Raw genomic sequence first — 57268 nt, 5'->3', positions numbered from 1 at the left:
GCGCCTGCTGTTCTTCGAGGCCGAGGACCACATCCTGCTGCGGCGCTACGCCGATACCCGCCGCCGCCACCCGCTGAGCCGGCTGGGCCTGTCCCTGCCGGAGGCCATCGCCCGCGAGCGCGAGATCATCGCCCCGCTGCGGCGCGAGGCCGACGCGGTGATCGACACCAGCAACCTCAACGTCCACCAGCTGCGCCGCCAGGTCATCACCGGCTTCGCCCTGGAGCACAGCCCGGGCCTGTCCCTGCTGTTCGAGTCCTTCGCCTACAAGCGGGGCGTGCCGGAGGAGGCCGACTTCGTGTTCGACGCCCGGGTCCTGCCCAATCCGCACTGGGAGCCGGACCTGCGCCCGCTCACCGGCCGCGACCAGCGGGTGCGCGACTACCTGGACGCCCAGCCCGACGTGGACGCCTATGCCCGCCAGGTGGCCGACTTCCTCGACACCTGGCTGCCAAGGCTGCGCAGCGACACCCGCGCCTATGTCACCGTGGCCTTCGGCTGCACCGGGGGCAAGCACCGTTCGGTCTACCTGGCCGAGCGCATGGCCGCCCATGCCCGTGCCCAGGGCTGGAGCGAGGTGGCCACCTACCACCGCGAGCAGGACTGAGCCGCCGGCCGCCGCGCCATGGCGCCGTCCGTCGCGATTCCGCGTTCCGGAGCGCGACGGCGGTCGGGGCGCTCTGTTAACTTCCCGCCATGGCATGTGGCATTCTCCTGATCACCCATCCCGGCGTCGGTAGCGCCATCCTGGCGGTGGCGACCACCCTGCTGCGCAACCTGCCGCTGAAGGCGGAGGCCTTCGAGGTCCCGTTCGACGCCGATCCCGAACAGCTCCTGCCGGCCGCCTCGGCGGCGCTGCGGCGGGTGGACGGAGGCGACGGTGTGCTGGTGCTGACCGACCTGTACGGCGCGTCCCCGAGCAACCTGGCCGCACGCCTGGCCCGGCTCGGCACGCCGGTCCGGCGGGTATCCGCGCTCAGCCTGCCCATGCTGCTGCGGGTGATGAACTATCCGGAACAGGGACTGGACCAACTGCCCGCCACCGCCGCGGCGGGCACCCGCAACGGAGCGATCCTCGACGATGCTTGAACGTGAACTCACCGTGTCCAACCGCCTGGGCCTGCACGCCCGGGCCACCGCCAAGCTGGTGCAGGCGCTGGCGCCCTTCCGCTGCGCCGTCACCCTGCAGGCGAAAGGGCGCGAGGTGAACGCCAAGAGCATCATGGGCGTGATGCTGCTGGCCGCCGGCCAGGGCACCCCGGTTACCGTGCGCACCGACGGCGTGGACGAAGCGGAGGCGATGGAGGCCGTGGTCAACCTGTTCGAGAGCCGGTTCGACGAGGACGCCTGAGCCATGCGCCGGCCGGGCCGCCACCGCGTGCAGCGTCGGACCCTGCATCCGGGGCTGCGCGGATGAGGCTGGCGTTCTCCGGCCATGGCGCCTCCCGTGGCCTGGCCCTGGGCCGGGCGCGGGTCCGCCGGCCGCATGCGCTGGAGATCGCCGAGCAGCGGGTCCCCGCCGCCCGCGTGAAGGAAGAGGCCGCGCGCCTGCACGAGGCGCTGGAGGCCACCCGCGCCGAGATGCGGGCCCTGCGCGAGAAACTGCAGGGCGCGCTGTCGAAGGAAGCGATCGAGTTCATCGACCTGCACGCCCTGCTGCTGGACGACCCGGAGCTGGTGCAGGCGCTCGACGCCCTGATCCACCAGGAACGCTATTCGGCCGGCTACGCCCTGCGCGTGCAGCGCGACCGCCTTGCCGCCGTGTTCCAGTCCATGGACGACGCCTACCTGCGGGCGCGCCTGGACGACCTGGACCACATCATCGGCCGGGTCAACGCCCACCTGCACCGGCATGACCCGCTGCCGCGCGGCACCGCCGGCGAAGTGCTGGTCTGCGACAACGTCGCCCCGTCCGAGCTGGCGCAGCTGCAGGCCCAGGGCGTGGTGGCGATCGTCTCCGCCGCCGGCAGCCCGCTGTCGCATACGGCGATCCTCGCCCGCAGCCTGCACATGCCGCTGGTGGTGGGCGCGGCCGAGGTGCTGACGCGGATCAACGACGGCGACGTGGTCATGGTCGACGGCGAAAGCGGCCAGCTGGTGCTGGACCCGGACGCCACCGACCTGCGCCGCTACCGCGAGCTGGAACAACGCGACCAGCGCGAGCGCCGCGACCTGGAACGGCTGCGCAGCAAGCCCACCCGTACCCGCGACGGGGTGGACATCGCGCTGTACGCCAACGCCGAATCGCGCGAGGACGTGGCCCGCGCCCACGCCGTGGGCGCGGCCGGCGTGGGCCTGTACCGCACCGAGTTCCTGTTCCTGCAGGACCGCGACACCCCCGACGAGGAGGAGCAGTTCCTCGCCTACCGCGACGCGGTGCTGGCGATGGGCGGCCGCCCGGTCACGTTCCGCACCCTGGACCTGGGCGCGGACAAGGCCGACCGCGCCGGCCTGGCCCTGGCCAACGAGGACAACCCGGCGCTGGGCGTGCGCGGCGTGCGCCTGTCGCTGCTGTACGACGTGGTGTTCGACACCCAGCTGCGGGCGATCGTCCGCGCCTCGGCCTACGGTCCGGTGCGGGTGCTGGTGCCGATGGTCTCCTGCCGCGAGGAAGTGCTGATCGTGCGCCGCCGCCTGCGCCGCGCGGTGGCCGCGGTGCGCCGCCGCGGCGTCGCCGTGCAGGTGCCGCCACTGGGGGCGATGATCGAGGTGCCGGCGGCGGCGATCGGCGTGCACGGCCTGGCCGACGCGGTGGACTTCCTCTCCGTGGGCACCAACGACCTGGTGCAGTACCTGCTGGCGGTGGACCGCAACAACGACGCCCTCGGCGACCTGTATTCGCCGCTGCATCCGGGCGTGCTGCGCCTGATCGCCCACGTGCTGCGCGCCGGCAACGAGCATGGCGTGCCGGTGGCCGTCTGCGGCGAGATGGCCGGCGACCCGCGCCTGGCACCGCTGCGGCTGGCGCTGGGCCTGCGCGAGTTCAGCCTGCATCCGGCAGGCCTGCTGGAACTGCGCCGCGCGATCCGGGACTGCGACCTGGCCCGGCTCCAGGCGCGCGCCCCGCACCTGCTGCAGGCGCGCGACCGGCGCGGCATCGAGCGCTGGCTCGAGGCGTCCTGACGCCCTATCCAAACGCGGCGGCCGCGGGGGATAATGCCGGCCATGAACGCCTGACCTGCCGCGCACCTCCCGTTGCGGCACCGCCCCCAACCCGGAGACGCGCATGGCAGAAGCCGTCCGCCACGACAAGACCGCGCGCCAGCTTCGCCTGCTGTCCGATGCGCTGGACAGCGGCCGGCTCGGCCCGGTGCGACGGCTGGTCAACACCCTCTCCCCCGCCGAGATCGGCAACCTGCTCGAGTCGCTGCCCCCGGGCAAGCGCGAGGTGGTGTGGGGCCTGGTCGACCCGGAGGACGACGGCGAGGTGCTGCTGCACGTCGGCGACGAGGTGCGCGAGAGCCTGATCGCCGACATGGACCCGGACGAGCTGGTCGCGGCGGTCGAGGACCTGGACATCGACGACCTGGCCGACCTGGTCGAGGACCTGCCGGACACGGTCATCGACGAGGTCCTCAAGTCGATGGACCGCGAGAACCGGGAGCGCCTGGAGCAGGTGCTGTCCTACCCGGAAGACACCGCCGGCCGCCTGATGAACCCGGACGTGGTCACCGTGCGCGCCGACGTCAACGTCGACGTGGTGTTGCGCTACCTGCGCCTGCGCGGCGAACTGCCCGACCACACCGACCACCTGTACGTGGTCAGCCGCCGCCACCAGTACCTGGGCCGGGTATCGCTGGCGGCACTGGTGACCCACGAGGACTCCACCCCGATCAACCGCCTGATCGACGACGAGCAGCCGGCGATCGACGTGGGCGAGAGCGCGCAGGAAGTGGCGCGCCGCTTTTCCGACCACGACTGGGTGTCGGCGCCGGTGGTCGACGAAAACAACATCCTGCTCGGCCGCATCACCATCGACGACGTGGTCGACATCATCCGCGAGCAGGCCGAGCACCAGGCGCTGGGCGCCGCCGGCCTGGACGAGGACGAGGACCTGTTCTCGCCGGTCAAGCGCGCCGTGCGCGGCCGCGTGGTGTGGCTGGGCATCAACCTGTTCACCGCGTTCATGGCCGCCGGCGTGATCGGCCAGTTCGAGGCCACGCTGGAGAAGATCGTGGCGCTGGCGGTGCTGATGCCGATCGTGGCCGGCATCGGCGGCAACGCCGCGGTGCAGGTGCTGACCCTGATGGTGCGCGGCCTGGCGCTCGGCCAGGTGGGCTCGAGCAACGCCGGCATCCTGATGTGGAAGGAAATCCGCGTCGCCCTGATCAACGGCGTGCTGATCGGCGGCATCGTCGGCCTCATCGCCCTGCTCTGGTTCCACGATCCGGTGCTGTCGCTGGTGATCGCGCTGGCGCTGGTGATCAACTTCTGCGCGGCGGCCGCCGCAGGCGTGCTGCTGCCGCTGCTGCTGCGGCGGATGAACATCGATCCGGCCGTGGCCGGCACGGTGGTGGTCACCGCCGTCACCGACGTGATGGGCTTCTTCTGCTTCCTGGGCCTGGCCACGGCCATCCTGCTGCACTGACGGCACCGCAGCGATTTCCTACAGGCCGGGCCGGCATCGGCCGATTCCGCGTGCCGGCGCGTCGCGGGAAGCTGCGGCTCCCGCCGCCGCCGTCCTGCCGATGCGTCGCCTGCTGTCCTGCCTCGTCGCCCTGCTCTGCCTGCTGGCTCCAACAGCGCTGCCGTCCCCGGCGTCCGCGCCGGCACCGATGCTGGCCTCCACCTGGCGCGGAGGCCTGCCGGTCGAAGCCTTCCTGGTCAGCGAGAAGCTGGACGGGGTACGCGCGCGTTGGGACGGTCGCCGGCTGTTGACCCGCGGCGGCGCCCCGATCGTGCCGCCGGAAGGCTTCACCCGTGGCTGGCCGGCCGAACCGATGGACGGGGAGCTGTGGTCCGGACGCGGCCGCTTCGACGAGGTAAGCGCCCTGGTACGCCGCACCGGTGGCGATCCACGCGACTGGGGCCACGTGCGCTTCATGCTGTTCGACCTGCCCGCCCATCCAGGGCCGTTCGCGCAGCGCGTGCAGCGCATGCGCGAGCTGGTGGCCGGCACCCGCAGTCCGAGCCTGGTCCTGGTGGACCAGCGCCGCTTCACGTCGACCGCGGCGCTGGACGCCGAGCTGTCACGGGTGGTCGCGGCCGGCGGCGAAGGCCTGATGCTGCACCGGGCCGACGCGTTCTACCGGCCCGGCCGCAGCGACGTGCTGTTCAAGTACAAGCCGCACGAGGACGCCGAAGCGCAGGTGGTCGCGCACCTGCCCGGCAAGGGCCGGCACCAGGGGCGCATGGGCGCCCTGCTGGTCCGGACCCCGGATGGGCGCAGCTTCCGCCTCGGCGGTGGCTTCACGGATGCCCAGCGGGAGGATCCGCCGCCGATCGGCAGCTGGGTGACCTACCGCTACAGCGGGCTGACCGGCAACGGCCTGCCCCGTTTTCCGCGCTTCCTGCGCATCCGCCACGAGCTACCGCCTCCGGACCCGCAGCGCTGAGCGGCCCCCTGCGGACACCAGAGCGTTGACCGCGAGGCCCTTGCTCCGTGGTACGCCGCCGGCGTGGGTAGCGGGCTCGCTCCCGGGACACGTACCGGCGCATGGAAGCGCCTCGCCGGGCCCTGGCCGCTCCTCCTCGCGCCCGGCGCACGCAGCCGCCGCGCACGGCCCCGCCATCGCGGCGCGATGACCCCACGCTCCATCCGCTGAGCCGACATGTGGTCCCGGCGCCGTCGTGTGCCGGCGAGCCCACTTCACACGACCGTCAGGTATCTGAATGCGGATTTGAGCAATCCGTCCTCCAGTTACTTCCCCTCCCGCCGATCCCAGCAACCGACAGCCCACGCGCCGCGCGCAGCAGGGCTGGACGCCCCCGCACCACCCCGGTCCGCGATACCCGCGCGCCGGGACAGGGCACCGGATCGGAAAGCGAGAGGAAGTGATGAAGACGTTGCGCCGCGCCCCGCTCACCATGGCCCTGGCCATGGCCCTGACCGCCTGCGGCGGAGGAGGCGGCACGAAGTCCAACTCCCCGGTCGCCCCGGCCCAGCCTCCGCAGCCGCCCCCGTCCCAGCCGGATCCGCCACCGACCGGCGGCACCTGCGAAGACCCGCGCGCGACCAATACCGGCGGCCCCAAGCCCTGCGCCTATCGGTACACCGGCGTCGGGGACAACCTGCTGGTCACGACCAATGCCGCCAGCGCGCACGAGGCCGGCTTCACCGGCAAGGGCGTCAAGGTCGGCGTGCTCGACGGCCAGCACCAGGGCGCGTACGCACCGCTCGACGGACGCGTGGCCTGGTACCGCGACTACACCGGCAAGAGCGACTACGACAACTACGGCCACGGCGCGGTCGTCGCGACCGCGCTGGCCGGCCGCGCGGTCGGCAGCTTCGGCGGTGGTGTCGCGCCCGGGGCCGACATCTACTGGGGCGTCAACTGCTACAACAACTGGTGCACCGCGCGCGCCGCGGAGGACGCCATCGCCGACATGACCGCCGCCGGCGTGCGGCTGTTCAACTGGTCCATCGGCGGCGACTTCGACAATGAGGACTACCTGCGCCAGCAGGCCGAGGGCTACGCCCGCTCGCTGCACGGGGTGGTGGACGTCGACGGCCTGCTGGTGGCCGCCGCCGGCAACGACTCCAAGCCCGACCCATCCACCATCACGCTGATGCCGCGCTTCAAGGCGGACTGGAACGGGCACCTGCTCGCGGTCGCGGCCGTGACCGTCGACGGCAAGGGCGCGGTCACCGGCCTGGAGAGCTACAGCAACGCCTGCGGACGCGCCGCCCAGTGGTGCCTCGCGGCGCCCGGCCTGGTGGCCATCCCCGCGGTGAAGGGCACGCAGTTCCAGGGCCTGGCGTCTGGCACCTCGCTGGCCGCCCCCGCCGTCACCGGCGCCGCGGCACTGGTGTGGCAGGCCTTCCCCTGGATGAGCGCGGCCAACGTGCAGCAGACCATCCTGACCACGGCCTCCGACCTCGGCGCCCCGGGCGTCGACGCCGTCTACGGCTGGGGCCTGCTGGACGTGGAGAAGGCCGTGCACGGGCCCGGCGCGTTCGTGGGCAGTTTCACCGCCGACGTGCCGCACGGCAGCTACGTGTTCGGCAACGACATCCATGGCACGGGCGGCCTGGTCAAGACCGGCGCGGGCACCCTGACCCTGGCCGGAAGGAACACCTACACCGGCCTGACCCACGTACAGCGCGGCTACCTGTTCCTGGCCAACGGCACCGGCGGCAGCGTCCGCGTCGCCAGCGGCGCGACCTTCCAGGGGGCCGGCAGGATCGGCGGCGACTTCAGGGCCGATGCGGGCGCGACCACCGCGATCGCCGTGGGCAAGCCACTGCAGGTACAGGGCCATGCCACGTTCGGCGGCGCCCTCGCCCTGCTCGCCCCCGCGTCCGCCTACCAGGTCGGCGAGGTCGAGCGCCTGGTCGACTACGGCTCGCGCACCGGCACGTTCTCCAGCGTGGGCTATGGCAGCGGCTTCTTCTACACGGCCGAGCTGGATTACGGCGCCAATGCCCTGGACGCGAAGCTGACCCGCACCAGCGCGGCCGCCACCGCCACCGCGCGCGGCGCGGCCGCCACGGTGGTCGAGGGCGCCGCCATCGCCGACAGCCTGCTCGACTACGCGGCGCAGGCATCACGCGGCACGGGCAACGACAGCCTGGTCGAACTGGCCGGGCAGCTGGCCAGCGTGCCGACCGTGGCCCGGGCGGAAGCCTCGCTGGCCAGCCTGGCCGCCGAGGTGCACGGCACCGCACGCGCCGTCGCCGTGCAGCAGGCCGTCGCCGCCGACCAGCTGCTGGCCGACCGGGTGGCCACGCTGCACCCCGCCAACGCCGGCGCCTGGGTCAGCGCGACCGCCCAGGACGGCGCCTTCGAGCGCCGCGGCTACGCCGACGCCGACTGGCGCAGCACCGGCCTGACCGTGGGCGTGGACCATGACTTCGGCACGCTGGTCGCCGGCGCCGCGCTGGGCACCGGCCGCAGCCGCGCCGACCTGGATGCCGTCGGCGGCGACTTCGACGCCGACACCCTGGGCCTGAACCTCTATGCCCGCCTTCCCGCCGGCCCTGGTTATGTCTCGGCCACGTTCGGCTATGGCCGGGCCACCGTGGACACCCGGCGCACGCTGCTGGTCGGCGACCAGGCCCTGGGCGTGTCGGCGCGCCACAGGGACACCACCTGGAGCACCCGCGTGGAAGCCGGGCGCAACCTGGCCGAAGGCGTGACGCCTTTCGCCGCCGCCGGCTGGATCGCCCAGAGGCAGGGCGCGTTCGCGGAAAGCGGCGCCCAGGGCCTGGGCCTGGCCGCGGGCGCGGACACCGCCAGCATCCGCTACGGCGAACTGGGCCTGCGCCTGTCCCTGCTCCGCGACAACCTGGCGTTCCGCGGACTGGTGGCCGGGCGCTGGCTGTCCGGCGACACCCGCGCCGGATTCGGCGGCTGGTTCTCCGGCGCGCCGGAGGCGAAGGTGTCGGTGTCCGGCCAGCGCGTGCCCGGGCACGCCGCACGGGCGGCGGTGGGCCTGGATTACGCGCGGTCGCCGCGCGCGCACTGGAGTGTGGACGTGGGCGCCGAACAGGGTGCGGGCGATTCCAGCAACGCCTACATCACCGCCGGTTACCGCTACGCGTTCTGAGCCCGGCAGCAAGGGCCGGGTGGCCACGGCTGCCCGGCCCTTCGCATGTCCGGCGGACGCGGGCGGGCCGCGTCGATCGCACCTGGCAGCCAATGGGCCTAAGCTGGATTGCCGTCGCGGAGGACCTTCCGATGCGCCTGTTCCTTCTGCTACCCGCCCTGCTGCTGAGCCTGCTCGTGAGCGCCTGCCAGACACGCCCTTCGCCGCCGGCTACCGGCACCATCGTTCCGCGCACCCTCGAGTTCGAGGGCCGCAGCCATCGCTACGCGGTCTTCGTGCCAGCCGCAACGCACCAGCAAGGCCCGTTGCCGGTGGTGCTGTCCCTGCACGGCTCGGGCGAGCGCGGCAGCGACGGCCATGCCCAGACCACTGCCGGCCTGGGCCCGTACCTGCGCCGCAATGCCGATGCATTCCCGGCGCTCGTCGTGATGCCGCAGGTGGCCCAGGGCGAGGAATGGACCGGTGCCAACTCGCGCATGGCCCTTGCGGCGTTGGATGCCGCCAGCGCCGAATTCAGCGGCGACCCGGCGCGCACCTATGCCACCGGCATGTCGATGGGCGGCTACGGCACCTGGGAGGTCGCGCTGCTTGCGCCGCACCGCTTCGCCGCGCTGGTGCCGGTATGCGCCGGCGTGCTCGCGCCGCGCGCGGTACGCCCTACCCTCTACGTCACCCCCGTGGCCGACGCGCCCAATCCGCATGCCGCGCTGGTGCAACGCCTGCGCCCCCTGCCGGTGTGGATGTTCCATGGCGCCCGCGACGACCTGGTGCTGCCGCACGACACCCGCCGCGTGTACGAACTCGCGCGCCAGGCAGGCGCGGATTTCCGCTATACCGAATACCCCGAAGGCAACCACAATGCCTGGGACGCGACCTATGCCGATCCCGCGATGTGGGAATGGCTGTTCGCCCAGCGCCTGCCCTGAACCGGACCTTCCCGTGCCCCTGCTGATCGACGACTACTTCGAGCCCGGATGGCGCCTGCGCGCCGTCACCTGCGCCGCCTGCGAATGGGAAGGCGACAGCCGCGCCATGACCCTGGAGCCGCACGAGGACCTCAGCGAGTACCTGTGCCCACGATGCGAGGACATCGTGCTGGTGGTACGCCATCCCGACCTGGCCCAGGTGCAGGCGGCCGCCGCGGCGGGCCACCCGGAGGCGATCGAGCAGCTGGCGCTGATGCAGGAATACCTGTCGCGCAGTTAAAACCGGGAGCAGTGCCGGGGTCAGAGTGCTATTTCCACTCGATTCCGTTTTCGTGCCTGATTCCGACGATGGAAATCGCACCCTGACCCCGGTTTGAAACCGGCTCAGCCGCGCAGGCGCGCGATCAGCGAAGCGGTAACCGGATCCTGCGCCTGGCCCTCGCCACGCAGCGCCGGCAGCAGGGTATTGGCCACCTGCTTGCCCAGCTCCACGCCGAACTGGTCGAAGGCGTTGATGCCCCACGCCACCGACTGCACGTACACGCTGTGCTCGTACATGGCCAGCAGCGCGCCCAGCGAAGCCGGGGTCAGCGAGTCCAGCACGATGGTGGTGCTCGGTCGCCCGCCCGGATAGGCGCGGTGCGGATCCTCGCTGGACTGGCCATTGGCCAGCGCCTCGGTCTGCGCCAGCAGGTTGGACAGCAGCGCCTCGTGGTTCTGCGCGTACGGATCGTCGTTGCGCACCGTGCCGATGAAATCGGCCGGCACGATACCGGTGCCCTGGTGCAGGGCCTGGAAGAAACTGTGCTGCACGTCGGTGCCGGCACCGCCCCACCACACCGGAACGGTGTCGCCATCGACCGGGCTGCCATCGACCTTGACCCGCTTGCCCAGCGATTCCATCACCAGCTGCTGCAGGTAGGCCGGCAGCAGGGCCAGGCGCTGGTCGTAGGTCATCACCGCATGCGAGGCCAGGCCCAGCGCATTGCGGTTCCACACCGCGGTCAGGCCGTGGCGCACGGCGAGGTTGGCTTCCAGCGGCGCCTCCAGCACATGGCGGTCGAACTCCGCCGCGCCGCCCAGCAGCTCATCGAACGCCTTCGTGCCGATCGCCAGCGCGATCGGGAAGCCCACCGCCGACCACAGCGAATAGCGGCCGCCGACCCAGTCCCACATCGGCAGCACCCGCTCCGGCGCGATGTCGAATGCCGAGGCGGCGCGCTCCGGATTGGCGCTGACCGCGTAGATGCGCCCGCTGCCGCCCAGCCAGTCGCGCACGATGGCGCCGTTGAGCAGGGTTTCCTGGGTGCCGAAGGTCTTGGAGATGAACACCGCCGCGGTGCGCTTCGGGTCCAGCGGCGCCAGCACGCGCTGGGCGGCGGCGCCGTCGACGTTGGAGATGAAGTGCACGCGGAAGCGGCCCGGCAGCGGGCCGCGCAGCGCGTCGGCCACCAGCCGCGGGCCCAGGTCCGAGCCGCCGATGCCGACGCTGACGATGTCGGTGACGTCGCTGGCTTCCAGGTCGCGCACCAGCGCGTACATGCGCTGGCGCACGGCCGCCGCGGTCTCGTAGGCCTGGCGCGCCACCGGCGACTGCGACAGGTCGCCGCGCAGCGCGGTATGCAGCACCGAGCGGCCCTCGGTCAGGTTGATCTTCTCGCCGTCGAACAGGCGCCGGAACGCGACCGGCAGCTCGAGCTGGCGGGCCAGCTGCAGCAGCGCGTCCCAGGCCGCGGCGTCGTAGCGCTGGCGGGCGAAGGGCGCGTACAGCGGCCCCACCTGCAGCGCGTGGGCGTCCACCCGCCCCGGTTCGTCTTTCAGCAGCCCTGCGATGCTGGCGCCGGCAAGGCGCGAGGCGTGGGACTGGAGGGATTCGATACCGGGAGCGGATGTCGTCATCAGGCAGCCTGCTTGGGGATTGAATGGTTGGTATGGGTGATGCGGTTCTGGCCGTCCACGTACACCAGGTTCGGCTGGAACGCATCGGCTTCGGCGGCGTCCATCGAAGCGAACGCGGCGATGATCACCAGGTCGCCGACCTGCACGTGGCGCGCGGCACCGCCGTTGAGCGAGATGATGCCGCTGCCCTCGTCGGCGCGGATCGCGTAGGTGGTGAAGCGCGCGCCGTTGGTCACGTCCCACACATGCACCTGCTCGAACTCGCGGATGCCGGTGGCATCCAGCAGCAGGCCATCGATCGCCACCGAGCCTTCGTAGTTGAGCTCGGAGTGGGTGACGGTGGCGCGGTGGATCTTGGCTTTGAGCAGGCTCAGGTGCATGGGGAGGGCTCCGGGGTCTTGGATGGTAGCAATGCCGGCGTCGCGGTTGCGACCGCGGGCACGGCGCATGCCCGGCACAGGCCGTTGCATGCGAAAGCGTCGATGGCGGGCCCGGGGGCCCGCCGGCTCAGAACTCGAGGTTGTCGATCAGGCGGGTATTGCCCAGGCGCGCGGCGACCAGCGCCACCCGCGGGCCGCCTTCGCCCTCGGCGGGCTCGGACAGGTCCGGCCGGCGCAGTACGGCGTAGTCGACGTCGAACCCGGCGGCGGTGAGCGCGGCGCGGCCCTCGGCCTCCACCTGGGCGCGCGGCGCGCCGCCGAGGTGGGCGTCGCGCATCGCGCACAGCACCCGATGGATGGTGGCCGCGCGCGGTCGCTCATCGGCGCCCAGGTACTGGTTGCGCGAGCTCATCGCCAGGCCATCGGCCTCGCGCACGATCGGACCACCGATGATCTCGATCGGGAACTGCAGGTCGGCCACCAGCTGCCGGATCACCGCCAGCTGCTGGTAGTCCTTGAGCCCGAAAGCGGCCACGTCCGGCTGCACCTGGTTGAACAGGCGGCTGACCACGGTGCACACGCCGTCGAAGTGCCCGGGGCGGCACTCGCCCTCCAGCACCTGGCTCACGCCCGGCACGTGCACCTTCGAGGCAAGCTCCACGCCGAACGGATACATCGACTCGACCGTCGGCAGCCACAGCACGTCGCAGCCGGCATCGCCCAGGCCGGCGGTATCGGCATCCGGGGTCCGCGGGTAACGGGTGAAGTCCTCGTTCGGCCCGAACTGGGTCGGATTGACGAACACGCTGGAGACCACGCGGTCCACGTGCTGGCGGACCAGCCGCACCAGCGAGAAGTGGCCGGCATGCAGGTTGCCCATGGTGGGCACGAAGCCCACGCGCAGGCCTTCGCGCTTCCAGCCGCGCACGCGTTCGCGCAGCGCGTCCAGCTCGGTAATGGTTTCGATCATCGTACTGCCAGGAAAAGGGGGAAAGGCTCAGGCGTAAGCGTGCGCGGCGTCGGGGAAGCTGCCGTCGCGCACGGCCTCGGCGTAGGCGCGCACGGCGCCGGCGACCGAACCGCCTTCGGCGAGGAAGTCCTTGACGAAGCGCGGACGGCGGTGGCCGCTGTCCAGCCCGAGGAAGTCGTGCAGCACCAGCACCTGGCCGTCGCAATGCGGGCCGGCGCCGATGCCGATGGTCGGGATCTGCAGCGAGGCGGTGATCTGCTGCGCCAGCGGGGTCGGCACGCACTCGAGCACCAGCAGCGAGGCGCCGGCCTCCTGCACCGCCAGGGCGTCCGCGCGCAGCCGCGCCGCGGCCTGCTCGTCGCGGCCCTGCAGCTTGAAGCCGCCGAGCTTGAGCACCGACTGCGGGGTCAGGCCCAGGTGCGCGCACACCGGGATGTCGCGCTCGGCCAGGAAGCGGATCACTTCCAGCTTGTGGCCCGCGCCTTCCAGCTTGACCATCTGCGCGCCGGCCTGCAGCAGCGCCACCGAGGCATCCAGCGCCCGCTCGGGGGTGGCGTCGGCCTGGAACGGCAGGTCGCTGACCAGCAGCGCCTGCTTCAGTACCCGGGCCACCGCGGCGGTGTGGTAGGCGATGTCGGCCACGGTCACCGGCAGGGTCGAACCATGGCCCTGCACCACCATGCCCAGCGAGTCGCCGACCAGGACCAGATCGATCCCGTTCTGGTCCATGACCCGGGCAAAGCCGGCGTCGTACGCGGTCAGCATCGCCATGCGCCGGCCCTGGCGCTTGGCTTCGGCCAGCGCGGGAACGGTCCACGGCTTCTGATCGGCATGTACGCTCATTTCGGTATCCGGTTCGGCAAGCCGCGCATTATCGCGCAAAACCCCGCCCTGGCCCGGTTCCGCCAGGCCACGCAGCGTCCCGCGGCTGCGGATTCAGGCCGGCTGCAGGACCTCCACGCCGGCCGGGTCGACCGCGGCCAGTGCGTCGGCGACGGTTCCCAGGCCGGGGATGGCGGCTCCGGGGGCGATCTCGGCCAGCGGCACCAGGACGAAGGCGCGCTGGTGGAGGTAGGGATGCGGCACCTGCAGGCCTGGCAGGTCCAGCATCTGGTCGCCGTACAGCAGCAGGTCCAGGTCCAGTACCCGGGGCCCCCAGCGGGTGCCCTCCCCGCCGCGGACGCGGCCTGCGTCGCGCTCGATCCGCAGCAGCGCGTCCAGCAGCTCCAGCGGCGGCAGCGAGGTTTCCAGCACGGCCGCGGCGTTGACGAAGTCGGGCTGGTCGGTACGCCCCCAGGCGGGCGTCCGGTACAGGCGCGAGGATGCCAGCAGGCGGCTGCCCGGCAGCCCGGCCAGTGCCGGGAAGGCCGCGGCCACGGTGGCGGCGGCCTCGCCCAGGTTCGCGCCCAGGCCGATGCAGGCGCGGACCGGCGTGTTCATTCGGAGGCGGCGGCGGACCCGCGCCGGCGGCGGCGGCGGCGGCGGCGCGGCGCGCCATCCGAGTCGTCTTCCTCGGCGGTCGCGGCGGAGGCGTCGAGGCTGGCGGCCAGGGCATCGCCCGAACTGCGCTGCGCCTCCCGCCAGAACTCGACGTCGGCGGCATGGCTTTCCGAAGCGGCCAGGCGCAGTACCAGGAAGTCGTAGGCGGCGCGGAATCGCGGATGCGCCAGCAGCCGGAACACACGCTTGCGCTGGCGGCTGGAGAAGCGCGACTGCAGCAGCCAGATCTCCTGCATCGGCAGGGAGAAACGCTTGGGCAGGGCGATGGTCTGCACCTGGTGCAGGGTCACCCGGTCGGCGGCGCGACGCTGGGCCTCTTCCAGCTGCATGCCCTGCGCCTGCAGTCCGGCCAGGGCTCGGCAATAGGCGGGCCACAGCAGCAGCGCGAACAGGAACGCCGGGGACACCGGCTCGTCCGCGGCAACCCGGGCGTCGGTGCCGGCCAGTCCCTGCAGGACCATGCGACGCAGCGCGCCGCTGCGGTTGGAACGCAGCGCGGCGGCGGTCTCGGGCATCAGCGCCGCCAGCAGGCCGTGGCGCTCCAGGCCCTCGAAGCTGGCCACCGCGTGGCCGGACAGGAACAGCTTGAGCATCTCCTCGAACAGGCGCGCCGGGGACGCTTCGGCCAGCAGCGGGGCCAGGCGCGGGATCGGCTCGGCGGTGGGCGGATCGATGGTGAAGCCCAGCTTGGCCGCCAGGCGCACCGCGCGCAGCATGCGCACCGGGTCCTCGCGGTAACGGGTCTCCGGATCGCCGATCAGGCGCATGCGCCGCGCCAGCACGTCCTCGAAACCGCCGGTGTAGTCGCGCACCGAGAAGTCCTCGATCGCGTAGTACAGGGCGTTGCAGGTGAAGTCGCGGCGGACCGCGTCCTCCTCGATCGTGCCGTAGACGTTGTCGCGGACCAGCCGGCCGTCCTCGATCTCGCGGTCGCCGCTGCCGTCGTCGCTGTTGGCGCGGAAGGTCGCCACCTCGATGATCTCGCGCCCGTAGACCACGTGGGCCAGGCGGAAGCGGCGGCCGATCAGGCGGCAGTTGCGGAACAGCTGCTTGACCTGTTCGGGCGTGGCGTCGGTGGCCACGTCGAAGTCCTTGGGGTGCATGCCCAGCAGCAGGTCGCGGACCGCGCCGCCGACCAGGTAGGCACCAAAGCCGGCCTCGCGGAGCCGGTAAAGCACGCGCAGGGCGTTGGGACTGATGTCCTTGCGCGAGATCGGGTGCTGGTCACGCGGAACGCTGCGCAGGACAGGATGCGGGAGGGCTTGCGGATCGATGGGAGTGCTTCCGTGGACTTTGGAAAAATTTTCCACCGGGGGCATTGCCGTCCGGCTGGCGGGTGAATATACTAGCGCGCCTTCGCTGGGAACACCCGCACAACGCTCCCTTCGTCTAGTGGTTAGGACGTGGCCCTCTCAAGGCTAAAACAGGGGTTCGAGTCCCCTAGGGAGCGCCATCCCGGTGCAGCGAAGCAGACGAGAAACCCCGCCCCGGCGGGGTTTTTTGTTGCCCGCGCGTAGGCATGCGCGAAAAGCCCCGCGATGCGGGGCTCTCCGTTCCGGGTGACGGACCGGCCCGGATGCGGCAAACGCATCCGGGCACGAGGCGGTCAGCCTTCCATCTGCTCCAGCTCGCGGCCGCGGGTCTCGCGCACGAACCGCAGCACGAAGAACACCGACAGCACCGCCGCCGCCGCGTACAGCCCGTAGGCCGCCGCCAGGCCGATGCCCGCCAGCAGCATCGGGAAGGTCCAGGTGATGACGAAGTTCGCCACCCACTGCGCCAGGCCCGCCACCGCCAGGCCCGAGCCGCGGATCTGGTTGGGGAACATCTCGCCCAGCATCACCCACATCACCGGGCCCCACGAGGCGTTGAAGAACACCACGTAGGCGTTGGCCGCCACCAGCGCCACCAGGCCCATCTGCCCCGGCAGCTGCAGCTTGCCGGCCGCATCCAGGGTCCCGGTCGAGAACGCCCAGGCCACGATGCCCAGGGTCACCGCCATGCCCGCCGAACCCACCCACAGCAGCGGCTTGCGGCCGACCCTGTCGACCAGGACGATCGTCACCAGGCAGGCGCCGATGCTCAGCGCGCCGGACAGCACGTTGATCAGCAGCGCGTCGTTCTCCGAGAAGCCCACCGCCTGCCACAGCACCGCGCCGTAGTAGAACACCACGTTGATGCCCACCAGCTGCTGGAACGTGGCCAGGCCAATGCCCACCCATACGATCGGCCGCACCTTGCCGGTGGCCTTGCTGATCAGGTCCGACAGGCGCGGACGGTGGTGGTCGGCCGCCAGCGAGGCGTCGATCTCGGCCAGCTTGCGCGCCCCGCCCTGCTCGCCGTACAGCCGCGCCAGCACCTTGGCCGCCTTGTCCTTCAGGCCACGGGCCACCAGGTAGCGCGGGCTCTCGGGAATGAAGAACAGCGCGCCCAGGAACAGGAAGGCCGGGGCCAGCTCGGCCCAGAACATCCAGCGCCAGGCCTCGTAGTCCCACCACAGCACCGCGGTCGAGGCGCCGGCATGGCCGGCCAGCCACCAGTTGCTCAGGAAGGAGAAGAACAGGCCGGAGATGATCGCGATCTGCTGCACCGTGGCCAGGCGGCCGCGGTAGCGCGCCGGGGCCACCTCGGCGATGTAGGCCGGCGACATCCCGCTGGCCGCGCCCACCGCCAGGCCCCCGAGCACGCGGTAGACCACGAACTCCGCCGAGGAGGTGGCGATGCCCGAGCCCCAGGCCGATACGATGAAGAACACCGCCGCCCACAGCTGCATCGTGCGCCGGCCGTAGCGGTCGGCCAGGGTCCCGGCGAACCAGGCGCCGACCGCGCAGCCCAGCAGCATCGAGGCCACGTTGAAGCCGGTCACCGCCGCGTCGGACTTGAACGCCGCCACCAGGCCGTCGACCGTGCCGTTGATCACGCCGCTGTCGTAGCCGAACAGGAAGCCACCGATCGTGGCCACCAGGCTGATCAGGATGATGAAACGCGTGTTCTCGCCGCCGGCCGCTTCGATGTTCGTCGCGCCAGCGCTGGTGTTGCCAATGCCCGCCATCAGGGGGTCCCTCCAGTGAGTACCTGCTGCCGGAAATCCCGGCGTATCTGTTGTCGTGTACCTGCCGCCTGTCGCCTCAGGCCAGGCGGACCAGCCGCCTGCCCCTGCGTCCCACCATCGCCGCCTCGCCCGGTTGCAGTTCCAGCTCCAGGAGCTGCTCCCGGTATTCGATCCGGAAGCGGCCGCCGTGCCGCGCATGCAACCTGGCCTGCCGCAACAGGCCAGCGTCCCACTCCAGCGCCACCTCGGCCGCGCCGCGGACGCGCAGGCCGGACACTCTACCCTGTGGCCAGGCCCGTGGCAGCGCCGGCAGCAGGAAGACCGTGTCGCCCCAGCTCTGCAACAGCATCTCGGTGATGCCGGCAGTGCCGCCGAAGTTGCCATCGATCTGGAACGGTGGGTGCGCGTCGAACAGGTTGGGATAGGTGCGTTCCGGGCCCAGCAGCATGCCCAGCACCTTGTACGCGCGCCCGGCGTCGCGCAGCCGCGCCCACAGGTTCAGGCGCCAGCCGATCCCCCAACCGGTGGCTTCGTCGCCCCGGATCTCCAGCGAACGTCGCGCCGCCGCGGCCAGTTCCGGCGTATCGCGCACATTGATTTGGCTCGATGGATGCAGCGCATAGAGGTGCGAGACGTGCCGGTGGTCCATCTCCGGCGCCTCCATGTCCCAGTCCTGCTGCCACTCCTGCAACTGGCCGGCCCTGCCGATCCGGTGCGGCGGCAGGCATTCGCGCAGCGTCGCCAGGCGCGCGGAAAGGTCGGCGTCCACGCCCAGCAGGCCGGCGATGGCGATGCAGCGGTCGAACAGGTCGCGCAGGATCTGCGCGTCCATCGATGGCCCGGCGCACAGCGAGGCGCCGTGCGGATGCGGATTCTCCGGCGAGATCGACGGCGCGGTGACCATGGCGCCGCTGGCCGGGTCCTCCACCAGGGTTGCGGCGAAGAACTCGGCCGCGCCGCGGAACAGCGGCCACACCTTCTCCAGGTAGCCGGGCTCGCGGCCATAGTCCCAGCGGTCCCACAGGTGCTGCAGCAGCCAGGCGCCCCCCATCGGCCACAGGCCCCACTGCGCGCCGTCGATGGGTGCGGCCTGGCGCCACAGGTCGGTGTTGTGGTGCACCACCCAGCCTGGTGCCCCATACATGCGCCGGGCCACGTCGGCGCCGGTCCGTGCCAGCTCGGCGACCATGCGCTCCAGCGGCTCCACGCACTCCGGCAGCGCATTGGCCTCCGCCGGCCAGTAGTTCATCTGGGTGTTGATGTTGATCGTGTACTTGCTCTCCCACGGCGGAGCGAGCAGGTCGTTCCAGATGCCCTGCAGGTTCGCCGGCTGCGTGCCCGGGCGCGAACTACAGATCAGCAGGTACCGCCCGAACTGGTGGTACAGCGCCGCCAGCTCCGGATCCCTGCCCTCGGCGAACCGGGCGACGCGCGCGTCGGTTGGCAGCGCGGCGACCTCCCCTGCGCTGCGCCCCAGGTCGATGGACACACGCCGGAACAGGCGCTGGTGCTCGGCCTCGTGCGCCACCAGCAGCGCGTCCCACGGTTTGCGCGAGGCCGCATCCAGCTGCGTGCGCGTGGTCGCCTCCGGGTCGCCGCCGATATCGTCGTAACGGCGGAAGCTGGTGGCGGCCGCCAGCAGCAGGACCACCTCGTCCGCGCCCTCGACCTCGATGCGCCCCGCGCGGTGGCGCAGCGTGCCGCCGCTGGCCAGCACTTTCAGCCGCGCGGCAAAGTGCAGGCCGCCCTCGATGCCGAACGCGTCGCCATTGCGCCCGCGCAGCAGCAGGCCGTCGCCGCCGTCATGCACCCCCTCAGCCTCGGCGTGGTCGCTGTCCAAGCCGATCCGCACCCGCACCCGGCCCGGCTGGCTGGTGGCCAGGCGCACGGCCAGGCACTGGTCCGCCGCGGAAACGAAGGCCTGGCGGGTGTGCTGCAGCTTCCAGCCGGAGCCGAAGGTGGTGGTGGCCAGGGCGCGGTCCAGGTCCAGCTCGCGCCGGTAGTCGTCCAGGCCGGAGATCTCGAGGAAATCCAGGCGCAGGTCACCCAGCGGCTGGTACGGCATCTGCTTGCGCGGCCGGCCCATCATGGTCGCGTCGGCCAGGGCCTCGGCCTCGGCGTAGCGGCCGGCAAACAGCAGGCGCCGCACTTCCGGCAATGCCTGCAGCGCCCCCTCCGGCACCGGGTCGTAGGGCCGCCCGGCGTAAAGCGTGTCCTCGTTGAGCTGCAGCCGTTCCGAGCGCCCTCCGCCCCACACCATCGCCCCGAGCCGGCCGTTGCCCAGCGGCAGGGCCTCGACCCAGCGCGTGGCCGGGCGCGGATACCAGAGGCGCAGGGGACGCTGCGGCGCCGGGTTGCTGCCGGCATGGGCGCTCCCCGCGTCGCCCGATGCGGCGTCCATGGCAGCGGCGCCGGACGTAGCCAGCGCCGACGGCGCGGCGCCGGCCGCAAGCGCGGCCGCGGTGGCCTTGATCAGTTCGCGGCGGGTCAGATGCATCGACGCAGTACTCCCGTGCGGGTCCGGTGGTGATGCCGTGCCGGACCTGCCGGCGCAGCGCCAGGGCACCCGGGCCTCAACCGCGCGGACGACGCACCGTAACGGCGTTTCCGGTGTAGCGCACGATGGCGTCGGCCTCCGGCTCCAGGGTGCCCGCATCGCCACGCGGCCCATCGATCCAGCGCACGCGGATCTCGCGCTGCCCGACCATGCCCGGATAGCTGCCCTCGCGACTTCCGATCACGAGCTCCCCCTTGGCCTCGTTCCAGGCCAGGGGGATGCGCGCGAACTCGCCGCGCTCGTAACCGTAGTTGCGGCCGTCGTCCTCGTACAGCGAAAAGCTGCCGTCGGCACCGGTGTAGACCTCGATGGTCAGTGGGGCGTCGGGCTTCTCGTCCACGTATTGCTGGACCACGGTGCGCGGCACGATGGAGCCGGCACGCACGAACAGAGGACTGCGCTCCAGCGGCGCATCGGCGGTGATCGCCTGCCCGCCGGCATGTCGCTGGCCGGTGTGGAAGTCGATCCAGCTCGTGCCAGCCGGCAGGTAGACCTGGCGCTCGCGCGCCTGGTAGCGGGTGATCGGCGCGACCAGGAAGGCCGGGCCGAACAGGTACTGGTCGGCGATGTCGCGCACCTCCGGGTCCTGCGGGAAATCCATGGCCAGCGCCCGGAGGATGGTGCCGTCGCGGTGCCAGGTATCGGCCGCCAGGGTGTAGATGTAGGGCAGCAGGGAGTAACGCAGCTTCAGGTAATGCACGAAGCTGTCGTAGTGTGGCGTGCCTTCCGGCGCGATCTCCCAGATCTCGCGGTACGGGAACTGGCCATGCAGGCGGAACACCGGCACGAAGGCGCCGTACTGGAACCAGCGCAGGTTCTGCTCGCGCCACTCGTCGAGGTGCGCAGGGTCCTTCTGCTCATAGCGACGCTCGGGCGAAAAGCCACCGATGTCCATCGACACGTTCGGCGCGCCGGCCATGGAGGCGTTGACCAGTCCGGAGATCTGTTCGCGCAGGTCGTCCCAGCGCGGGACGATGTCGCCGCTCCAGAAGGCAGCGGCGGCGCGCTGCTGCCCGGCGAAGAACGCGCGGGAGAGGATGAACACGCGCTTGTCCGGATCGACCTCGCGCGAGCCGCGGTACACGCCCTCCGAATGCGGCAGCGGATAGGCGTTGAAGTACTCGACCGAGGAGCCCAGCGCGTTCGGCATCGTCCGCGCCTTGCGCTCGCCCACGTCGATGTTGCTGTGCAGGTCCGGCTCGGAGGCGTCCAGCCACCAGGCGTCGATGCCCTTGCTGTTGAGCTTTTCGTTCACCTGGCGCCAGAAGATGTCCTGGGCCTGCCTCGAGAACGGATCGTAGAAGGAGTTCAGGTAGCCCTTGCCGATCCAGTCGAGCTCGCCGACCTCGATGTTGCGTTTGTACATGAAACCCGCCGCATCCAGCTCCTTGTAGTGTTCGGTGGCCGGATAGAACTTCGGCCACACCGAGATCATGATCTGCGCGTGCTGGTCATGGACGTGCCGGATCATTTCCTCCGGGTCCGGGAAGTTGGCCGGATCGAAGTCGTGCGATCCCCAGGCGTCCTCGGGCCAGTACGACCAGTCCAGCACGATGGCGTCGATCGGCAGCTTGCGGCGTCGGTATTCGTCCAGCACCCCGGTCAGTTCGGCCTGGGTCTTGTAGCGCTCGCGGCTCTGCCAGAAGCCGTAGGACCACTTCGGTAGGATCACCGCCTTTCCGGTCAGCTGGCGGTAGCCGGCGATCAGTTCGTCGGCGTTCCCGCCGGCGACCACGTAGTAGTCGATCATCTGCCCGGCTTCGGACCAGATCGAAAGATCGGAGGCCTCGTCCGCCGGCAGCGGATCACGATGCAGCAGGGCGATATAGGCCGGGTCGATGGTGTCCCACTCGACCCTGATGGGGTAGCGGCGTCCCGGCTCCAGGTCCAGGGCGAACTCGTGGTGCCAGGGATTCCAGTTCTGGCGCCAGCGGTCGATCACCAGCTGGCCGTCCACGTACACCTTCGCGTACTCGCTGTTGTACATCGAGAAGGTGTGCCGGCCACCTGTCCTCGCCTCGATCGCGCCCTCCCAGGTCACCAGGGTGCGGCCGTCTTCGGCCTTGTTCTTCGCCCGTTCCGGAAACGCGGACAGGTCCTTGATGTACTGGTAGTTGATCCCGGCCTCGCGGCGCTGCACGCGCACCTTGCCGTCGATCGAATAGGTCGCGGTGAGGCCGCCCGGCCTGCCGCTGGCGTCGTACACCTGCAGCGACTCCTGCAGCGGACGCAGGCCGCGCGGATCGCCATAGCGGGTGATCGAATTGTTGTCCCAGAGGATGCCGTAGTTGCGGGTCGAGACAAGGTACGGGATGGCGTTGTCGATGTTGTGCTGGAGCAGCTCGACGTCGCGACCCTTGAGGTTCATCCAGCCCTGCTGGTGCAGGCCGGTGCCGTACAGCGCCTCATCCTCGCTGGAGACGAACCGCTGGCGCAGGCTGTAGTAGTCGCGGCCGTCGAACTTCGCAGGCTGGAACTCGCGTCCGCCAGGGCGCTCGGCCAGCAGCGGCCGGCCTGCGGCGTCGAGGAAGCTGACGCTGCCATCGGCCAGGGCGACCTCGGCGGTAATGCCCGGCGCCTTGAGCCGCACCCGGCTGGCGTCCTCCTCCAGCTCGAACGCCGGTGGCGGCGACGGCGGGGCGGCGCGCATCAGGCTGGGACTGCGCTGGAAGCCGCCCTTTGGATCTGCACTGACGCGCACGATGCGGTCCGAGACCAGCTGCAGGCGCACGTCCGCCGCCCTCGTGTCGGCCGGGCGCACGACCACTCCGTCGGCCCGGCGCTCGACGGCCTGTGCCAGCGCCTGTGCCGGGGCCAGCGTGGCTGCCAGCGCCAGGGCCACCAGCGCACGCCCCGGGTGCATCGTCCTGCGGTTCTGCGTCATCCCTCTTCCCTCCCGCGCGGCGGAACGCGCCGCGATCGAATCAGTAGGTCGCCAACTTCACCCGCAGCAACTGGGTGGCGTCGGAGAAATTGAGCCCGTAGTCGGTCTGGTCGCCGTTCCAGCGGCGGCGGAACTTCCATTGGCCGTCCACGTACGTGCCCTCGTCCACGTATTCGTAGACCTGGCGCTCGGCCAGCGCCGGATCGGTGGCCACCAGGTTCACCCGCGCGTGCACGCCGGTGACCAGGAATTCGTCCGGGCCCAGCTGTACGACCAGGACGGCGCCAACCGGCTCCGGATTGCCCGGAGGCTGTCCCTGGAACCAGAACTGCGGCACGCCATAGGTCACCACCGCCTTCCACCTGTCGTCGATATGCAGGGTCTGCACCGGATTGCCGGGCTGTTCGGCGGTGCCGTGCACCCTGCCCTCGAAGCTGGCCTGGGCGACCACTGACGCCGCCGGCCGCACCAGCCGGTAATTGAGCGCGAACGGCTCCAGCGTCTCCGCATCCACGACCTTCGCGCCCAGCGGATAGTTGGAGTACTTCGAGAAGTCGATGCCGAACGGCGACCAGCCGATCGCCTGCCGCCCCAGTGCGGCGAAGAAGTAGCGCGCATACTCGGGACGGTTGCCGGTCTCGGCCACGAACAGAGGGTTGTCCGGGCGCGCGTAGCGCTCAAGCACGGTGGTGTAGTGGCTGTACTCCGGCATGTAGATGTCCGGCGCCAGCAGGTCGATGTGCGGCGCCGCGGCCTTGTACACGTCCAGCACGTTGTCGGTTGGCCCGCCGCTGGCGTACTGGCCCGGTTGGCCGGGGTTGAACGGGCCGCGCAACGCGGCGTTGATGTACATCGGCAACGGATACTCGGCCTTGCCGGCCTCGGCCACCTGGTCGATGAAGCGGGCGATGTGCCACGCATGGAAGAACTCGTCGGCATCGGCACCGAACACCTCGCGCCACGTGCCCGGCGGCCTGCCCAGCCTCTCCAGCAGCGCCGACGGCACTGGCGCCTCGAACGCCTGCTGCGCCAGCGGCGAGAAATCTCGCACGCCGCCATAGGTGCCTGGCTCGTTCTGCGGCTGGACCATGATCACGGTGCGCTGTGGATCGTTTTCCCTCAGGTGCCGCATCAGCTGCACGAAGGCCCTGCGGTCGGCCTCCAGCGTTTCCAGGCCGTGCGGCGACAGCGAATCAAGGATGCGGCCATCGGCGGTCACCACGCGCGGGAAACGTTTGTTGTCGAGCTTCACCCACGCCGGCGCGTAATGCGGCGCATTGTTCTTCCAGGTGGCGAACCACAGCAGGACCAGTCGCACCTCATGCTCGCGCGCCTGTGCCAGCAGGGTATCGACCCAGGAGAAGTCGAACCTGCCCTCCTCCGGCTCGACCTGTTCCCAGGCCACCGGCACCATCACCGTGTTCGGCTTGACCAGTCCGATCGCCGGCCACACGTCCTCCAGGGCCTGCGGCCAGTTGCTGGAGTTGTTCACCTGCGCGCCGAGGATGAGGAACGGCTTGCCATCCACCAGCAAGGCGTGGCGACCATCGCGGGTGACGATCTGCGGGATCGGCGCCTGGGCCGCGGAAGCCGCAGGCGCCGGCGCGTCAGCGGCAGGGCCGGAGTTCGCCGCCGTGGCACCCTCGCCTGCCTGGCGACTGCCACAGGCGGCCAGCAGCAGCGTGAACACCGTTCCCAGCAGCATTGCCGCCAAGCGTGGGCCATGCGCGCGGGTCGCGCGCTTCTGCATCGAGGCTTCCGGCATCAGGTCACCATTCGGCGGTGCGGAAAGGAGACGCCGGCAGCCCGTCGCGGCCGACCAGGTTCGCGTCCTTCGGGTCGTCGCTCCAGCCGTAGCGTGCGCTCACCGGCGAACGCACCACCTTGGCCTGCAGCACCACGGTGTCCCCCTCGATCCGCGCCTGCGCCGGATGGAACCGTCCGTCCGCGCCGGCCAGCTCGAACCCGGCCAGTGCACCATCGCCGCGCACGGCCAGGGCGCCATCGGCATGGTCGAAATGCAGCACCAGCTCGTGCCCGCGCACCTCGGCGCTGCGATACATCGGGCCGGTCCAGGCCATGTGCTGCTGGCCATAGACCTTGTTCAGCGCAATCCGTGCCAGCCGCTGCCCCACGACGTGCTTGTCGCGCGGATGGATGTCATGGGTGTCGCCGGCATCGGTGATCACCGCCTGGCCGGTGGCCGGCAGCGCCAGGGTCGCGCTCTGCGATTCGCGCAGCGTGGCCCAGGGACTGTCGATCACCCGGCCCTGCACGTCCAGCCGGTCGTCGCCAGAATGGAACGGCGCCAGCTGCACCCACAGGAACGGCAATTCCGGGTTCCGGAAGCCTTCACGCCAGCCTTCGATCAGGCCGCGGAACTGGTCGCGATACCGGTACGCGCCGTCGGGGCTGGCGTTGGTCTCGCCCTGGTACCAGATCACTCCGGCCAGCGCATACGGCTGCAAGGGATGCAGCATCGCGTTGTACAGCAGGGTGTCGCCCTGGTTCTTGTCGTCCAGCATCGACACGCTGACCTGTGCGGTGCGGAACAGCCAGGGCCCCTCCAGCGCGCGCGCGACGCCGCCCTGCGGCCGTACGAAGATCTCGTCGCGGGAACCCATGATGCCGCCGCCGCCACCATCGTCCTGGACCCGCACCGCGATGGTGTTGGTACCGGGGCGCAGCACGCCGGCCGGAACCTGGTAGACGCGTGGCTTGTTGTAGGCGTTCACCGTGCTGCCGACCTGGTGCCCGTTGACCCAGGTGGTGTCCGTGTCGTCGATCTGGCCCAGGCCCAGGGTGATGCCGGCCGCCGCCTCGGCTGCGCCGAGGTCGAACGTGGTGCGGTACCAGGCCACGCCATTCATCCCGTCGTAGCCCTGTGATTCCCACGCGGCGGGGACATTGATCGGCTGCCAGCCGGTGGTGTCGAGGTGGTCGGACGCGAACGCCTCTGAGGCGGGGTCGACCGGCTCCCATGCGGCCACGCGCTGGCGGACTGCCTGCTCGATCCTTTCCTCCGCGGCACGTCGCTCGCGCATCTTCGCTTCCAGCGCCGCCGCATCCAGGCCCAGCATGCCGGCGCCCATCCACGCCTCGATCGAGCTGCCGCCCCAGGTGCTGTCGATGATGCCCACCGGCACCTGCAGGGTACGGCGCAGGTCGCGCGCAAAGGCATAGCCGACGGCCGAGAATGTCCCCACCGTCTCCGGGCTGGCCGCCTGCCATTGCCCGCCTTCCAGCTGCGCGCGCGGCGCCTCCGCCCAGGAGCGCGGCACCTTGAAGTGGCGCAGCTGCGGATCGCCGGCGGACGCAATGTCCTCGCTCGCATGCAGGGTCTGCGCCACCGGCCATTCCATGTTCGACTGGCCCGAGGCCAGCCACACCTCGCCAAACATCACGTCGGCGATCCTCCGGCGTTCGCCGCAGGCATCCACCTCCAGGACATACGGGCCGCCCGCCGCATGCGCCGGCAGGCCCAGCGCCCAGCGCCCGTCGGCCGCGGCCGTGGCGCTCGCACGCCGGCCGTCCAGCTCCACCTCCACCCTGCAGCCCGGACGCGCCTGGCCCCATACCGGAAGCGGCCGGTCGCGCTGCAGCACGGCGCCGTCGGAAAAGACCAGGGGCAACTCGAGGCCGGAACCGGTGGCCGCCGATGCGGGAACTGCAAGCACCAGCCAGGCAAGGGGGGCGAGGACGCTCCGTGATGTCATCGTGCGGTTTCTCCGTGGATCACGCCGTGCCGGCCGGGCGGGCACGGCGATGGACAGTCATGGCGCATGGCGTGCGGGGGGACCAGGGAGCTGCGGCGGATCGCCCCCCGGCGAAGTCCTTGCGCGGACGGCACTCCACTCCCCGGCCGCCATCTTGCGGGTTCCCGCGGCCACGGCACGCTGCGACGCGACAAACGGAGCCGCCACCGACCGGCCGTTCCGGCTGCAGGCAGGGATCTGCGCCGGAAATGGCGGGCGGATCCCTGGCGCCTCCCTCCAGCCATGCTCAGAAGTTGACCCGCAGCGTGGCCGCATAGCGGCGGTCGTTGACGTACCACGAGGTTACCCGGTCGCCCGCGCCGCCCTGCTTCATGATGGTCCGCTGCTCGGCATTGTTGAGGTTGTTCATCTCCAGGCCGAGTTGGATATGGTCGGTGACCCTGTAGAAGATCGAACCGTCGAGCTGGCCGAAGTCGTCGCTGAACACCGGGAGCTTCCACGGGATGCCGCCGTCCTCGCCGTTGTAGCCGTTGGGCCCGATCGACAGCAGGTACTCGCTGCGCCAGTTGTAGGCGAAGCGCACCTGCCACGGCCCCTGCTCGTAGAACACGGCGAGGTTGTAGGAGTTCTTCGACAGGCCGTCGGCGGGCAGGTCGCCGAAGGTCGAGCCGTCGGTGTCCACCGGCTGGGTGTCCGAATCCGCAGGCACCCTGGTCGAGCTCCTGATGTACGTGTAGTTGGCCGACATGCCCAGGCCACTGAACGCACCAGGCAGGAAGTCGAAGAACTGGTTCCAGCCCAGCTCGACGCCCTGGATCCGCGCGGTGCCGACGTTGACGGGGCGCGTGACCAGGTAGTCGTATGCGTTGCCGTCGGCGCCCGGATAGGACACGAGCTGGGTCTGGCGGCGGAAGTAGTCCTTGACGTCCTTGTGGAACAGGTTGATCCAGGCCATGCCGCCATGGTCGGGATCGAAGTACCATTCGGCCGACAGGTCGAACTGGTTGGCCCGCATCGGATCCAGGTACGGGTTGTCGTAGGAGCTGCCGGTCAGCTCGAGGTCACCGATCGGCAGCGTGCCCTGCTGCGGCTCGGTCACGCCGTCGCGGGTGCCGACGGTGAGCACCTGGTAGGCCTGCATGTCACCGAAGTCCGGGCGGGCGATGGCCTTGGACGCGGCGAAGCGCAGGATGAGGTTGTCGGCCGGCTCCCAGCGCAGGTTGAGGCTCGGCAGCACGTCGGTGTATGCGTTCCGGGCGGAGATCGGCTCCACCTCGCCCGCCCCCAGGTACGGCGCATACGGCACGTCGGGATAGACCAGGAAACCGTCGGCGGTGTTCTCGGTGCGGACCACGCGCACGCCGATGTTGCCGTCCAGCAGCGCGCTGTCCAGGCCGAATTCCAGCATGAAGTACGCCGCGTAGGTGTCTTCCCTCTGCCTGTTGGTGTACTCGCCGCCGACCTCGCGCTCCTCGAAGCCGCCGTAGCAGCACAGGTAGTACGGGGTGGCCGCGGCGTGGATATCCATGTAGCTGGCCGGATAGCCAAGCGCGGTGGCCAGCACCGGCGCGTAGAACGCACCGGGCGTGCTGGCTCCGCCGCGGTAGAAGCTGGCGAAGGTCTGCAGGTTGACCAGGCTGGAGTTGACGGTCGCATCCAGGTCCAGGCCCGGCAGTTCCGCCGGCGCCGCCCAGCCTGCCATCCATGCCTGGAACACGGGCTGCCAGTTGTAGCCGGTGTCGATGTTGGTGGCGGTGCGCTGGGTAGTGCGCACGCCGGTCCGGAAGCCCTTGAGGAAGCCCGCGCTTTCGAACGAGTGGTCGATGTCGGCGCGCCAGGCGAGCTCGTCGGCCACGTTGTCCACCAGGTTCTCCATGGTGAAGCCCCAGTAGTAGTTCGCGGGATCCGCGGTGAAGGACCCGTCGATCCCGATCCGGGGAACGCCGCCGAGACCCACGTCGATCCAGGGAACATCGACCCCGAGGGACACGGTGGAATCCAGCGCGCGCGTATCGGCCTTGATGTACTGGAAGTCGGTCGAGAAACGGGTCAGGTCGCCAAGCTGCCACTTGAGGCCCAGCGACAGGTCGGTGGTCTTGGACTCGCGGTGCGAGGCGCGGATGTCGGTGCCCATCGGCACGCCGCCGGCCTGGGTCAGGCGGCCGGACCGGAACACGTTGCCGTCGAGCTCGTACGGCTGGCTGGCGTCGAGCGCGACCTGCAGCGGGTCGTTGGACACGAAGATCGCGTCCTCGTACCACAGCTCGTCGTAGCTGCTCTGGAACGCGGTGCCGGTGATCTCGACGTCCGCGTTCGGTCGCCACTGCAGGGCCACGTAGGCGCCATCGCGCTGGCGCTCGTACTCGAGGGTGCGCCAGTCGGCGCCGCGCGGCAGCCAGAGCTGCTCGTTGCCGCCGTCGCCATCCAGGTCGGAGTTGGCGTTGGCGAAGAACGGACGCACGAACAGGCCGTCGGTACGGGTCGCCAGCTCCGAGCGCGCCACGTCGAGCAGCAGGCCGAACTCGCCGGCACCGGTCTGCCTGCGGTTGCTGTACAGCAAGGAGCCGGAGGGCTTGTACTCCTCGACGAAATCGCCGTAGTTCACGCTCAGCGACGCGCCGACCTTCCGTCCTTCCTGGTCGAATGGCAGGCGGGTGCGCAGGTTGACCGTACCGCCCAGGCCGCCCTCGATCATCGAGGCGGTCTGGTTCTTGTACACGTCCACCCCGCCCATCAGTTCCGAAGGCACGTCCTGGAAGCTGAGGTTGCGCCCACCGGAAGCGGAGAAGCTGTCCCGGCCGTTGAGCTCGGAGCGCACCTGGGTCAGGCCGCGCACCGCCACCCCGCCGCCCTCGGCGGAGAAATGCTCCGGATCGCCGACCGACAGGAAGTGGTCGATGGTCACGCCCGGGATGCGCGACAGTGTTTCGGTGACGCTGCGGTCCGGCAGCGCGCCGATGTCCAGTGCGGTGACCGAATCGACAAAGGTCTCCGCGTCGCGCTTGATGTCCTGGGCGCGGTGGACCGCGCCACGGATGCCGGCGACGTGGACCGCGTCCAGTTCGACGGCTTCTTCCTGCGCCTGCTGCGCGTGGACGGTGGCGGACAGCGACAGGGCCACGCAGACGGCAAGCAGGCGGTGGCGACCGGTCACGACGGGGTGCGCAGCCGGGCCGATCCCCGTGCCGCGGTGGTGGTGCTTGGCCATTGCGTTCCCTCCCAGGACACGTTCGGTTCAAGCGTGGACGGGGTACGTCCGTCGGGTTGTCGCAGGCCTTCCTTCGGAGGGGCTGCAGGGTCGCGCGGCTTTGCCGGCGCAGGGGGGACCCGTGGCCGGAGCATAGGTTCAGGCCGCCATGCCCCACCAATGAATTATTCCGAACCAGCTATTCGACGCGGGAATACCACCCCACAAAGCAACGGCCCGCGGGGTTCCCCCCGCGGGCCGTGCCTTTCACGCTTGCTGCCGGTATCCGGCAGGCCTCTTACCAGCTCGCGCGCAGCACCGCCGAGTAGCGGCGGTCGTTCTCGAACCAGGCGCGGTTGTACAGCGTCTCGTCGACGAAGCCGTCGCGGTTATAGGCACGCGGGCCCATCAGCAGCTTGGTCACGCTGTTGGTCAGGTTGTTGACCTGCAGGCCGATCTGCACGTTCTTGTTGATGTTGTAGAAGAACGAGCCGTCCAGCTGGCCGTAGTCGTCGTTCCAGACAGGCTGGCGCATCGCCGGCATCACGTCGCTGGAAGTCAGCAGGTAACGCGAACGCCAGTTGTAGGCCAGGCGCACGGACACCGGACCCGGCTCATACACCAGCTGCAGGTTGTAGCTGCGACGCGACAGGCCTTCCAGGGGCAGCTCGAGCGGCTGTGCCTGGGCGATACCCTCGTCGAACGGGTTCACAACGGCGTTGGCGCCACCGGAGCTGTCGACGAAGGTGTAGTTGCCCTGGATGCCGAAGCCCGGCAGGAAGTCGAAGAACTGGGAGTAGCCCACTTCGAAGCCGCGGATCTTCCCCTCGTCCAGGTTGCGGGTACGGGTAACCGTGTACTCGATCCCGTCCCAGGTCTCGACGCCCGTCTGCGAAGCGAAGTAGTTCTTGACGTCCTTGTGGAAGAACGTGATGTACGCGCTATTGGCCGGACCGAAGTACCACTCCAGGGCCGTGTCGAACTGCGTCGCACGCATCGGTTTCAGGTCCGGGCTGCCGGCGCTGCCGCTGTAGGACAGGTCCTCGAAACCGCAAAGCTCGGTGCGCAGGCCGTCACGCAGGGCCCAGCGGCAGGCTTCGGCCGATGCCGACAGCGAGAGCCAGGGTTGCATCAGGCGGAACTCGGGCCGTGCGATGGCCTTGGATGCGGCGAAACGCCACTGCAGGCCGTGGTCGAAACGCACACGGACGTTGAGGCTGGGCAGGACGTCGGTGTAGGTGGTGCTGTTCGGGTCCGTGCGGAACGCCTGACCCTGGAACGCCTCCAGCACCTCCGGCGCGACGTACGGGTCGCTCTCCGACCGGGAGCCGGACATATCCGGCAGCTGGAAACCGCCCTGGCTGCGGACACTGGTCTTGACCACGCGCACACCCACATTACCGTCAACCGGGCGGGCAAGCTCGTCATTGCCGAAGTACAGGACACCGTACGCCGCCTGGGTGCGCTCATCCTGGCCATTCACGAACTCCGGACCGTATTCCACCGGGCTCCAGGTGTCGCCGGTCGACTCGATCGTCGACAGAGTGGCCAGCACTGCTTCGCGGGTCACCAGGCCATCGCGGGCCGTCCAGAAGTTCACCGGGACGTTGACCTTGCCGCCGAAGAAGTCCGACATCGAGTACAGCGTGGAGTCGGTCGGGAAGAACTGGTCCAGCCAGGCCACCGGCGGACGGTTCGGATCCGGCGCGTTGGCAATGCGGCGCCAGTCGTCGCTGATCGGTCCCCAGTTCCAGTTGGTGGACAGGCTGGTGTAGCTGCGATCGGCCACGCGCACGCCGGCACGCCACTTACGCAGCCAGGCGCTGTCGAGGAAGGTGTACTCCAGGTCAAGGCGACCGGCGCGCTCGGTACCCTCGTTCTGCGCGACATGGTCCATCGCCGAGCGCCAGAAGTAGTTCTCCTGGGCCAGGGCGCTGGACGGCTCGCCGATGGTCAGCGACGGGTACTTGCCGGTCACGTCCAGCGTTACCTGCTCGAGCAGGGTCGAGGTGTGGACCGAGAAGTCGATGTTGTCGCTGGTCGACTTCACGTACTGGAAGTCACCACGCAGGGTCAGCGCGTCGGTAAGGTAGTGACGGAAGCCCGCCGACCAGTCGGTGGTCTTCGAATCCTGGACGTTATAGCGGTTACCCGCAGCGAACTGGATGCCCGAGTTCTGGTACATGTTCGACGGGCCGTCCTCCGGCTGACCGCGCCAGCCGCCCTGGCGGAGGGTGCCGCGCAGGAAACGACCGTACTGGTCGTACTCAAAGCGGGTGCCCGGCATCGGCACCACGTTGTTGGTGCGGTCGGCCAGACCGTCCTGGTACCAGGGATGGAACCTGTCCCGGTCACCCTGCCAGTTGATGTCGTTCTTCTCCATGCTGCCGCAGCACTCCATGAAGTGCTCGCGCCATTCCAGCTCGTACCTGGAGGTGATGAACTGCGTATAGACCTCGGTGTCCTCGCTGGGACGCCACTGGAAGGCGAAGGCACCGCCCTGGCGGGTACGGTCGAAGTCGGTACGACGCCAGTTCAGGCCGCCCGGCACATATACCTGGTCGAAGTCGGTGCCCGCGAGCAGGTCCTCGCGCTGCTCGTCAGCATCGCGCCAATCGCCCAGCTCCCAGTCCCAATAGCCGCCATTGCCCTCGGGCTGTTCGGCCGGCGTGCGCCCACGACGCACGAACGGCTGGATCTGCACGCCGTCGGAGCGGGTTGCCAGCTCTGAGTAGGAGGCATTGGCGAGGAAGCCGATTTCACCGATGCCAGTCTCCCAGCGGTCGCTGAACAGGAAGGAGCCGGACGGACGGCCGTCCTTCGCCTTGTCGCCACGGTTGTAATCGATGCTGCCGGCGATCTTGCGGCCCGGCTCGTCGAACGGCATGCGGGTGCGCAGGTTGACCGTACCGCCCAGGCCCCCTTCGATGATCTCGGCGGAGGGATTCTTGTACACGTCGACGCCGGCCATCAGTTCGGCGGGTACTTCCTCGAAGCTGATACCGCGGCCACCGTTGGCGCTGAACACGTCACGGCCGTTGAGCTCGCCGCGGACGAAGGTCAGGCCGCGGATCATCACGCCGCTGCCTTCGGCCGAGAAGTGGTCGGTATCGTCACGCGCCGCGAAGCCGGTAACCGTGACGCCGGAAACGCGCTTCAGGGTTTCGGTGACGCTGCGGTCCGGCAGGGCGCCGATGTCCTGGGCGGTGACCGAGTCGATGATCTGCTCGGCGTCCTGCTTCAGGTCCTGCGCGCGCATGAGGCTGCCGCGCAGGCCGGTCACCTGGACGGTATCCAGCTCGACGGCGTCCGACGATGCGGTGTTGGCTTCCTGCGCGCTGGAAGTAGCGGCGGCCAGGACCATGGCAACGCCGACGGCCAGGGCCTGGCGCTGCATATGCAGGTGCGACTTCGCGCCGCGGCCAGCGGCACGGTTCATGTACTTCGACATCCAGTCCCCTCCCAGAGATAAAGGATTTTTTCAGTTGTGGGGGCATTGCCCGGGCACGGCCCCGCGTTCCGGCGAAGGTGCGTGAACGGCACGTTAACGCTACCACGTGACGGCGGTCAACCGGGGAACGGGACGAAGTTGCGTATGTGACAGTTCCCGCCAATAGCCGGGAAGTTAACGGCGGAAGCCGGGATATAGCGCCCTGGCGACCGTGCGCAGGGCCTCCAGCACGCGCTGGGCTGCTGGCGAGAGGAGATGCCCGCGGCGGCGGATGATCCCGAAGGACTCCATGCCCACTCCCAGCTCCAGCGGCAGCACTGCCAGCTGGCGCGCCGAAAGGTACGCGGCCACCGCCTCGACTGGCAGCGCGGCCAGCAGGTCGCTGGCGCGCAGCAGGTTCACCGTCACCGGCAGCGAGGAGGTTTCCACCACGTTGTCCGGGGGAGTCAGGCCACGCTCCAGGAACATCGTCTCCAGCCGGGTGCGCAGCACGCTGTCCGGCGGCGGCAGGATCCATCCGAACGGAGCGAGGTCGGCATGGACCAGGCGCTGGCGGCTGGCCAGGGGGTGTTCGCCGCGCACGATCACCGAATGGGGTTCGTCGGCCAGCGGTTCGAACTCCAGCTCCATGCCGCCGGCCGGCTCCATGATCCGCCCCACCACCAGGTCCAGCTGGCCATCGAGCAGCTTCGCCACCAGCGGACGGCTGTAGTCCATCTCCACCCGCACCAGGATGCCCGGATGTTCGCGCTTGATCGCGGCCACCGCCGCAGGGACCAGGTTGGTGCCCGGATTGACCACCGTGCCGACCGAAGCCTGCCCCATGCGTCCGTCGCGAAGCGCCGCGATCTCCTCCTGGGCGCGGCCGATCTCCAGCAGTGCGCTGCGCGCACGCCGGATCAGCACCTGGCCGTACCAGGTTGGCTGGACGCCGCGGGCGTGGCGCTCGAACAGGGGCACGCCCAGCAGCCCCTCCATCTCCGCCAGCAGCTTCGACGCGGCCGGCTGGGTCATGCGGGCCGCCTCGGCCGCCCGCAGCACCGATCCCTGTTCGTCCAGGTGCAGCAACAGCATCAGGTGCCGGGTCTTGAGCCGGGCCGGGTTGGCCCAGTGCGAGGCGGCAGGTGCATGGTTCATGGCAGGATCCTATATGCGCCCGGAATAGATTGGCTCGAAAATTTCATTTCCAAACATATCTCATCCGGGCGACGCTACGCATGTGGCACGCCCGGGCCGGTACCCCTCCACCCCAGCCCGGGCGCGGCCACCCTCCACCTCGCCAACCGATACCGCCCCGACGCACGTCTTGCATACGATCACGCCATGCCACCGCGGAGCCCGAGCATGAGCGCCCCTTCCCTGCCGTTCCGGCTCCCCCTCGTGGCCATCCTCCGCGGCCTCACCCCGGAGCAGGCACCCGCGCACCTGCAGGCCCTGCTGGACGAGGGCTACGACGCGATCGAGGTCCCGCTCAATTCGCCGGACTGGGCCGTGAGCATCGGCGAGGCGGCACGCGCCTGCGGCGACCGCGCCTGGATCGGCGGCGGCACCGTACTGCGCACCGGACAGGTCGACACGCTGCGCAGGCTTGGCGCGCGCTTCATCGTCACGCCCAATACCAACCCGGTGCTTATCCGCCATGCCGCCGAAGCCGGACTGCAGGTGCTGGCCGGCTTCGCCACCGCCAGCGAGGCGTTCGCGGCGCTGGATGCCGGCGCCAGCATGCTCAAGCTGTTCCCGGCCGCCACCTACGGCACCGGTCACGTGCGCGCCCTGCGTGCCGTGCTGCCGCCCGACGTCCCCCTGTTCGCCGTGGGCGGCGTGACCACGCAAACCCTGCCCGCCTGGCTGGCGGCCGGCTGTGCCGGCGCCGGCATCGGCGGCGAGCTCTACCGGCCCGGCCAGTCCCCGGAGGCGACGCGGCGGAACGCGCACGCGTTCCGCCAGGCCCTGATGGACCACCACGAATGAAGATCACCCGCCTCACCACCTACCACGCCGCGCCACGCTGGCTGTTCCTGAAGATCGAAACCGACGAAGGCATCACCGGCTGGGGCGAGCCGGTGGTCGAGGGCCGCGCACGCACGGTCGAGGCTGCGGTGCACGAGCTGGGCGAGTACGTCATCGGCAAGGATCCGGCGCGGATCAACGACCTTTGGCAGACGCTCTACCGCGGCGGCTTCTACCGCGGCGGCCCGGTGCTGATGAGCGCGATCGCCGGCATCGACCAGGCGCTGTGGGACATCAAGGGCAAGGCCCTGGGCGTGCCGGTGTACGAGCTGCTCGGCGGCCGCGTGCGTGACCGGATGAAGACCTACCGCTGGGTCGGCGGCGACCGTCCGGCCGACCTGGTCGAGCAGATCCGCGGCTACCGCGAGCTCGGCTTCGACACCTTCAAGTTCAACGGCACCGAGGAGATGAAGCTGGTCGACAGTCCGCGCGCGGTGGACCAGGCCGTGGCCAGGGTCGCCGCCGTGCGCGAGGCCTTCGGCGACAGCGTGGACTTCGGCGTGGACTTCCACGGCCGCGTCGGCGCACCGATGGCCAGGGCCCTGCTGCGCGAACTGGAGCCGTTCCGGCCGCTGTTCGTCGAGGAACCGGTGCTGCCGGAGCAGGCCGAGTACTACCCGCGCCTGGCCGCATCGACCCCGATCCCGCTGGCAGCTGGCGAGCGCATGTATTCGCGCTTCGAGTTCAAGCGCGTGCTGGAAGCAGGTGGGCTGGCGATCCTGCAGCCGGACCTGTCGCACGCCGGCGGCATCACCGAGTGCCTGAAGATCGCCGCCATGGCCGAGGCCTACGACGTCGCCCTGGCACCGCATTGCCCGCTCGGTCCGGTGGCGCTGGCGGCCTGCCTGCAGCTGGACTTCGTCGCCCACAACGCGGTGCTGCAGGAGCAGAGCATCGGCATCCACTACAACCAGGGCGCCGACCTGCTCGACTACGTCCTCAACAAGGACGACTTCCGCTGCGACAATGGCGACATCCGCGCCCTGCCGCTCCCGGGCCTGGGCGTGGAGGTCGACGAGGAACGGCTGCGCCACGCGCATGCCAACCCGCCGGACTGGCGCAACCCCGTGTGGCGGCACGCCGACGCCAGCGTTGCCGAATGGTAGGAGCGACATGGAAAACGTCCCCGAGCTGCTGGTCGACTCGCGCTGCGCGCACGGCGAAGGCGTGGTCTGGTGCGATCGTCGCCAGGCCGTGCTGTGGGTGGACATCGATGGGCGCGGCCTGTGGTTGCACCGTCCCGCCGATGGCCTGACCCGCCACTGGGACCTGCCCGACCGCCCCGGCTGCATCGGCCTGGGCCAGGACGACCGGCTGCTGCTGGTGCTGGCCAGTTCCCTGCATGAGGCCAGGGTCGATGCCGACGCCCCCGGTGCGCTGCAGCTGCGCCACCTGGCCGATATCGAGCCGGCCCTTCCCGGCCACCGCAGCAACGACGGCCGCGCCGACCGCCACGGCAACTTCGTGTTCGGCACGATGAACCAGAACCCGGGCCATGCGCCCACCGGCGCGATGTACCAGTACTCGGCGGCGCACGGCCTGCGCCGCCTGCCGACGGGCGGCATCGGCATTCCCAACTCGATCTGCTTCTCCCGCGACGGCCGCACCCTGTACTGGTGCGACACCCCCACCGGCACCATCCTCCAGGCCGAATACGACCCGGAGGCCGCGCTGGTCGGCGCGCCACGCCCGGTCGTGGCCGCCGGCGCCGCCAGCGGCTCGCCCGACGGCTCCTGCATGGATGCCGAAGGCCGGATCTGGAACGCCCGCTGGGGCGGCGCCCGGGTGGTCCGTTTCGATGCCGACGGCTCGGTCGAACGCGAAATCCACCTGCCCGTACCGCAGCCCTCGTGCTGCGCGATCGGCGGCCCGCGGCTGGACACGCTCTACGTGATCACCTCGCCGGAAGGCCTGGACGCCGGGGCGCTGGCGCGTGCGCCCTCCTCCGGCGGCCTGTATGCATTGCGCCTGGAGCGGACGCTGGGCATCCCGGAAAGCCGCGTGGAGCTGCCTGCTTGATCGCGGTCGACTGGGGCGGGAGCAACCTGCGCGCGTATCGCCTCGATGACGGCGGCCAGGTGGTCGAACGGCGCTGCGGCGAGGTCGGGGCGCTGGCGTGCGAGGGTCGCTACGCGGAGACCCTGGCCGCGGTGATCGGCGACTGGGACGATCGACTGGTGGTGATGTGCGGCATGGTCGGCGCGCGCGGCGGCTGGGTCGAAGCGCCCTACGGGCCCTGCCCCGCCGGCGTCGAGGCACTGGCCGCGGGGATGGTCGAACTGACCGCGCAGGCCAGCCACGTGCGCGCGCTGGCAGGCCGCAGCCTGTGGTGCGCGCCGGGCATGTGCGACCTCCGCGACGCCGCCGCCGACGTGATGCGCGGCGAGGAAACCCAGGTCGTCGGCCTGCTGGAGCAGCTGGTGCCCGGCGTCCACGTCGCCTGCCTGCCCGGCACCCACAGCAAGTGGGTGCGGGTGGAGGACGGCGTGATCACCGCCATCCCCACCGCCATGACCGGCGAGATCTACGGCCTGCTGCGCGGCCACAGCATCCTGGCGCGCGGCATGCCGCAGGCCGAACCGGCGCTGGATCCGGCGGCCTTCGACGCCGGCCTGGCGCAGGCACGCGCCGGCGCCGGCCTGCTGCACGACGTGTTCGGCGTGCGCACCGCCGCCCTGTTCGGACGCTTCGATGGCGCTGCCCTGCCTTCCTACCTGTCCGGCCTGCTGGTCGGCCATGAGCTGCAGCCGGCGCTGGCGAGGGCGGGCGACCGTCCCGTGCACCTGGTCGGCAGCGACGCCCTGCTGGACCGCTACGCCCGGGCGCTCTCCGCGCACGGCAGGATCGCGCTGCGCCATCGCGAGGACCTGGCCGCCGCCGGACTGTATCGCCTGGCCCGGGCACGATTCGGCTGACGCCGGGGCGACGCGCCAACCGCTGCTGGATTAGAATGGCGCGTTTCCCGCAGCTTCCACTGGTCCACCTCCATGCCTTTCGTCGTCACCGAGAACTGCATCAAGTGCAAGTACACCGACTGCGTCGAGGTGTGCCCGGTGGACTGTTTCCACGAAGGCCCGAACTTCCTGGTGATCGATCCGGACGAGTGCATCGACTGCACCCTCTGCGAGCCCGAGTGCCCGGCCAATGCGATCTACCCCGAGGACGACGTCCCCGCCGGCCAGGAGGGCTTCGTCGCGCTCAACGCCGAGCTGTCCAGGGCCTGGCCGGTGATCACCGTGCGCAAGGAACCGATGGCCGATGCCGCCGAGTGGGACGGCAAGCCGGACAAGCTGAAGTTCCTCGAGCGCTGAGCGCGCTTCCACCGCCCCGCCGGCACGGCGGAGCCCTGCACCGATCGATCCAGGCCATGCCCGCGCCGGGCATGCGCCCGCGCGCCCGGGGCGTGGCCTGATGCCCGCCCGACGGCGCATGCGGCGCGCATGCTGCCGGCGCGACACTACGGAAGAAGCAACGGATCCGGCCCTGCGGGACGGAGGCCAGGCATGGACGCGACTTGCGGTCCAGCGGCCCGGCCGGGACATGGCGCGCACGGACGGCGCGCCACCCCGGATGGCGGCCTCAGCGGGCCAGCGCGGCCTGCAGCGAGGCGATGACCTGGACCGCGGCCGGGCCGGTCGCGGCCACGCCGCGCGGATCCACGGCGGACACGTAGACGCCGCCCTGCACCGCGGCCACGCGCACCAGGAAGCTCTCGTCCCGGTAGGCCACGTCATAGGTACCAAGCAGCTGCGCGCGGCTGGCAATGGTCAGGCCCTCGATCGCCTCCAGCTCGGTGCCGACGCGCTCGAACACCTGGTCGCGCTGCCCCGGCACGGTGAACCCGCTCTGCGAGTCCGCCGGTGCGGCCGCCAGCGGCGCGCGGCCGCCGGAAACCGACGGCACCGCCATCGCGCCGGAGGTGTCCGGCAGGGTCAGGTCCGGCGGGACTTCCAGCGGACGCTGTTCCTGGCTCAGCGCGTAGTCGCCGCGCGGCCCCTTGCGGAAGGCCTTGCAGCCGCCCAGCGCCGCGACCACGGTGAAGCCCAGCAGCAAGGCCGAGGAAATGCGCACAACACGTGAGGAACGGGACATCGGCAGTGCTCTCCGGATAGGTGTCTGATCAGGCCGCGAGCGTTTCGCCGCGGCAGTGTGCTTCGAGTTCGGCCGCCAGCGCGGACATGCGCGCGGCTTCGGCATGGTGCGGTTCAGACAGCGGCGTCAGCGGCAGCCGCAGCCCCGCGCCGTAGCCGGCCGCCTGCAGCAGCGCCTTGACCGGGATCGGGTTGGGCTCCACGCCGCAGTAGGCGTGCAGCGGCGCCAGGCGGGCGTCCCATTCCATCGCCGCGGCGGCATTGCCGGCCCGGGCCAGGTCGCAAAGCCTGCGGTAGGCCGCCGGCGCGATGTTGGAACCGACCGAAACCAGGCCATGCGCGCCATCCAGCATCGAGCGCGCGGCCGTGCCGTCGTCGCCGCTGAGCACGGTGAAACGCGGGCCCGACAGCGCCACCAGGGCCTGGATGCGGGCCGGATCGGCCACCGCCTCCTTGATCGCGACGATGTCCTCGTGCGCGGCCAGTTCCGCCACCGTCTCCGGCAGCAGGTCGCAGGCGGTGCGTCCGGGCACGTTGTAGAGGATGACCGGCAGCCCGCCCTGGGCGGCCACGGCGCGGTAATGCGCCAGCAGGCCGGCCTGGGTGGCGCGCACGTAGGGCGGCGTGACGACCAGCGCCGCATCGACGCCGGCGGCGGCGGCGCGCCGGGTCCGGGCAATGGTCGCGGCGGTGCCGGACAGGCCTGTGCCGGCGATCACGTCCACCCGGCCGGCGACCGTTTCCACCGCCACGCGCAGCAGGGTGTCGTACTCGCTGTCGTCGAGCATCGAGGCTTCGCCGGTGGAACCGGCGACGACGAGCCCCTGCGCGCCCGCTTCCAGCTGCCACTGCAGCAGCCGGCGCCAGGCGTCGAGGTCGATTGCGCCGCCGCCGTCGAAGGGGGTGGCAAGCGCGGTGATCAGGCCGGTGGGGTGCAAGCCGTTTTCGCTCTGGATTCTGCGGCGCGAACACACGTCGCGGGCCGCCTGAAGGAGGCCCGATCATACTTGCGGCGCGAAAGCACGGGCAAGTATGCTGCCCCGGTGGCGCGCCCGCCGGACGCGCCTTTCCAGCATGCAGAAGACCCGCGGAAGCCTCCTTGACCGACACCCCTCAACGGCCTTCGCCGAACGAAAACCACCTCCTGATCAACGCCTATACGACGCATCCGGAGTCGCCGCTGCTGTCCGTGACGCGGCGGATCGCCGATAGCGGCTGCAACCTGGTCGATGCACGGCTGTCCACCGTCGGGCGCGACGTTTCGATGACGGCACTGGCGGTAGGCTCGTGGGACGCGGTGGCCAAGCTGGAGGCGATGCTCGGCCGGCTGGAGCGCGAGGAAGGGCTCAAGCTCAACTGGTACCGCACCGCCGCCAAGCAGGTGCAGTCCAACCTGCTGCCCTACATCGTGGAAGTGGTCGCCGCCGACAAGCCCGGCATCCTGTTCCAGCTGGCGGACTTCTTCGACCGCCAGGGCATCACCATCGAGAACCTGCAGAGCACCCGCTACCGCGCCATGCAGACCGGCGCGGAGATGTTCTCCGCCCAGGTGACCATCGGCGTGCCCGCGAACATGCACATCGCCGCCCTGCGCGACGATTTCCTCGAGTTCTGCGACCACCTGAACCTCGACGCCATCATGGACCCGATGAAGTTCTGAGGCCACGAACAGGCACGATGAAACCCGCCAAGCTCGACCGCGCCACCCTCAAGCTCCCGCTGGCCCTGTCCGGCGGACGCAGCGCCACCCTCGCCGATTTCGCCAGCCGCTGGCTGGTGCTGTACTTCTACCCGAAGGACAGCACGCCCGGCTGCACCACCGAAGGCCTGGACTTCAACGCCCTGCTGCCACAGTTCCAGGAGCTGGGCGCGGACGTGCTGGGCGTGTCGCGCGACTCGGTTAACTCGCACGACAACTTCTGCGCGAAGCAGGGCTTCCAGTTCCCGCTGGTCAGCGACGGCGACGAGGCCCTGTGCCGCGCCTTCGACGTGATCCACGAGAAGAACATGTACGGGCGCAAGGTGCTGGGCGTCGTCCGCAGCACCTTCCTCATCTCGCCCGACCACCGCATCGTCCAGGAGTGGCGCGGGGTCAAGGTCCCCGGCCACGCCCAGGCGGTGCTGGACGCACTGAAGGCCGAAACCGGCAAGTGAGCCACCCATCCCTCCATGCGGTCCGTCGCCCTGCCCCGCAGGCCGCGACGGCTCGCCCCTGTCCGGCATCCGGCCGCCCCGGCGCCCATGCCGTCCTCGTCCGTTCCGTTCCCTCGCCCACCAGGAAGCCACGATGACCCGAGGCAAGCGCATCTACGTGCTGGATACCAACGTGCTGATGCACGATCCCACCGCGCTGTTCAAGTTCGAGGAGCACGACATCTACCTGCCGATGCAGGTCATCGAGGAGCTGGACAACGCCAAGAAGGGCACGTCGGAGGCCAGCCGCAACGCGCGCCAGGTCAGCCGATTCCTCAATGACCTGGTGGAAAGCGCCGGGCTGGAGCGGCTGGACGGGGGCGTGCCGCTGAGCCAGCCCAACGGCCTGCAGCTGCGCGGCCGCCACGCGGCCGGCCTGCTGCGCTTCCAGACCAGCCACTTCGAGGCGGGCAAGAGCTTCGGCGCGGTGATCCCGGACAACGCCATCCTCGGCGCGATCCTGGCGCTGAAGGAAGTCACGCCGCCGGAAGTCGCGGTGGTGTTCGTGTCCAAGGACATCAACCTGCGGATCAAGGCGGCCATCGCCGGGATCGTGTCCGAGGACTACGAGAACGACCGCGCGCTGGACGACTTCAGCCTGCTGTTCACCGGCGCCACCGAGCTGCCGGAGGACTTCTGGAAGCGGCATTCGGCCGACCTGCGCTCCTGGTCCGACCGCGGCCGCACCAGCTACGAAGTGCAGCTGCGCGAGGACGAGGACTGGTATCCCAACCAGTTCCTGTACCTGCCGGGCGAGGACGAGGTCGAGCTGCGCGTGGCCAGGGTCGAGGACGGACGCGCCGTGCTCACCATCGTCGACGACTTCCGCCATGGCCAGCATGCGGTCTGGGGCATCACCGCGCGCAACCGCGAGCAGAACTTCGCGCTCAACGCGCTGATGGACCCGGAGATCGACTTCGTCACCCTGCTCGGCACCGCCGGCACCGGCAAGACCCTGCTGGCGCTGGCCGCGGGCCTGGCGCAGACCATGGACCAGCAGCGCTACCGCGAGATCATCATGACCCGCGCCACGGTCAGCGTCGGCGAGGACATCGGCTTCCTGCCTGGCACCGAGGAGGAGAAGATGACCCCGTGGATGGGCGCGCTGACCGACAACCTGGAAGTGCTGACCCACAACCAGGAAGGCGGCGCCTGGGGCCGGGCCGCGACCAACGACCTGCTCGCCTCGCGGATCAAGATCCGCTCGATGAACTTCATGCGCGGCCGCACCTTCCTCTCGCGCTACCTGATCCTGGACGAGGCGCAGAACCTCACGCCCAAGCAGATGAAGACCCTGATCACCCGCGCCGGCCCCGGCACCAAGATCGTCTGCCTGGGCAACGTGGAGCAGATCGACACCCCGTACCTGACCGAGACCACCTCGGGCCTGACCTACGCGGTGGACCGCTTCAAGAACTGGCCGCACAGCGCCCACATCACCCTGCGCCGCGGCGAACGCTCGCGCCTGGCGGATTTCGCTTCCGAGGTGCTTTGACCGCAGCCTCCCCGACCCTCCCGTCGGGGGACGGCATGTTTGCGCACACCGGCGCACATGCCCTCAAACGCCCGCGTGCCACGGTGGCGGACGGCCCGCGGACCAGGGGCCGGGCTGCGGGCCGGCAACCCGGCACCGACCACGGCTCGCACCCGAACCGGGCCGCCAGATGATGCTTGAAACATCACTTGGCAAGGCTCCGGCTTGAACAGGCATGGATGACGCAGGACAATCCAGGCCATGATCACTGCCGCCCAGATGCGGGCCGCCCGCGCCCTGCTTGGCATCGACCAGCGCCGCCTGGCCGAGCTGGCCGGCGTCTCCCTGCCCACCATCCAGCGCATGGAGGCCAGCGAAGGCACCGTGCGCGGCGTGGTCGACACGCTCACCAAGGTCGTCGGCGCACTCAGCGCCGCCGGGGTCGAGCTGATCGGCGAAGACCAGCCCAGCCACGGCCGCGGCCGCGGCGTGCGCCTGAAGGACCCCGCCTGATGCGCCGGGAGCCGCGCCGCAACGCATGAACACGCGACTGCCACGCTGGGTCTGGGTCGGCGCGATCTCCCTCGCCGGTATCGCCGGCATGGTGAACGCGGTGGGCTTCCTGGGCTTCGAGCACATGGCGGTCAGCCACGTCACCGGCACCACCACCCAGTTGGGCACGGCCCTGGCCGACGGCAACTGGCGCAGCGTGCGCCACCTGTGGGCGGTGCTCATCGCCTTCAGCCTGGGCGCGGTGCTCAGCGGCCTCATCATCCAGGACAGCACGCTGCGCCTGGGTCGGCGCTATGGCGTGGCCCTGGCGCTGGAGGCGGCGCTGCTGCTGGCGGCCATCCCGCTGTTCCAGCGCCAGCAGCTCAATGGCGCCCTGCTCGCGGCGATGGCCTGCGGCCTGCAGAACGCGATGGTCACCACCTACAGCGGCGCGGTGGTGCGGACCACCCACCTGTCGGGCATGTTCACCGACCTTGGCATCGGCCTGGGCCACCTGCTGCGCGGGCTGCCGATGCCGATGCGGCGCCTGGCCCTCAGCGGCCTGATCATCAGCGGCTTCCTGTGCGGTGGCATCCTCGGCACCTGGACCTTCCGCGCCTTCGGCTACTACGCATTGGCGATCCCGGCGGCACTGACCGGCGCCACCGGCATCGGCTACGTCATCTACAAGCACCATGCATTGCGCCTGCTGCGACTGCCAGGCAACCTGCCCGACGACAGCGGCGCCCCGGAACGGGAACATCGACGGGAGGGGTAATGGACGCCACCCGGCTGCACGCCTACCTGCAGCAGTTCGAACCCAAGCTGTGGACCACCCTGCGCGAGGGCTACACCCTCGCTCACCTGCGCGCCGACGCCATCGCCGGCCTGACCGTGGCCATCGTCGCCCTGCCGCTGGCCATGGCCCTGGCGATCGCCTCCGGCGCCACGCCCGAGAAAGGCCTGCATACGGCCATCATCGCCGGCTTCCTGATCTCGGCCCTGGGCGGGTCGCGGGTGCAGATCGGAGGCCCCACCGCGGCCTTCATCCCGGTCGTGTTCGTGGTCATCCAGAAGTTCGGCTACGGCGGGCTGGTCCTGTGCACCCTGCTGGCCGGACTGATGCTCATCGCCGCCGGCCTGCTGCGCCTGGGCACGCTGATGAAGTACATGCCGCAGCCGGTGATCACCGGCTTCACCGCCGGCATCGCGGTGAGCATCTTCTCCTCGCAGGTCAAGGACGCGCTGGGCCTGCAGATGGCAGAGCTCCCGGCGGAATTCGTCGAGCGCTGGACCGCCTACGCCCGGCACATCGCCACCATCCAACCGGCCACCGTCGCCATGACCGCGCTCGGCCTGGGGGTGATCGTCGGCCTGCGCTACTGGAAGCCGAAGTGGCCGGGCTTCCTCATTGCACTGCTGGTGTGCACGGCCGCCACCACCGCCTTCGCCCTGCCCACCGACACCATCGGCAGCCGCTTCGGCCAGCTGCCATCGGCACTGCCGACGTTCGACTTCCCGCACATCCCGTTCGAACGCACCTTCGAACTGCTGCCCAGCGCCTTCACCATCGCCTTCCTCGCCGGCGTGGAATCGCTGCTGTCGGCGGTGGTCGCCGACGGCATGACCGGCGGCCGCCACCGCTCCAACGGCGAGCTGGTGGCGCAGGGCGTGGCCAACGCCGCCTCCGCGCTGTTCGGTGGACTGCCGGCCACCGGCGCCCTCGCCCGCACCGCCACCAACGTCCGCGCCGGTGCGCGCAGCCCGGTGTCGGGCATGTTGCACGCCGGTTACCTGCTGCTGTTCATGCTGCTGCTGGCGCCGCTCATGCGCTACGTGCCATTGGCGGCGCTGGCCGCGGTGCTGCTGGTGGTGGCCTGGAACATGAGTGAGTACGAGCACTTCCGCACCACCCTGTCGGCGCCGTGGGGCGACCGCATCGTGCTGCTGCTGACCTTCGTGCTGACGGTGTTCTTCGACCTGACCGTGGCGATCGAGGCCGGCGTGGTCGTGGCCGCGCTGGTCTTCATGTACCGCATGGCCGAGGCGGTGGAGATCCGCTCCGGCGTGCGCACGACCGACGACGACCTCGACCAGGCCGGCGCCCTCGCCCGCGACGAGCAGCAGCGCCAGCGCCTGCCGCCCGGGGTGGAGGCGTACCAGATCGGCGGGCCGCTGTTCTTCGGTGCGTCCAACCGCCTGGACAGCCTGCTGGACCAGTTCTTCGAGAAGCCGAAGGTGTTGATCCTGCGCATGCGCCTGGTGCCGGTGATCGATGCCAGCGGGGTGCATGCCCTGCGCAAGCTGGCCGAACGCTGCCGCCGCGAAGGCATCGTGCTGGTCGTTTCCGGGCTGCAGGAGCAGCCGAACCGGGTCATCGCGCAGATGGGGCTGGCCGGCTCGGACGGCAGCCTGCACCTGGCCTCGAACTTCGACCGCGCCCTCAAACTGGCGCATTCCCTGGTGGCCACCCCCGGCTAGTCCACGTTGCCCGCGCGGCACGGCACAATGGCCGCATGCAGACCCCATCCGTGATCTCCGCACTGACCATCGCCGGCTCCGATTCCGGCGGCGGCGCCGGCATCCAGGCCGACCTCAAGACCTTCGCAGCCCATGGCGTGCACGGCCTGTCCGCGCTGGCTGCGCTCACCGCCCAGCACACCCGCGGCGTCACCGCGGTGCACGTGCCGCCGGTGGATTTCCTCGAGGCGCAGATCGACGCCTGCTTCGACGACTTCCGCATCGAGGCGGTGAAGCTCGGCATGCTGGCCAGCGCCGCGGTGATCGAGGCGGTCGCCCGCCCGCTGGGGCGGCACCGCCCGCGCCACGTGGTGGTGGATCCGGTGATGGTCGCCACCAGCGGCGCGCGCCTGCTGGAGGAAGACGCACTGCATGCGCTGCGCACGCGGCTGCTGCCGCTGGCCACGGTGATCACGCCGAACCTGCCCGAGGCCGAGCTGCTGCTCGGACGGAAGATCGAGGACCTGCAGGCGATGGCGCAGGCGGCCGATGCGCTGCGCGAGCTGGGCGCCGCCGCGGTGCTGCTCAAGGGCGGGCACCTGCCTGGCGGCGGCGACGTCGTCGACATCCTGGTCGATGCCGATGGCGAACAGCGCACCGCGCATCCACGCCTGCAGGGTGAAGCCCACGGCACCGGCTGCACCCTGGCCTCGGCGGTGGCCGCCAACCTCGCCCGCGGCCTGGCCCTGCGTGAGGCATGCCGCCACGCCACCGACTACGTGCACGAGGCGCTGCGTGCGGGCTCGCGCCCGGGGCGCGGCGACGTGCTGGTGCTGGACCACTTCGCCACCCTGCCCGGTCGATGAGCCAGGCCAGGACGGGGGAACAGCTCCTTTCAAGCACAGACGGCCATCGCTGGACGCTGGCCCGTGTTGCTCCCACGCAGCCGCGCGCACGCCTGCTGTGGCTGCCGGCGCTGGGCGTGGCCGCGCGCCACTACCTGCCGCTGGCGCATGACCTGGCCGCGCATGGCATCGCCGTGCATCTGCACGAATGGCGCGGCAACGGCAGCAGCTCGTTGCGCCCCTCGCGCGAACGCGACTGGGGCTACGCCGAGCTGCTTGGCCTCGACCTGCCGGTGAGCATGGACGCGGTGCCGGACGATGCACCGCTATGGCTGGGCGGCCACAGCCTGGGTGGACAGCTGGCCTGCTGCCTGGCCGGACAGCATCGGCAACGCGTCGCCGGCCTTGCCCTGGTCGCCAGCGGCACGCCCTACTGGCGCAGCTTCCCTGCGCCGCGACGCTGGCTGTTGCCGCTGGCGTACCGTTTCCTGCCGTGGCTGGCAAAGCGCCAGGGCGTACTGCACGGCCGGCGCCTTGGCTTCGGCGGCACCGAGGCGCGCAGCCTGATCGCCGACTGGGCCGCCGTTGGCCGCAGCGGGCGCTATGCTGCACCGGGCACCTCGCTGGACCTCGAAGCGGGCATGGCCGCACTGGAAGTGCCGGTGCAGGCTGTGGCAATGGCCGACGACTGGCTGGGCCCGACCTCGTCCCTGCACGCGCTGCTGGCACACATGCCACGCGCGCGCGCCCACGTCACCGTGCTGGACCAGTCGGCATTGCAGGTCCGAGCCGACCATTTCAGCTGGATGCGCGCCCCCGAAGCGGTGGCTTCCAGGCTGGCCGAAAAATTTTTCGATGAATCGTAAAGAAGGTGTTGACGACCCCGGCCCGCATCCGCATAATTTCGCTCCTCAGCAGCGCGCCCGTAGCTCAGCTGGATAGAGTACCTGGCTACGAACCAGGCGGTCGGGAGTTCGAATCTCTCCGGGCGCGCCATTTTACAGAGACCGTCGACGTCACCGTCGGCGGTTTTTTTTTTATTCCCGATCTTCGTGCCGTATCCAGGCACGGCAGCGCACTCCCGGGACACCGCATCGACAGGCCACCCTCAAGGCGCAACGCAGCCCGTCCATGCGAACCGCGAATGCGGTGCCAGCGCAGGCATCCGTCGCGACGCCACATGCAGGGCAGGCACTGATCCAGGTCACGCGCCCGTATGGCAGGCGATCGTGCGCAGGACGCGCGGCATTCCGCACCCACCCATCTCGGCAACGGCATCCGCCACGCGAAAGGTGCTGCCCACCCGCACCGCCCTCCGCAGCGGGCGGCAATGCCATCCGTCCGACGGGGAGAAGCAGAAGCAACGCGGCTTCGGCGCCCGGCCCGGCCGGCCGCAGCCAGCGCCCACCATCGCTGGCGCCCAACCCTGGGGGATCAGCACATCCTGCAAGGCGCAGATGCGACCACGGCAATACCGGGTTGATGCGTGTTCCACACGGGCGATGCATGGACATGGCGACGTTGCCACTGCGTGGCGGCATGCGCCTGCGGCCGGAAGCCGTCCGCCAGCCCATGTCGGCAGCGCGGACACAAATAAAAAAACCCGCGGCTTGCGTCGCGGGCTTTTTGGCAACTGGCGGAGTGAGAGGGATTCGAACCCTCGATAGAGCTTTTGACCCTATACTCCCTTAGCAGGGGAGCCCCTTCGGCCTCTCGGGCATCACTCCGTTGAACCCTGCGGCGCTGCACCAGCGCTGCGGGCCGCGAAAGGATACAGCCTGCGGCTCTGCCCGGCAAACACTTTCCTGCGTTATTCCGCAGGAGCGTTCCCGTCGGCCTCGCCCGGGGCCTCGCCGCGCTGGATCCGCTGGTAGATCTCCTCGCGGTGCACGGCCACGTCCTTGGGCGCGGTGATACCTATCCGCACCTGGTTACCCTTGACCCCGAGCACGGTGACGGTGATCGAATCGCCGATCATCAGGGTCTCGCCTACTCGGCGGGTCAGAATCAACATTGTCTTTCTCCATGGCGCCGGCACCGACCTATTTTCCAGTGCCGGCGCGAGGCTTCAGGTGAAGCCGCGCGCATCCGGTGTGCAGCGTCGGGGTCGATGGATCGTACTGCCCACCCCGCGGACCGGCAAGCGCGCGGCCAAACTACGCGCTAACCCACCGTGACGCCGATCCTCTCGGCAACCCACGACGGGACATCAGCGAGGGCAGGCGCAAGGGCGGGCCCGTCCTCGCCACCACCCTGGGCGAGATCCGGGCGTCCGCCGCCCTTGCCTCCGATACGACCGGCGACATGGGCCAGAAGTTCGCCGGCCTTGACGCGGCCCGTTGCGCTTCCGTTCACGCCGGCAACCAGTGCGACCTTGCCGCCCTGCGCACCGGCGAGCAGCACGACGGTGTCGCCCAGCTGCTGCTTGAGGCGGTCCACCGCCTCGCGCAGCCCCTTGGCATCGATGCCTTCCAGGCGCGCGGCCAGCACCTTGATGCCGCCCACGTCCACCGCCGAACCGGCCAGGTCGGCCGCGGCGCTGCTGGCGGCCCTGGCCTTGATCGACTCCAGTTCGCGCTCCAGCTTGCGGATGCGCTCGGCCGTGGCGCGCGCGCGCTCCACGATGTCGCCGCGGCTGCCGCCGAGCAGCGAGGCCGCCTCGTCCAGCGAACGCGCCTCGCTGGCGATATGTTCCAGCGCGGCCTGGCCGGTAAGCGCCTCGATGCGGCGCACGCCGGCGGACACGCCGCCTTCGGAGACGATCTTGAACAGGCCGATATCGCCGGTGCGGGCCACGTGGGTACCGCCGCACAGCTCCACCGAATCGCCCATCTTCACCACGCGCACGCGCTCGCCGTACTTCTCGCCGAACAGCGCCATCGCGCCCATGTCCAGCGCTTCCTGGATGCCCATCTGCTGGATCACCACCGGGTGGTTGGCGCGTGCTTCGGCGTTGACCATGCGCTCGATCTGCGCGAGCTCTTCGGCCGACACCGGCTGGAAGTGCGAGAAGTCGAAGCGCAGGCGGTCGGGAGCGACCAGCGAGCCCTTCTGCGCGACGTGGGTGCCAAGCAGGCCACGCAGTGCGCCGTGCAGCAGGTGGGTGGCCGAGTGGTTGAGCACGATGGCGCGTCGGCGATCGCCGTCGACGGCACCACGCAGGAACTGGCCGGTCTTCAGTCCGCCCTCGACCACGCGCACGAAGTGGCCATGGAACTGGCCAGCGAACTTCTGGGTGTCGGTGACCTGCAGCTTCGCGCCCTCGCCCTCCAGCACGCCGGTGTCGCCCACCTGGCCGCCGGACTCGGCGTAGAACGGGGTGCGGTCGACCAGCACGATCGCTTCCTCGCCCACGGCAACGCTGTCGACCGGGCGGCCGTCGCGCAGCAGGGCCACGATCTTCAGGCCGTCGGCTTCCAGCGCGTCATAGCCCAGGAACACGGTCGGCTCCAGGGTGGCGACCAGCTCGGCCGGCAGCTGCACGCCGCCACCGAACTTGCCGGCGGCGCGCGCGGTCTCGCGCTGCTGCTCCATCGCGGCCTCGAAACCGGCGACGTCCACGGTCAGGCCGCGCTCGCGCGCGATGTCCTGGGTCAGGTCCAACGGGAAACCGTAGGTGTCGTACAGGCGGAACGCGTCCCCACCCGGGATCACCGCGCCGCTGGCGTGGGCCGCGACTTCCTCGAAGATCTTCATGCCGGCATCGAGGGTCTCGGCGAAGCGCTCCTCCTCGGCCTTCAGCGCACGCTCGACGGTGTCGCGCGCGGCCGGCAGTTCCGGATAGGCCTCGCCCATCTGCGTGACCAGTTCTTCCACCAGTTGGTGGAAGAACGGCTGGCGCACGCCCAGCATCCAGCCGTGGCGCAGGGCGCGACGGATGATGCGGCGCAGGACGTAGCCGCGGCCCTCGTTGGACGGCAGCACGCCGTCGACGATCAGGAAGGCACTGGCGCGGATGTGATCGGCGATCACGCGCAGCGACTTGTTCTCCAGGTCGGAGGTGCCGGTGAGCGCGGCGGCCTTGCGGATCAGCGCCTGGAACAGGTCGATCTCGTAGTTGCTGTGCACGTGCTGCAGGATCGCCGCCAGGCGCTCCAGGCCCATGCCGGTGTCCACGCACGGCGCCGGCAGCGGCACCAGGGTGCCGTCGGGCTGGCGGTCGAACTGCATGAACACCAGGTTCCAGATCTCGATGAAGCGGTCGCCATCCTCGTCGGGCGAGCCCGGGGGGCCGCCGGCGATGTGCTCGCCGTGGTCGTAGAAGATCTCGGTGCACGGACCGCAGGGGCCGGTGTCGGCCATCTGCCAGAAGTTGTCCGAGGCGTAGGGTGCGCCCTTGTTGTCGCCAATGCGGACGATGCGCGACTCCGGCACGCCGATCTGGTCGCGCCAGATCGCATAGGCCTCGTCGTCGGTGTGGTAGACCGTCACCAGCAGGCGCTCGGCCGGCAGCTTCCACACGCCGGTCAGCAGTTCCCAGGCCCAGGCGATGGCTTCCTTCTTGAAGTAGTCGCCGAAGGACCAGTTGCCCAGCATCTCGAAGAAGGTGTGGTGGCGCGCGGTGTAGCCGACCGAATCGAGGTCGTTGTGCTTGCCGCCGGCGCGCAGGCAGCGCTGGACGTCGGCCGCGCGCACGTAGCTGCGCTTCTCCGCGCCCAGGAACACGTCCTTGAACTGGACCATGCCCGAGTTGGTGAACAGCAGGGTCGGATCGTTGCCCGGCACCAGCGGCGCGGACGGGACGATGGTGTGGCCCTTGCCCTTGAAGAACTCGAGGAAATCGCTGCGGATGCGCGCAGTCGTATACGGGGTGGTGGGGGTCATCTGGCTTCGGCTGGCGGACGGGTCCGGCCGGCACGCGCCTGGCGCGCCCGGACGGACGGGAAATCAACCGGTAAAGGGTATCAGAGCGGGGCCACCCACCGGCGAAACCAGGGCTGTCCGGCCATCGCGCCACGGACGGAGCGAGGCGGAACCGGGCAGCCGGTCTCAGTCGTCCGGATCCCAGCGGGTGGCGGCACGGATGGCCTCGCCGTCGAATCCGCGGCGGGCCAGCAGGTCGGCCGCCTTGCGTCGCTGGGCCAGGTCGGCCGGCCCCGCCGGACCGAAGCGCCGGCGGACCAGGTCGCGGGCGATCCCGGTCCAGTCCCCCTCGAACCCGTCCATGGCGGCTGCGACCACCTCCCCGGCCAGCCCGTGGGTGCCCAGCTCGGCCCGTACATACAGCGGCCCATAGCCGGCATTGGCCCGGCTACGGACCAGGAACTCCGCGAAACGCGCATCGTCCTGCCAGCCCTCGCCGGCCAGCCGCTCGACCGCCGAGGTGGCCTCCTCGGCGTCCACGCCGCGGGCGGCCAGCTTGCGGGTCAGCTCCTTGCGCGAGTGCTCGCGCCGGACCAGCAGGCCCAGCGCACGCTGCACGGGGGTCTGCGGCGTGCGTGATTTGCGGCGGGGAGGTGATTCTTCAGTCATTCCAGTGGCCTGCGGGGCCTCGTCATGAACGGTCGCGCGTGCCCGGGCTGCTCCCCTGTGCCCTGCTCTTCCCGGGGGCGGACCGGCCACGGGAAGCGGTTCCCGGCGGGGGCAGTGCGACCGCGGTCGCCTTGAGCAGGCGCCGCAGCAGTTCGGGGTCGTCCAGGGCCTCGTCCAGCTGCAGCCAGGGCCTGGCGCCAGGATACGGCGGCGCCTCGGCGATGGTGGGCAGGAGTTCCCGCGCCGCATCGGTGGGCTTGAGGAACAGCTGGTTGTCCGCGACCACCGCGACGAACCTGCCATCCAGATAGAGCCCGTACTCGCCGAACATCCGGCGCGCAGCCAGGGCCTGGCCCAGCCCGGCCTGCTCCATTACGTAATCGAGGAAGTGCGGATCGCTGGCCATGCCGTGTTGTCGCCGGTCTCCAGGTTGCGCCATCCGTGGCGCCGGCCCTCCTGGATGAAGGAACCGCTCCCCGCCGGCGCGTCACTGACAGCACGCCGACGGGAAGCGGAGAGACACCTTGCTCAGTCCTCGCTTTCCTCTTCGCGGCCAGCCTCGGCCGGCTGGAACTTCTCGCGCAGCTCGCCCTCCAGGCGCGCGGCGACCTCGGGGTTCTCGCGCAGGTACTGGCGGGCGTTGTCCTTGCCCTGGCCGATGCGCTCGGAGCCGTAGCTGTACCAGGCGCCGGACTTCTCCACGAGCTTGGCATCCACGCCCATGTCGATCAGCTCGCCCTCGCGGCTGATGCCCTCGCCGTACAGGATCTCGGTGACGACCTGCTTGAACGGGGGCGCCAGCTTGTTCTTGACCACCTTGATCCGGGTCTGGTTGCCGATGATCTCGTCGCCCTTCTTGATCGAGCCGATGCGGCGGATGTCCAGGCGCACCGAGGCGTAGAACTTCAGCGCATTGCCGCCGGTGGTGGTTTCCGGGCTCTGGCCCGGCATCATCACGCCGATCTTCATGCGCAGCTGGTTGATGAAAATCACAAGGGTGTTGGAGCGCTTGATGTTGCCGGTCAGCTTGCGCAGCGCCTGGCTCATCAGTCGCGCCTGCAGGCCGGGGAGCTGGTCGCCCATCTCGCCCTCGATTTCCGCCTTCGGGGTCAGCGCGGCGACCGAGTCGACCACCAGGATGTCCACCGAGCCGGAGCGCACCAGCATGTCGGCGATTTCCAGCGCCTGTTCGCCGGTATCCGGCTGCGACAGCAGAAGGTCGTCCACGTTCACGCCCAGCTTGGCGGCGTAGATCGGATCCAGCGCGTGCTCGGCGTCGATGAAGGCGGCGGTGCCGCCCTGCTTCTGGCACTCGGCAATGGCCTGCAGGGTCAGGGTCGTCTTGCCCGAGGATTCCGGGCCGTAGATCTCGACCACGCGCCCCTTGGGCAGGCCGCCGATGCCCAGGGCGATGTCCAGCATCAGCGAGCCGGTCGGGACGACCTCGACGGGCTCGACCACGCGGTCGCCCATGCGCATGACCGAACCCTTGCCGAACTGCTTCTCGATCTGGCTCAGGGCCGCCGCGAGGGCGCGCTTCTTGTTCTCGTCCATCTGGGTGTGTCCTCGGTGTCAGTGAGTGTGTGTGCGTAGTGTGGCCGGGGGTGGTCGCAAAAGCTGCGACGCTCCGGAACGGCATGGCTGGAGGCTAGCGGCCCGCGCCTGGCGCTCCCATCGCCGGATTCCCCGTGGCGCCGTCGGAAGACTCCCCGGCGCCGCCAGCCTCATCGGTTGGGGCGGACCAGGCCGCAATAAAGCCCCTCGATCGCGAAGTCCTGGTCCGGCAGGACCTCGATCGGGGCGTAATCGGGATTGCGCGGCAGCAGGCGGATGCGGTCCTTGCCGATCTTCAGCAGCTTGACCGTGATCTCCTCGTCCACCCGCGCCACCACGATCTGGCCCGAGCGCGCCTCGCGGGTGCGGTGCACGCCGATCAGGTCGCCGTCGAAGATGCCCTCGTCGCGCATCGAGTCCCCCTGCACCCGCAGCAGGTAGTCCGGCGAGGGCGAAAACAGCACCCGGTCCAGGACCAGGAAGCTCTCGGCCAGGTCGGTCGGCACGTCGGCCCCGATCGGCATGCCGGCGGCCACCCGCCCCAGCACCGGCAGGCGCAGGGCGTCGTCATTGGCCGGCGGCAAGGCCAGTTCCGGCTGCAGCGCCGGCGGCAACTGCCTGACCCGGATGCCGCGCGCCCTTCCCGGCACCCGCTCGATCGCGCCGGCGGCCTCGAGCGCCTCCAGGTGGTACTGGGCGGCACGTACGCCCTTGAAGCCGAAGGCGCGCGCGATTTCGGTCTGCGAGGGCGGCATGCCCTCGGCTTCGATGCGCTCGGCGATCAGCCTCAGGATCGCCTGCTGGGTGTCGGTCAGGTCCATGGTTAGTAGTAATACTGCTAATTCCCCGGCGGCGCAACCCAAGGGAGGCTTGACGCCGGCGCCGGTTTCTTTACGTTTTACATAAACCCACCCTGCTCAAGGAGAGAGCAATGACCCCGGAAATGAAGATCCGCCGCCACGGTTACCACCTCATGTCGCTGGCTTCGCTGGGCATCGTGGCGGCCGCCGCCATCGGCCTGTTCCTCGCCCTGCTGGTGTTTTGCGGAAGCGCGATGCCGTTCGGCAACTGGGTGCTGTTCGACCTGCCCATGGACGAGGCGACCCGCCTGGGCGCCGGCGATCGCGGCCTGCTGGCGCTCGCGCTGGTGCTGGGCACGCTGGCGTACATCCTGCCGCTGGCTGCCGTGCACCGCGTAGGCAAGGCACTGCACGGGTGCGATGCGCTGTCGGCGCCCGTCGCGGCAGCGTTCATGCGCCTGGCCCACTCGCTGCCTGCGTCGCTGCTGCTCAGCGTGGCAGGTGCCTGCATGGCGGCCTGGGTCCGCAGCAGCCATGACGCCTGGCAGCTCCGGATCACGGTCTCGACCGATCCCTACCACTTCCTGGTGGCCTGCCTCTGCCTCTACAGCGTCGCCCACCTGCTGCGCCTGGCCGTGCGGGCGGCGGACGACGCACGGGGCATCGTCTGATGCCGATCGTGGTCAACCTGGACGTGATGCTGGCGCGGCGCGGGATGAAGTCGAAGGAGCTTGCCGACGCGATCGGCATCAGCGAGACCAACCTGTCGCTGCTCAAGCAGGGCCACGTCAAAGGCGTGCGCTTCGGCACCCTGGAGGCGATCTGCCGGGTGCTTGGATGCCAGCCGGGCGACCTGCTCGAGTACCGCCCGGCGGAGTAGCCGCCGTTGCGCTCCGCCGCGCGCGGACTGCCACGCGCGGTGGAGCGGTACCGATGGACGCCGGCTTACGGCCTAGCCTTTCCCGCTGCGCCAGATCGACAGCAGGATCCACATCCCGGTCAGCGCGGCGCCGATGAAGCCCAGCGCCCCGAGCGCCAGCAGCCAGCGGCTGGGGACCCCGCCGCCTGCGCTGTGCATCACGATCGACGAACCGATCACCAGCGCCGCGGTGACCACGCCCATCGTCAGGCGGTTGGCGGCGCGGTCGACCTGGTCGCCGAAGGCCTTCAGCGATGTGACCTCCATCTGCATGTGCAGGCGCCCGCGCCGGGTCATGCGCAGCAGGCGCCGCAGCTCCCGCGGCATGTCGCCGGCCAGTTCCAGCGCATCCTGCACGCCGCGCTGGCCGCGCCTGAGCAGCGCGCGCGGAGCCCAGCGCCTGAGCAGTACCCGTTCCAGGTAGGGCCGCGCGGCGGAGGCCATGTCGAAGTCCGGATCCAGCTGCCGGCCCATGCCTTCCAGGGTGAGGAAGGCCTTGATCATCAGCGCCAGGTCCGGCGGCAGGCTCAGGCCGTGGTCGCGCAGGATCGCGGTGACGTCCGACAGCATCAGGCCCATGTGCAGGTCCTTGAGCGGCACCCCGCGGTACTGGTCGACGAAGGCGCCGATGTCGGCGTGCAGGCGCGATTCGTCGAATTCGCCGGTACCCTCGGTCCACTCCATCAGCACCTCGGCCACCGCATCGGGTTCGCGCGCCACCAGGCCGTGCAGCAGCTGCACGATCTGGAAGCGGCGCTGGTCGGAAACGCGGCCGACCATGCCGAAATCGATCACGCCGATGCGGCCGCCCGGCATGTAGAAGATGTTCCCCGGGTGCGGGTCGGCGTGGAAGAAGCCGTCCTCCAGCACCATCTTCAGCACGATGTCCGCGCCGGTACGGGCCAGCGCCGCGCGGTCCAGGCCGGCGGCATCGACCGCTTCCAGGTCCGTGCCCGGGATGCCATCCAGCAGGTCCTGCACGTTGAGCCGTTCGCTGGTCCACTGCCAGTGGACCTTCGGCACCACGATGCCGTCATGGCCGGCGAAGTTGGCGGCGATGCGCTCGGCGTTGCGGCCCTCCGTGGCGAAATCCAGCTCGCGCCGCAGCGACAGGGCGAACTCGTGCACGACCTGGGTGGGACGGTAGCGGCGCAGGTCAGGGGCGCGGGCCTCGATGATCTCGGCCACGCGCGCCAGCAGGCGCAGGTCGGCCTCCACCGTGTCGCGGATGCCCGGACGGCGGACCTTCAGCACCACCGAGGTGCCGTCGTCCAGCCAGGCGCGGTACGCCTGCGCCAACGACGCGGCGGCCAGCGGCTTCTCCTCGAGGCGGGCGAAGACCTTGGCCGGGTCGGCGCCCAGGTCCTCGACCAGCTGCGGCCGGATCTGCTCGAACGGCACCGCCGGCACCGCGTTCTGCAACTTGCCCAGTTCGCTGATCCACTCCGGCGGCAGCAGGTCCACGCGCGTGGCCAGCACCTGGCCAAGCTTGACGAAGGTCGGGCCCAGCTCCTCCAGCGCGCGACGCACCCGCACCGGCGGCGGCATGTGCGCCATCGCCTCCGGGTCGCGCCAGTGGAGGATGCGCCCGGCACGCTCCAGCGCCCCGGACAGGCCGATGCGCTGGACCATGTCGCCGAAGCCGTAACCGATGAGGACCGAGGCGATCTGCTGCAGCCGGCCCAGGTCTCGGACCGTCCCGAGGGTCTCCCACATCAGGCGCCCTC

Annotated in this window: 47 protein-coding genes and 3 tRNA genes (1 of these 50 cut by a window edge); 26 read left to right on the top strand and 24 right to left on the bottom strand. The window is 70.3% G+C overall.

Going from position 1 to position 57268, the window contains the following annotated elements; translation table 11 throughout:
* The 9 genes from rapZ to CSC68_RS01975 all read left to right on the top strand — a co-directional run.
* Window positions 1-607, top strand: partial view of an RNase adapter RapZ gene (rapZ, locus tag CSC68_RS02015; RefSeq protein ID WP_162201830.1) — the 3' portion only. Its footprint begins 266 nt before the window's first position; only the last 607 of its 873 coding nucleotides appear in the window; its start codon lies off the left edge, out of view; it ends in the stop codon at window positions 605-607.
* Window positions 608-696: 89 nt separating this feature from the next.
* The gene (locus tag CSC68_RS02010) at window positions 697-1089 is read left to right on the top strand and encodes a PTS sugar transporter subunit IIA (protein ID WP_162201829.1); all 393 of its coding nucleotides are present in this window, start codon (window positions 697-699) and stop codon (window positions 1087-1089) included.
* A complete protein-coding gene (locus tag CSC68_RS02005; RefSeq protein ID WP_162201828.1) occupies window positions 1082-1351 on the top strand; it encodes an HPr family phosphocarrier protein in 270 nt (89 codons plus the stop codon). The genes CSC68_RS02010 and CSC68_RS02005 overlap by 8 nt, the downstream gene beginning before the upstream one ends.
* Window positions 1352-1413: 62 nt before the next feature.
* On the top strand, window positions 1414-3123 hold the full coding sequence (gene ptsP, locus CSC68_RS02000; protein WP_162201827.1) for a phosphoenolpyruvate--protein phosphotransferase: 1710 nt from the start codon (window positions 1414-1416) through the stop codon (window positions 3121-3123).
* 103 nt (window positions 3124-3226) lie between these two features.
* Window positions 3227-4588, top strand: a complete 1362-nt coding sequence (gene mgtE / locus CSC68_RS01995) for a magnesium transporter (protein ID WP_162201826.1) — start codon at window positions 3227-3229, stop codon at window positions 4586-4588.
* Between the two features lie 100 nt (window positions 4589-4688).
* On the top strand, window positions 4689-5555 hold the full coding sequence (locus CSC68_RS01990; RefSeq protein ID WP_162201825.1) for a DNA ligase: 867 nt from the start codon (window positions 4689-4691) through the stop codon (window positions 5553-5555).
* Window positions 5556-5997: 442 nt separating this feature from the next.
* Window positions 5998-8709 carry a S8 family serine peptidase gene (locus tag CSC68_RS01985; protein ID WP_162201824.1) on the top strand — a complete coding sequence of 904 codons (2712 nt, stop codon included), beginning with the start codon at window positions 5998-6000 and terminating at the stop codon, window positions 8707-8709.
* A 131-nt stretch (window positions 8710-8840) separates the two neighbouring features.
* Window positions 8841-9635: a carboxylesterase family protein gene (locus tag CSC68_RS01980; RefSeq protein WP_162201823.1), complete on the top strand. Its 795-nt coding sequence runs from the start codon at window positions 8841-8843 to the stop codon at window positions 9633-9635.
* 13 nt (window positions 9636-9648) lie between these two features.
* Complete coding sequence (locus CSC68_RS01975) at window positions 9649-9915, top strand: hypothetical protein (RefSeq protein WP_162201822.1); 267 nt, start codon at window positions 9649-9651, stop codon at window positions 9913-9915.
* Window positions 9916-10019: 104 nt separating this feature from the next.
* On the opposite strand, the gene pgi is transcribed toward CSC68_RS01975, so the two are convergent.
* The 6 genes from pgi to pcnB form a co-directional block, all read right to left on the bottom strand.
* The gene (gene pgi / locus CSC68_RS01970) at window positions 10020-11534 is read right to left on the bottom strand and encodes a glucose-6-phosphate isomerase (protein ID WP_162201821.1); all 1515 of its coding nucleotides are present in this window, start codon (window positions 11532-11534) and stop codon (window positions 10020-10022) included.
* Window positions 11534-11914, bottom strand: a complete 381-nt coding sequence (panD, locus tag CSC68_RS01965) for an aspartate 1-decarboxylase (RefSeq protein ID WP_162201820.1) — start codon at window positions 11912-11914, stop codon at window positions 11534-11536. The genes pgi and panD overlap by 1 nt, the downstream gene beginning before the upstream one ends.
* Window positions 11915-12041: 127 nt before the next feature.
* Window positions 12042-12884 (bottom strand): pantoate--beta-alanine ligase, encoded by an 843-nt coding sequence (gene panC / locus CSC68_RS01960; protein ID WP_162201819.1) that lies wholly within the window; start codon window positions 12882-12884, stop codon window positions 12042-12044.
* 27 nt (window positions 12885-12911) lie between these two features.
* Window positions 12912-13727, bottom strand: coding sequence for a 3-methyl-2-oxobutanoate hydroxymethyltransferase (panB, locus tag CSC68_RS01955; protein ID WP_162201818.1), 816 nt, complete (start codon window positions 13725-13727; stop codon window positions 12912-12914).
* A 93-nt stretch (window positions 13728-13820) separates the two neighbouring features.
* Window positions 13821-14324 (bottom strand): 2-amino-4-hydroxy-6-hydroxymethyldihydropteridine diphosphokinase, encoded by a 504-nt coding sequence (gene folK / locus CSC68_RS01950; RefSeq protein WP_162201817.1) that lies wholly within the window; start codon window positions 14322-14324, stop codon window positions 13821-13823.
* Window positions 14321-15658 (bottom strand): polynucleotide adenylyltransferase PcnB, encoded by a 1338-nt coding sequence (gene pcnB / locus CSC68_RS01945; protein WP_425501187.1) that lies wholly within the window; start codon window positions 15656-15658, stop codon window positions 14321-14323. The genes folK and pcnB overlap by 4 nt, the downstream gene beginning before the upstream one ends.
* Before the next feature lie 104 nt (window positions 15659-15762).
* Here pcnB and CSC68_RS01940 point away from each other — a divergent pair.
* A tRNA-Glu gene (locus tag CSC68_RS01940) sits at window positions 15763-15837 on the top strand.
* A 153-nt stretch (window positions 15838-15990) separates the two neighbouring features.
* Here the strand turns inward: CSC68_RS01940 and CSC68_RS01935 are convergent.
* From CSC68_RS01935 to CSC68_RS01900, 8 genes are all read right to left on the bottom strand, one after another.
* The gene (locus CSC68_RS01935) at window positions 15991-17436 is read right to left on the bottom strand and encodes a sugar porter family MFS transporter (RefSeq protein ID WP_162201816.1); all 1446 of its coding nucleotides are present in this window, start codon (window positions 17434-17436) and stop codon (window positions 15991-15993) included.
* A 76-nt stretch (window positions 17437-17512) separates the two neighbouring features.
* Window positions 17513-19933 (bottom strand): glycoside hydrolase family 95 protein, encoded by a 2421-nt coding sequence (locus CSC68_RS01930; RefSeq protein ID WP_162201815.1) that lies wholly within the window; start codon window positions 19931-19933, stop codon window positions 17513-17515.
* A gap of 76 nt (window positions 19934-20009) precedes the next feature.
* Window positions 20010-22877: a TIM-barrel domain-containing protein gene (locus tag CSC68_RS01925; protein ID WP_211365676.1), complete on the bottom strand. Its 2868-nt coding sequence runs from the start codon at window positions 22875-22877 to the stop codon at window positions 20010-20012.
* A 40-nt stretch (window positions 22878-22917) separates the two neighbouring features.
* Window positions 22918-24627 (bottom strand): GH35 family beta-galactosidase, encoded by a 1710-nt coding sequence (locus tag CSC68_RS01920; RefSeq protein WP_425501186.1) that lies wholly within the window; start codon window positions 24625-24627, stop codon window positions 22918-22920.
* A gap of 19 nt (window positions 24628-24646) precedes the next feature.
* Window positions 24647-26593 (bottom strand): sialate O-acetylesterase, encoded by a 1947-nt coding sequence (locus tag CSC68_RS01915; protein WP_162201813.1) that lies wholly within the window; start codon window positions 26591-26593, stop codon window positions 24647-24649.
* 286 nt (window positions 26594-26879) lie between these two features.
* A complete protein-coding gene (locus tag CSC68_RS01910; RefSeq protein ID WP_162201812.1) occupies window positions 26880-29801 on the bottom strand; it encodes a TonB-dependent receptor in 2922 nt (973 codons plus the stop codon).
* A 277-nt stretch (window positions 29802-30078) separates the two neighbouring features.
* Window positions 30079-33231: a TonB-dependent receptor gene (locus CSC68_RS01905; RefSeq protein WP_162201811.1), complete on the bottom strand. Its 3153-nt coding sequence runs from the start codon at window positions 33229-33231 to the stop codon at window positions 30079-30081.
* 174 nt (window positions 33232-33405) lie between these two features.
* Window positions 33406-34368, bottom strand: coding sequence for a LysR substrate-binding domain-containing protein (locus tag CSC68_RS01900; RefSeq protein WP_162201810.1), 963 nt, complete (start codon window positions 34366-34368; stop codon window positions 33406-33408).
* A gap of 207 nt (window positions 34369-34575) precedes the next feature.
* Here CSC68_RS01900 and CSC68_RS01895 point away from each other — a divergent pair, with 207 nt between their 5' ends.
* From CSC68_RS01895 to fdxA, 5 genes are all read left to right on the top strand, one after another.
* Window positions 34576-35202 (top strand): 2-dehydro-3-deoxy-6-phosphogalactonate aldolase, encoded by a 627-nt coding sequence (locus CSC68_RS01895; RefSeq protein WP_162201809.1) that lies wholly within the window; start codon window positions 34576-34578, stop codon window positions 35200-35202.
* Window positions 35199-36347 carry a galactonate dehydratase gene (gene dgoD / locus CSC68_RS01890; RefSeq protein WP_162201808.1) on the top strand — a complete coding sequence of 383 codons (1149 nt, stop codon included), beginning with the start codon at window positions 35199-35201 and terminating at the stop codon, window positions 36345-36347. Before CSC68_RS01895 ends, dgoD begins: the two co-directional genes overlap by 4 nt.
* Before the next feature lie 7 nt (window positions 36348-36354).
* The gene (locus CSC68_RS01885) at window positions 36355-37260 is read left to right on the top strand and encodes an SMP-30/gluconolactonase/LRE family protein (protein WP_162201807.1); all 906 of its coding nucleotides are present in this window, start codon (window positions 36355-36357) and stop codon (window positions 37258-37260) included.
* Entirely contained in the window at window positions 37257-38156 is a 900-nt protein-coding gene (locus CSC68_RS01880; RefSeq protein WP_162201806.1) for a 2-dehydro-3-deoxygalactonokinase, read from the top strand. The genes CSC68_RS01885 and CSC68_RS01880 overlap by 4 nt, the downstream gene beginning before the upstream one ends.
* A 72-nt stretch (window positions 38157-38228) precedes the next feature.
* Window positions 38229-38552, top strand: coding sequence for a ferredoxin FdxA (gene fdxA, locus CSC68_RS01875; protein ID WP_162201805.1), 324 nt, complete (start codon window positions 38229-38231; stop codon window positions 38550-38552).
* 268 nt (window positions 38553-38820) lie between these two features.
* Here fdxA and CSC68_RS01870 read toward each other — a convergent pair whose 3' ends face one another.
* Together CSC68_RS01870 and dapA are read right to left on the bottom strand one after the other, a co-directional pair.
* Complete coding sequence (locus CSC68_RS01870; protein ID WP_162201804.1) at window positions 38821-39333, bottom strand: hypothetical protein; 513 nt, start codon at window positions 39331-39333, stop codon at window positions 38821-38823.
* 28 nt (window positions 39334-39361) lie between these two features.
* Window positions 39362-40270 carry a 4-hydroxy-tetrahydrodipicolinate synthase gene (dapA, locus tag CSC68_RS01865; RefSeq protein ID WP_162201803.1) on the bottom strand — a complete coding sequence of 303 codons (909 nt, stop codon included), beginning with the start codon at window positions 40268-40270 and terminating at the stop codon, window positions 39362-39364.
* Window positions 40271-40431: 161 nt separating this feature from the next.
* Here dapA and CSC68_RS01860 point away from each other — a divergent pair, with 161 nt between their 5' ends.
* The 9 genes from CSC68_RS01860 (at window position 40432) to CSC68_RS01820 (ending at window position 47792) form a co-directional block, all read left to right on the top strand.
* Window positions 40432-40992: a glycine cleavage system transcriptional repressor gene (locus tag CSC68_RS01860; protein ID WP_162201802.1), complete on the top strand. Its 561-nt coding sequence runs from the start codon at window positions 40432-40434 to the stop codon at window positions 40990-40992.
* 17 nt (window positions 40993-41009) lie between these two features.
* Window positions 41010-41486, top strand: coding sequence for a peroxiredoxin (locus tag CSC68_RS01855; RefSeq protein WP_162201801.1), 477 nt, complete (start codon window positions 41010-41012; stop codon window positions 41484-41486).
* Window positions 41487-41619: 133 nt separating this feature from the next.
* On the top strand, window positions 41620-43020 hold the full coding sequence (locus tag CSC68_RS01850; protein ID WP_162201800.1) for a PhoH family protein: 1401 nt from the start codon (window positions 41620-41622) through the stop codon (window positions 43018-43020).
* A gap of 240 nt (window positions 43021-43260) precedes the next feature.
* On the top strand, window positions 43261-43512 hold the full coding sequence (locus tag CSC68_RS01845; protein ID WP_162201799.1) for a helix-turn-helix domain-containing protein: 252 nt from the start codon (window positions 43261-43263) through the stop codon (window positions 43510-43512).
* A gap of 25 nt (window positions 43513-43537) precedes the next feature.
* On the top strand, window positions 43538-44269 hold the full coding sequence (locus CSC68_RS01840) for a YoaK family protein (protein WP_162201798.1): 732 nt from the start codon (window positions 43538-43540) through the stop codon (window positions 44267-44269).
* Entirely contained in the window at window positions 44269-45972 is a 1704-nt protein-coding gene (locus tag CSC68_RS01835) for a SulP family inorganic anion transporter (protein WP_162201797.1), read from the top strand. The genes CSC68_RS01840 and CSC68_RS01835 overlap by 1 nt, the downstream gene beginning before the upstream one ends.
* A 35-nt stretch (window positions 45973-46007) precedes the next feature.
* The gene (gene thiD, locus CSC68_RS01830; protein ID WP_162201796.1) at window positions 46008-46817 is read left to right on the top strand and encodes a bifunctional hydroxymethylpyrimidine kinase/phosphomethylpyrimidine kinase; all 810 of its coding nucleotides are present in this window, start codon (window positions 46008-46010) and stop codon (window positions 46815-46817) included.
* A complete protein-coding gene (locus CSC68_RS01825; RefSeq protein WP_162201795.1) occupies window positions 46814-47662 on the top strand; it encodes an alpha/beta hydrolase family protein in 849 nt (282 codons plus the stop codon). The genes thiD and CSC68_RS01825 overlap by 4 nt, the downstream gene beginning before the upstream one ends.
* A 53-nt stretch (window positions 47663-47715) precedes the next feature.
* Window positions 47716-47792: transfer RNA gene (locus CSC68_RS01820), tRNA-Arg, on the top strand.
* Between the two features lie 638 nt (window positions 47793-48430).
* Here CSC68_RS01820 and CSC68_RS01815 read toward each other — a convergent pair.
* The 7 genes from CSC68_RS01815 to lexA all read right to left on the bottom strand — a co-directional run bounded on the left by CSC68_RS01815 (window position 48431) and on the right by lexA (window position 54643).
* Window positions 48431-48523, bottom strand: a tRNA-Ser gene (locus CSC68_RS01815).
* 83 nt (window positions 48524-48606) lie between these two features.
* Window positions 48607-48810, bottom strand: coding sequence for a carbon storage regulator CsrA (gene csrA / locus CSC68_RS01810; protein WP_162201794.1), 204 nt, complete (start codon window positions 48808-48810; stop codon window positions 48607-48609).
* A 149-nt stretch (window positions 48811-48959) separates the two neighbouring features.
* The gene (gene alaS, locus CSC68_RS01805; protein ID WP_162201793.1) at window positions 48960-51620 is read right to left on the bottom strand and encodes an alanine--tRNA ligase; all 2661 of its coding nucleotides are present in this window, start codon (window positions 51618-51620) and stop codon (window positions 48960-48962) included.
* Window positions 51621-51785: 165 nt separating this feature from the next.
* The gene (recX, locus tag CSC68_RS01800) at window positions 51786-52268 is read right to left on the bottom strand and encodes a recombination regulator RecX (RefSeq protein WP_162201792.1); all 483 of its coding nucleotides are present in this window, start codon (window positions 52266-52268) and stop codon (window positions 51786-51788) included.
* Window positions 52269-52290: 22 nt separating this feature from the next.
* On the bottom strand, window positions 52291-52674 hold the full coding sequence (locus tag CSC68_RS01795; protein ID WP_162201791.1) for a TfoX/Sxy family protein: 384 nt from the start codon (window positions 52672-52674) through the stop codon (window positions 52291-52293).
* A 122-nt stretch (window positions 52675-52796) separates the two neighbouring features.
* Entirely contained in the window at window positions 52797-53822 is a 1026-nt protein-coding gene (recA, locus tag CSC68_RS01790; protein WP_162201790.1) for a recombinase RecA, read from the bottom strand.
* Between the two features lie 170 nt (window positions 53823-53992).
* On the bottom strand, window positions 53993-54643 hold the full coding sequence (gene lexA / locus CSC68_RS01785) for a transcriptional repressor LexA (RefSeq protein WP_162201789.1): 651 nt from the start codon (window positions 54641-54643) through the stop codon (window positions 53993-53995).
* Between the two features lie 110 nt (window positions 54644-54753).
* On the opposite strand from lexA, the gene CSC68_RS01780 reads away from it, so the two are divergent.
* The gene (locus CSC68_RS01780; protein ID WP_162201788.1) at window positions 54754-55293 is read left to right on the top strand and encodes a hypothetical protein; all 540 of its coding nucleotides are present in this window, start codon (window positions 54754-54756) and stop codon (window positions 55291-55293) included.
* Window positions 55293-55502: a helix-turn-helix domain-containing protein gene (locus CSC68_RS01775; protein ID WP_162201787.1), complete on the top strand. Its 210-nt coding sequence runs from the start codon at window positions 55293-55295 to the stop codon at window positions 55500-55502. Before CSC68_RS01780 ends, CSC68_RS01775 begins: the two co-directional genes overlap by 1 nt.
* Before the next feature lie 72 nt (window positions 55503-55574).
* Here CSC68_RS01775 and ubiB read toward each other — a convergent pair whose 3' ends face one another.
* Entirely contained in the window at window positions 55575-57257 is a 1683-nt protein-coding gene (gene ubiB / locus CSC68_RS01770; RefSeq protein WP_162201916.1) for a 2-polyprenylphenol 6-hydroxylase, read from the bottom strand.
* Between the last annotated feature and the right edge of the window lie 11 nt (window positions 57258-57268).

It is taken from the genome of Pseudoxanthomonas suwonensis (genome assembly GCF_010093235.1).
Lineage (GTDB): Bacteria > Pseudomonadota > Gammaproteobacteria > Xanthomonadales > Xanthomonadaceae > Pseudoxanthomonas > Pseudoxanthomonas suwonensis.
This window is presented reverse-complemented; position numbering and strand designations above follow the sequence as displayed.

Excerpts from the sequence above, each read along its gene's own strand:
- CSC68_RS02010 (WP_162201829.1), top strand. The coding sequence starts at position 697 with ATGGCATGTGGCATTCTCCTGATCACCCATCCCGGCGTCGGTAGCGCC.
- CSC68_RS02005 (WP_162201828.1), top strand. The coding sequence starts at position 1,082 with ATGCTTGAACGTGAACTCACCGTGTCCAACCGCCTGGGCCTGCACGCC.
- ptsP (WP_162201827.1), top strand. The coding sequence starts at position 1,414 with ATGAGGCTGGCGTTCTCCGGCCATGGCGCCTCCCGTGGCCTGGCCCTG.
- mgtE (WP_162201826.1), top strand. The coding sequence starts at position 3,227 with ATGGCAGAAGCCGTCCGCCACGACAAGACCGCGCGCCAGCTTCGCCTG.
- CSC68_RS01990 (WP_162201825.1), top strand. The coding sequence starts at position 4,689 with ATGCGTCGCCTGCTGTCCTGCCTCGTCGCCCTGCTCTGCCTGCTGGCT.
- CSC68_RS01985 (WP_162201824.1), top strand. The coding sequence starts at position 5,998 with ATGAAGACGTTGCGCCGCGCCCCGCTCACCATGGCCCTGGCCATGGCC.
- CSC68_RS01980 (WP_162201823.1), top strand. The coding sequence starts at position 8,841 with ATGCGCCTGTTCCTTCTGCTACCCGCCCTGCTGCTGAGCCTGCTCGTG.
- pgi (WP_162201821.1), bottom strand. The coding sequence starts at position 11,534 with ATGACGACATCCGCTCCCGGTATCGAATCCCTCCAGTCCCACGCCTCG.
- panD (WP_162201820.1), bottom strand. The coding sequence starts at position 11,914 with ATGCACCTGAGCCTGCTCAAAGCCAAGATCCACCGCGCCACCGTCACC.
- panC (WP_162201819.1), bottom strand. The coding sequence starts at position 12,884 with ATGATCGAAACCATTACCGAGCTGGACGCGCTGCGCGAACGCGTGCGC.
- panB (WP_162201818.1), bottom strand. The coding sequence starts at position 13,727 with ATGAGCGTACATGCCGATCAGAAGCCGTGGACCGTTCCCGCGCTGGCC.
- folK (WP_162201817.1), bottom strand. The coding sequence starts at position 14,324 with ATGAACACGCCGGTCCGCGCCTGCATCGGCCTGGGCGCGAACCTGGGC.
- CSC68_RS01935 (WP_162201816.1), bottom strand. The coding sequence starts at position 17,436 with ATGGCGGGCATTGGCAACACCAGCGCTGGCGCGACGAACATCGAAGCG.
- CSC68_RS01930 (WP_162201815.1), bottom strand. The coding sequence starts at position 19,933 with ATGCATCTGACCCGCCGCGAACTGATCAAGGCCACCGCGGCCGCGCTT.
- CSC68_RS01925 (WP_211365676.1), bottom strand. The coding sequence starts at position 22,877 with ATGACGCAGAACCGCAGGACGATGCACCCGGGGCGTGCGCTGGTGGCC.
- CSC68_RS01920 (WP_425501186.1), bottom strand. The coding sequence starts at position 24,627 with ATGCAGAAGCGCGCGACCCGCGCGCATGGCCCACGCTTGGCGGCAATG.
- CSC68_RS01915 (WP_162201813.1), bottom strand. The coding sequence starts at position 26,593 with ATGACATCACGGAGCGTCCTCGCCCCCCTTGCCTGGCTGGTGCTTGCA.
- CSC68_RS01910 (WP_162201812.1), bottom strand. The coding sequence starts at position 29,801 with ATGGCCAAGCACCACCACCGCGGCACGGGGATCGGCCCGGCTGCGCAC.
- CSC68_RS01905 (WP_162201811.1), bottom strand. The coding sequence starts at position 33,231 with ATGTCGAAGTACATGAACCGTGCCGCTGGCCGCGGCGCGAAGTCGCAC.
- CSC68_RS01900 (WP_162201810.1), bottom strand. The coding sequence starts at position 34,368 with ATGAACCATGCACCTGCCGCCTCGCACTGGGCCAACCCGGCCCGGCTC.
- CSC68_RS01895 (WP_162201809.1), top strand. The coding sequence starts at position 34,576 with ATGAGCGCCCCTTCCCTGCCGTTCCGGCTCCCCCTCGTGGCCATCCTC.
- dgoD (WP_162201808.1), top strand. The coding sequence starts at position 35,199 with ATGAAGATCACCCGCCTCACCACCTACCACGCCGCGCCACGCTGGCTG.
- CSC68_RS01885 (WP_162201807.1), top strand. The coding sequence starts at position 36,355 with ATGGAAAACGTCCCCGAGCTGCTGGTCGACTCGCGCTGCGCGCACGGC.
- fdxA (WP_162201805.1), top strand. The coding sequence starts at position 38,229 with ATGCCTTTCGTCGTCACCGAGAACTGCATCAAGTGCAAGTACACCGAC.
- CSC68_RS01870 (WP_162201804.1), bottom strand. The coding sequence starts at position 39,333 with ATGTCCCGTTCCTCACGTGTTGTGCGCATTTCCTCGGCCTTGCTGCTG.
- CSC68_RS01855 (WP_162201801.1), top strand. The coding sequence starts at position 41,010 with ATGAAACCCGCCAAGCTCGACCGCGCCACCCTCAAGCTCCCGCTGGCC.
- CSC68_RS01850 (WP_162201800.1), top strand. The coding sequence starts at position 41,620 with ATGACCCGAGGCAAGCGCATCTACGTGCTGGATACCAACGTGCTGATG.
- CSC68_RS01845 (WP_162201799.1), top strand. The coding sequence starts at position 43,261 with ATGATCACTGCCGCCCAGATGCGGGCCGCCCGCGCCCTGCTTGGCATC.
- CSC68_RS01840 (WP_162201798.1), top strand. The coding sequence starts at position 43,538 with ATGAACACGCGACTGCCACGCTGGGTCTGGGTCGGCGCGATCTCCCTC.
- CSC68_RS01835 (WP_162201797.1), top strand. The coding sequence starts at position 44,269 with ATGGACGCCACCCGGCTGCACGCCTACCTGCAGCAGTTCGAACCCAAG.
- thiD (WP_162201796.1), top strand. The coding sequence starts at position 46,008 with ATGCAGACCCCATCCGTGATCTCCGCACTGACCATCGCCGGCTCCGAT.
- CSC68_RS01825 (WP_162201795.1), top strand. The coding sequence starts at position 46,814 with ATGAGCCAGGCCAGGACGGGGGAACAGCTCCTTTCAAGCACAGACGGC.
- csrA (WP_162201794.1), bottom strand. The coding sequence starts at position 48,810 with ATGTTGATTCTGACCCGCCGAGTAGGCGAGACCCTGATGATCGGCGAT.
- alaS (WP_162201793.1), bottom strand. The coding sequence starts at position 51,620 with ATGACCCCCACCACCCCGTATACGACTGCGCGCATCCGCAGCGATTTC.
- recX (WP_162201792.1), bottom strand. The coding sequence starts at position 52,268 with ATGACTGAAGAATCACCTCCCCGCCGCAAATCACGCACGCCGCAGACC.
- CSC68_RS01795 (WP_162201791.1), bottom strand. The coding sequence starts at position 52,674 with ATGGCCAGCGATCCGCACTTCCTCGATTACGTAATGGAGCAGGCCGGG.
- recA (WP_162201790.1), bottom strand. The coding sequence starts at position 53,822 with ATGGACGAGAACAAGAAGCGCGCCCTCGCGGCGGCCCTGAGCCAGATC.
- lexA (WP_162201789.1), bottom strand. The coding sequence starts at position 54,643 with ATGGACCTGACCGACACCCAGCAGGCGATCCTGAGGCTGATCGCCGAG.
- CSC68_RS01780 (WP_162201788.1), top strand. The coding sequence starts at position 54,754 with ATGACCCCGGAAATGAAGATCCGCCGCCACGGTTACCACCTCATGTCG.
- CSC68_RS01775 (WP_162201787.1), top strand. The coding sequence starts at position 55,293 with ATGCCGATCGTGGTCAACCTGGACGTGATGCTGGCGCGGCGCGGGATG.
- ubiB (WP_162201916.1), bottom strand. The coding sequence starts at position 57,257 with ATGTGGGAGACCCTCGGGACGGTCCGAGACCTGGGCCGGCTGCAGCAG.